The sequence below is a fragment of the Streptomyces sp. NPDC055189 genome (genome assembly GCF_053606765.1).
On the sequence record NZ_JBSGSG010000012.1, the window covers coordinates 1 to 55,094 of the forward strand.

Annotated in this window: 57 protein-coding genes (1 of these 57 running past the window's edge); 25 read left to right on the forward strand and 32 right to left on the reverse strand. The window is 69.8% G+C overall.

Annotated features, from left to right (window positions below; genetic code table 11):
* Positions 1–44 precede the first annotated feature (44 nt).
* The 3 genes from ACWFR3_RS11500 to ACWFR3_RS11510 are packed head-to-tail and all read right to left on the reverse strand — an operon-like array spanning position 45 to position 1,749.
* A complete protein-coding gene (locus ACWFR3_RS11500; RefSeq protein WP_453734361.1) occupies positions 45–773 on the reverse strand; it encodes an isocitrate lyase/PEP mutase family protein in 729 nt (242 codons plus the stop codon).
* Positions 770–1,246, reverse strand: coding sequence for a carboxymuconolactone decarboxylase family protein (locus ACWFR3_RS11505; protein ID WP_453734362.1), 477 nt, complete (start codon positions 1,244–1,246; stop codon positions 770–772). Before ACWFR3_RS11505 ends, ACWFR3_RS11500 begins: the two co-directional genes overlap by 4 nt.
* Positions 1,243–1,749, reverse strand: coding sequence for a carboxymuconolactone decarboxylase family protein (locus tag ACWFR3_RS11510; protein WP_453734363.1), 507 nt, complete (start codon positions 1,747–1,749; stop codon positions 1,243–1,245). The genes ACWFR3_RS11505 and ACWFR3_RS11510 overlap by 4 nt, the downstream gene beginning before the upstream one ends.
* A 47-nt stretch (positions 1,750–1,796) precedes the next feature.
* Between ACWFR3_RS11510 and pdxR the strand changes: the two genes are divergently transcribed.
* The gene (gene pdxR, locus ACWFR3_RS11515; RefSeq protein ID WP_453734364.1) at positions 1,797–3,236 is read left to right on the forward strand and encodes a MocR-like pyridoxine biosynthesis transcription factor PdxR; all 1,440 of its coding nucleotides are present in this window, start codon (positions 1,797–1,799) and stop codon (positions 3,234–3,236) included.
* 111 nt (positions 3,237–3,347) lie between these two features.
* On the opposite strand, the gene ACWFR3_RS11520 is transcribed toward pdxR, so the two are convergent.
* Positions 3,348–4,199: a hypothetical protein gene (locus tag ACWFR3_RS11520; protein WP_453734504.1), complete on the reverse strand. Its 852-nt coding sequence runs from the start codon at positions 4,197–4,199 to the stop codon at positions 3,348–3,350.
* A gap of 129 nt (positions 4,200–4,328) precedes the next feature.
* On the opposite strand from ACWFR3_RS11520, the gene ACWFR3_RS11525 reads away from it, so the two are divergent.
* From ACWFR3_RS11525 to ACWFR3_RS11535, 3 genes are all read left to right on the forward strand, one after another.
* Complete coding sequence (locus tag ACWFR3_RS11525) at positions 4,329–4,751, forward strand: hypothetical protein (RefSeq protein WP_453734365.1); 423 nt, start codon at positions 4,329–4,331, stop codon at positions 4,749–4,751.
* A gap of 32 nt (positions 4,752–4,783) precedes the next feature.
* A complete protein-coding gene (locus ACWFR3_RS11530; RefSeq protein WP_453734366.1) occupies positions 4,784–5,974 on the forward strand; it encodes a glutathionylspermidine synthase family protein in 1,191 nt (396 codons plus the stop codon).
* Between the two features lie 80 nt (positions 5,975–6,054).
* A complete protein-coding gene (locus ACWFR3_RS11535) occupies positions 6,055–6,840 on the forward strand; it encodes an SAM-dependent methyltransferase (RefSeq protein ID WP_453734367.1) in 786 nt (261 codons plus the stop codon).
* A gap of 40 nt (positions 6,841–6,880) precedes the next feature.
* On the opposite strand, the gene ACWFR3_RS11540 is transcribed toward ACWFR3_RS11535, so the two are convergent.
* Positions 6,881–7,945 (reverse strand): NADP-dependent oxidoreductase, encoded by a 1,065-nt coding sequence (locus ACWFR3_RS11540; RefSeq protein WP_453734368.1) that lies wholly within the window; start codon positions 7,943–7,945, stop codon positions 6,881–6,883.
* A 212-nt stretch (positions 7,946–8,157) separates the two neighbouring features.
* On the opposite strand from ACWFR3_RS11540, the gene ACWFR3_RS11545 reads away from it, so the two are divergent.
* On the forward strand, positions 8,158–11,592 hold the full coding sequence (locus tag ACWFR3_RS11545) for an AfsR/SARP family transcriptional regulator (protein ID WP_453734369.1): 3,435 nt from the start codon (positions 8,158–8,160) through the stop codon (positions 11,590–11,592).
* A 50-nt stretch (positions 11,593–11,642) separates the two neighbouring features.
* Here ACWFR3_RS11545 and rocD read toward each other — a convergent pair whose 3' ends face one another.
* Positions 11,643–12,845, reverse strand: coding sequence for an ornithine--oxo-acid transaminase (rocD, locus tag ACWFR3_RS11550; RefSeq protein ID WP_453734370.1), 1,203 nt, complete (start codon positions 12,843–12,845; stop codon positions 11,643–11,645).
* A 277-nt stretch (positions 12,846–13,122) separates the two neighbouring features.
* Here rocD and ACWFR3_RS11555 point away from each other — a divergent pair, with 277 nt between their 5' ends.
* Entirely contained in the window at positions 13,123–14,469 is a 1,347-nt protein-coding gene (locus ACWFR3_RS11555; RefSeq protein ID WP_453734371.1) for a serine hydroxymethyltransferase, read from the forward strand.
* Between the two features lie 111 nt (positions 14,470–14,580).
* Here ACWFR3_RS11555 and ACWFR3_RS11560 read toward each other — a convergent pair whose 3' ends face one another.
* The 3 genes from ACWFR3_RS11560 to ACWFR3_RS11570 form a co-directional block, all read right to left on the reverse strand.
* A complete protein-coding gene (locus ACWFR3_RS11560) occupies positions 14,581–15,309 on the reverse strand; it encodes a hypothetical protein (RefSeq protein ID WP_453734372.1) in 729 nt (242 codons plus the stop codon).
* 108 nt (positions 15,310–15,417) lie between these two features.
* Positions 15,418–16,287 carry a hypothetical protein gene (locus tag ACWFR3_RS11565; protein ID WP_453734373.1) on the reverse strand — a complete coding sequence of 290 codons (870 nt, stop codon included), beginning with the start codon at positions 16,285–16,287 and terminating at the stop codon, positions 15,418–15,420.
* Positions 16,280–16,888 (reverse strand): RNA polymerase sigma factor, encoded by a 609-nt coding sequence (locus ACWFR3_RS11570; RefSeq protein ID WP_453734374.1) that lies wholly within the window; start codon positions 16,886–16,888, stop codon positions 16,280–16,282. Before ACWFR3_RS11570 ends, ACWFR3_RS11565 begins: the two co-directional genes overlap by 8 nt.
* A 175-nt stretch (positions 16,889–17,063) precedes the next feature.
* Here ACWFR3_RS11570 and trpS point away from each other — a divergent pair, with 175 nt between their 5' ends.
* Together trpS and ACWFR3_RS11580 are read left to right on the forward strand one after the other, a co-directional pair.
* Positions 17,064–18,077: a tryptophan--tRNA ligase gene (gene trpS, locus ACWFR3_RS11575; protein WP_453734375.1), complete on the forward strand. Its 1,014-nt coding sequence runs from the start codon at positions 17,064–17,066 to the stop codon at positions 18,075–18,077.
* Between the two features lie 73 nt (positions 18,078–18,150).
* Positions 18,151–18,738: a 2'-5' RNA ligase family protein gene (locus tag ACWFR3_RS11580; protein WP_453734376.1), complete on the forward strand. Its 588-nt coding sequence runs from the start codon at positions 18,151–18,153 to the stop codon at positions 18,736–18,738.
* A gap of 29 nt (positions 18,739–18,767) precedes the next feature.
* Here ACWFR3_RS11580 and ACWFR3_RS11585 read toward each other — a convergent pair whose 3' ends face one another.
* Complete coding sequence (locus ACWFR3_RS11585; RefSeq protein WP_361182160.1) at positions 18,768–19,523, reverse strand: decaprenylphospho-beta-D-erythro-pentofuranosid-2-ulose 2-reductase; 756 nt, start codon at positions 19,521–19,523, stop codon at positions 18,768–18,770.
* Positions 19,524–19,543: 20 nt separating this feature from the next.
* The gene (locus ACWFR3_RS11590) at positions 19,544–20,896 is read right to left on the reverse strand and encodes an FAD-binding protein (protein ID WP_453734505.1); all 1,353 of its coding nucleotides are present in this window, start codon (positions 20,894–20,896) and stop codon (positions 19,544–19,546) included.
* Between the two features lie 253 nt (positions 20,897–21,149).
* On the opposite strand from ACWFR3_RS11590, the gene ACWFR3_RS11595 reads away from it, so the two are divergent.
* Genes ACWFR3_RS11595 through ACWFR3_RS11610 form a run of 4 tightly spaced genes read left to right on the forward strand, consistent with a single transcriptional unit; the run spans position 21,150 to position 24,034 of the window.
* Complete coding sequence (locus tag ACWFR3_RS11595; protein ID WP_453734377.1) at positions 21,150–21,671, forward strand: phosphatase PAP2 family protein; 522 nt, start codon at positions 21,150–21,152, stop codon at positions 21,669–21,671.
* A 4-nt stretch (positions 21,672–21,675) separates the two neighbouring features.
* A complete protein-coding gene (locus tag ACWFR3_RS11600; protein ID WP_453734378.1) occupies positions 21,676–22,629 on the forward strand; it encodes a decaprenyl-phosphate phosphoribosyltransferase in 954 nt (317 codons plus the stop codon).
* Between the two features lie 26 nt (positions 22,630–22,655).
* Positions 22,656–23,081, forward strand: a complete 426-nt coding sequence (locus tag ACWFR3_RS11605) for a GtrA family protein (protein WP_453734506.1) — start codon at positions 22,656–22,658, stop codon at positions 23,079–23,081.
* Positions 23,069–24,034, forward strand: coding sequence for a YihY/virulence factor BrkB family protein (locus ACWFR3_RS11610; protein WP_453734379.1), 966 nt, complete (start codon positions 23,069–23,071; stop codon positions 24,032–24,034). The genes ACWFR3_RS11605 and ACWFR3_RS11610 overlap by 13 nt, the downstream gene beginning before the upstream one ends.
* On the opposite strand, the gene ACWFR3_RS11615 is transcribed toward ACWFR3_RS11610, so the two are convergent.
* Positions 23,982–25,244: a D-alanyl-D-alanine carboxypeptidase family protein gene (locus ACWFR3_RS11615; RefSeq protein WP_453734380.1), complete on the reverse strand. Its 1,263-nt coding sequence runs from the start codon at positions 25,242–25,244 to the stop codon at positions 23,982–23,984. The two genes, ACWFR3_RS11610 and ACWFR3_RS11615, sit on opposite strands and share 53 nt — an antisense overlap.
* A 121-nt stretch (positions 25,245–25,365) precedes the next feature.
* Between ACWFR3_RS11615 and ACWFR3_RS11620 the strand changes: the two genes are divergently transcribed.
* The 3 genes from ACWFR3_RS11620 to ACWFR3_RS11630 all read left to right on the forward strand — a co-directional run bounded on the left by ACWFR3_RS11620 (position 25,366) and on the right by ACWFR3_RS11630 (position 27,494).
* Positions 25,366–25,608 carry an SCO4848 family membrane protein gene (locus ACWFR3_RS11620; RefSeq protein ID WP_160506782.1) on the forward strand — a complete coding sequence of 81 codons (243 nt, stop codon included), beginning with the start codon at positions 25,366–25,368 and terminating at the stop codon, positions 25,606–25,608.
* Positions 25,609–25,637: 29 nt separating this feature from the next.
* Entirely contained in the window at positions 25,638–26,951 is a 1,314-nt protein-coding gene (locus tag ACWFR3_RS11625; RefSeq protein WP_453734381.1) for a metallophosphoesterase, read from the forward strand.
* Positions 26,952–27,098: 147 nt separating this feature from the next.
* Complete coding sequence (locus ACWFR3_RS11630; RefSeq protein WP_453734382.1) at positions 27,099–27,494, forward strand: ATP-binding protein; 396 nt, start codon at positions 27,099–27,101, stop codon at positions 27,492–27,494.
* A 37-nt stretch (positions 27,495–27,531) separates the two neighbouring features.
* On the opposite strand, the gene ACWFR3_RS11635 is transcribed toward ACWFR3_RS11630, so the two are convergent.
* Positions 27,532–28,947 (reverse strand): ATP-binding protein, encoded by a 1,416-nt coding sequence (locus ACWFR3_RS11635; RefSeq protein ID WP_453734383.1) that lies wholly within the window; start codon positions 28,945–28,947, stop codon positions 27,532–27,534.
* Positions 28,948–28,964: 17 nt separating this feature from the next.
* On the reverse strand, positions 28,965–29,741 hold the full coding sequence (locus ACWFR3_RS11640) for a response regulator transcription factor (protein ID WP_453734384.1): 777 nt from the start codon (positions 29,739–29,741) through the stop codon (positions 28,965–28,967).
* Positions 29,742–29,921: 180 nt separating this feature from the next.
* Here ACWFR3_RS11640 and ACWFR3_RS11645 point away from each other — a divergent pair, with 180 nt between their 5' ends.
* Positions 29,922–32,393, forward strand: coding sequence for an MMPL family transporter (locus tag ACWFR3_RS11645; RefSeq protein WP_453734507.1), 2,472 nt, complete (start codon positions 29,922–29,924; stop codon positions 32,391–32,393).
* A 28-nt stretch (positions 32,394–32,421) separates the two neighbouring features.
* Here ACWFR3_RS11645 and ACWFR3_RS11650 read toward each other — a convergent pair whose 3' ends face one another.
* On the reverse strand, positions 32,422–33,345 hold the full coding sequence (locus ACWFR3_RS11650) for an SMP-30/gluconolactonase/LRE family protein (RefSeq protein WP_453734385.1): 924 nt from the start codon (positions 33,343–33,345) through the stop codon (positions 32,422–32,424).
* Between the two features lie 168 nt (positions 33,346–33,513).
* Between ACWFR3_RS11650 and ACWFR3_RS11655 the strand changes: the two genes are divergently transcribed.
* On the forward strand, positions 33,514–33,957 hold the full coding sequence (locus tag ACWFR3_RS11655) for an Lrp/AsnC family transcriptional regulator (RefSeq protein ID WP_453734386.1): 444 nt from the start codon (positions 33,514–33,516) through the stop codon (positions 33,955–33,957).
* Here the strand turns inward: ACWFR3_RS11655 and ACWFR3_RS11660 are convergent.
* Positions 33,897–35,171 (reverse strand): MFS transporter, encoded by a 1,275-nt coding sequence (locus ACWFR3_RS11660; RefSeq protein WP_453734387.1) that lies wholly within the window; start codon positions 35,169–35,171, stop codon positions 33,897–33,899. The two genes, ACWFR3_RS11655 and ACWFR3_RS11660, sit on opposite strands and share 61 nt — an antisense overlap.
* A gap of 78 nt (positions 35,172–35,249) precedes the next feature.
* Here ACWFR3_RS11660 and ACWFR3_RS11665 point away from each other — a divergent pair, with 78 nt between their 5' ends.
* Positions 35,250–35,810 (forward strand): MarR family winged helix-turn-helix transcriptional regulator, encoded by a 561-nt coding sequence (locus ACWFR3_RS11665; RefSeq protein WP_453734388.1) that lies wholly within the window; start codon positions 35,250–35,252, stop codon positions 35,808–35,810.
* Positions 35,811–35,838: 28 nt separating this feature from the next.
* Here ACWFR3_RS11665 and ACWFR3_RS11670 read toward each other — a convergent pair whose 3' ends face one another.
* From ACWFR3_RS11670 to ACWFR3_RS11715, 10 genes are all read right to left on the reverse strand, one after another.
* A complete protein-coding gene (locus ACWFR3_RS11670) occupies positions 35,839–36,324 on the reverse strand; it encodes a VOC family protein (protein WP_453734389.1) in 486 nt (161 codons plus the stop codon).
* Between the two features lie 100 nt (positions 36,325–36,424).
* On the reverse strand, positions 36,425–36,697 hold the full coding sequence (locus ACWFR3_RS11675; RefSeq protein WP_453734390.1) for a CPCC family cysteine-rich protein: 273 nt from the start codon (positions 36,695–36,697) through the stop codon (positions 36,425–36,427).
* Positions 36,698–36,769: 72 nt separating this feature from the next.
* The gene (locus ACWFR3_RS11680; protein WP_453734391.1) at positions 36,770–37,177 is read right to left on the reverse strand and encodes an Imm50 family immunity protein; all 408 of its coding nucleotides are present in this window, start codon (positions 37,175–37,177) and stop codon (positions 36,770–36,772) included.
* Entirely contained in the window at positions 37,164–37,661 is a 498-nt protein-coding gene (locus ACWFR3_RS11685; protein WP_453734392.1) for an Imm50 family immunity protein, read from the reverse strand. Before ACWFR3_RS11685 ends, ACWFR3_RS11680 begins: the two co-directional genes overlap by 14 nt.
* A gap of 132 nt (positions 37,662–37,793) precedes the next feature.
* Positions 37,794–38,807 carry a hypothetical protein gene (locus tag ACWFR3_RS11690; protein ID WP_453734508.1) on the reverse strand — a complete coding sequence of 338 codons (1,014 nt, stop codon included), beginning with the start codon at positions 38,805–38,807 and terminating at the stop codon, positions 37,794–37,796.
* 38 nt (positions 38,808–38,845) lie between these two features.
* The gene (locus ACWFR3_RS11695; RefSeq protein ID WP_453734393.1) at positions 38,846–39,496 is read right to left on the reverse strand and encodes a hypothetical protein; all 651 of its coding nucleotides are present in this window, start codon (positions 39,494–39,496) and stop codon (positions 38,846–38,848) included.
* A gap of 252 nt (positions 39,497–39,748) precedes the next feature.
* Positions 39,749–40,399 carry a hypothetical protein gene (locus ACWFR3_RS11700; RefSeq protein ID WP_453734394.1) on the reverse strand — a complete coding sequence of 217 codons (651 nt, stop codon included), beginning with the start codon at positions 40,397–40,399 and terminating at the stop codon, positions 39,749–39,751.
* Positions 40,400–40,456: 57 nt separating this feature from the next.
* On the reverse strand, positions 40,457–40,654 hold the full coding sequence (locus ACWFR3_RS11705; RefSeq protein WP_453734395.1) for a DUF397 domain-containing protein: 198 nt from the start codon (positions 40,652–40,654) through the stop codon (positions 40,457–40,459).
* A gap of 19 nt (positions 40,655–40,673) precedes the next feature.
* The gene (locus tag ACWFR3_RS11710; RefSeq protein ID WP_453734396.1) at positions 40,674–40,871 is read right to left on the reverse strand and encodes a DUF397 domain-containing protein; all 198 of its coding nucleotides are present in this window, start codon (positions 40,869–40,871) and stop codon (positions 40,674–40,676) included.
* An 11-nt stretch (positions 40,872–40,882) separates the two neighbouring features.
* Positions 40,883–41,734, reverse strand: a complete 852-nt coding sequence (locus ACWFR3_RS11715; RefSeq protein ID WP_453734397.1) for a helix-turn-helix domain-containing protein — start codon at positions 41,732–41,734, stop codon at positions 40,883–40,885.
* Positions 41,735–41,959: 225 nt separating this feature from the next.
* On the opposite strand from ACWFR3_RS11715, the gene ACWFR3_RS11720 reads away from it, so the two are divergent.
* Both ACWFR3_RS11720 and ACWFR3_RS11725 read left to right on the forward strand, forming a co-directional pair.
* Positions 41,960–42,448, forward strand: coding sequence for an ATP-binding protein (locus ACWFR3_RS11720; RefSeq protein ID WP_453734398.1), 489 nt, complete (start codon positions 41,960–41,962; stop codon positions 42,446–42,448).
* A gap of 64 nt (positions 42,449–42,512) precedes the next feature.
* Positions 42,513–43,139, forward strand: a complete 627-nt coding sequence (locus tag ACWFR3_RS11725; RefSeq protein ID WP_453734399.1) for a Uma2 family endonuclease — start codon at positions 42,513–42,515, stop codon at positions 43,137–43,139.
* Between the two features lie 87 nt (positions 43,140–43,226).
* Here ACWFR3_RS11725 and ACWFR3_RS11730 read toward each other — a convergent pair whose 3' ends face one another.
* The 5 genes from ACWFR3_RS11730 to ACWFR3_RS11750 form a co-directional block, all read right to left on the reverse strand.
* Positions 43,227–43,997, reverse strand: coding sequence for a succinate dehydrogenase iron-sulfur subunit (locus ACWFR3_RS11730; RefSeq protein ID WP_453734400.1), 771 nt, complete (start codon positions 43,995–43,997; stop codon positions 43,227–43,229).
* On the reverse strand, positions 43,997–45,751 hold the full coding sequence (sdhA, locus tag ACWFR3_RS11735; RefSeq protein ID WP_453734401.1) for a succinate dehydrogenase flavoprotein subunit: 1,755 nt from the start codon (positions 45,749–45,751) through the stop codon (positions 43,997–43,999). Before sdhA ends, ACWFR3_RS11730 begins: the two co-directional genes overlap by 1 nt.
* A 16-nt stretch (positions 45,752–45,767) precedes the next feature.
* Positions 45,768–46,250, reverse strand: coding sequence for a succinate dehydrogenase hydrophobic membrane anchor subunit (locus ACWFR3_RS11740; protein WP_453734402.1), 483 nt, complete (start codon positions 46,248–46,250; stop codon positions 45,768–45,770).
* 8 nt (positions 46,251–46,258) lie between these two features.
* Positions 46,259–46,639: a succinate dehydrogenase, cytochrome b556 subunit gene (sdhC, locus tag ACWFR3_RS11745; protein WP_283779093.1), complete on the reverse strand. Its 381-nt coding sequence runs from the start codon at positions 46,637–46,639 to the stop codon at positions 46,259–46,261.
* Between the two features lie 149 nt (positions 46,640–46,788).
* Positions 46,789–47,319, reverse strand: coding sequence for a 2-oxo-4-hydroxy-4-carboxy-5-ureidoimidazoline decarboxylase (locus tag ACWFR3_RS11750; protein WP_453734403.1), 531 nt, complete (start codon positions 47,317–47,319; stop codon positions 46,789–46,791).
* A 322-nt stretch (positions 47,320–47,641) separates the two neighbouring features.
* Here ACWFR3_RS11750 and ACWFR3_RS11755 point away from each other — a divergent pair, with 322 nt between their 5' ends.
* The 4 genes from ACWFR3_RS11755 (at position 47,642) to ACWFR3_RS11770 (ending at position 51,610) form a co-directional block, all read left to right on the forward strand.
* Entirely contained in the window at positions 47,642–49,249 is a 1,608-nt protein-coding gene (locus tag ACWFR3_RS11755) for a beta-N-acetylhexosaminidase (protein WP_453734509.1), read from the forward strand.
* A gap of 99 nt (positions 49,250–49,348) precedes the next feature.
* Entirely contained in the window at positions 49,349–50,191 is an 843-nt protein-coding gene (locus ACWFR3_RS11760; RefSeq protein WP_453734404.1) for a DUF4328 domain-containing protein, read from the forward strand.
* A 179-nt stretch (positions 50,192–50,370) separates the two neighbouring features.
* Positions 50,371–50,877 carry a hypothetical protein gene (locus ACWFR3_RS11765; protein ID WP_453734405.1) on the forward strand — a complete coding sequence of 169 codons (507 nt, stop codon included), beginning with the start codon at positions 50,371–50,373 and terminating at the stop codon, positions 50,875–50,877.
* Positions 50,878–50,995: 118 nt separating this feature from the next.
* A complete protein-coding gene (locus ACWFR3_RS11770) occupies positions 50,996–51,610 on the forward strand; it encodes a hypothetical protein (protein WP_453734406.1) in 615 nt (204 codons plus the stop codon).
* A gap of 69 nt (positions 51,611–51,679) precedes the next feature.
* On the opposite strand, the gene ACWFR3_RS11775 is transcribed toward ACWFR3_RS11770, so the two are convergent.
* A complete protein-coding gene (locus ACWFR3_RS11775) occupies positions 51,680–52,105 on the reverse strand; it encodes a hypothetical protein (RefSeq protein ID WP_453734407.1) in 426 nt (141 codons plus the stop codon).
* 333 nt (positions 52,106–52,438) lie between these two features.
* Between ACWFR3_RS11775 and ACWFR3_RS11780 the strand changes: the two genes are divergently transcribed.
* Positions 52,439–55,094, forward strand: partial view of a DNRLRE domain-containing protein gene (locus ACWFR3_RS11780; RefSeq protein ID WP_453734408.1) — the 5' end (the start) only. Its footprint extends 4,178 nt past the window's final position; only the first 2,656 of its 6,834 coding nucleotides appear in the window; the start codon lies at positions 52,439–52,441; its stop codon lies beyond the right edge, outside the window.

Sequence of the window (55,094 nt, forward strand, 5' to 3'; positions counted from 1 at the left end):
GTCCCGCGCGAATCGCGCGGGACACCCGGCACCGTCATGTCTGCTTACGTCTGCTTCAGGCTCCCGGCGATCTCCCGCAGCGCTTCCGTCGCACGGATCAGCAGGCCGGGCCCGAAGGTGATCCGGGTGGCGCCCCGTTCGCCGAGGTCCCGCAGGGCGGCCGGTCCTTCCGGCTTCGCGGCGATGTTGAGCGGACCTTCGATGCCCGCCCGCAGCCGTGGAAGGACCTCCGGCGGCGCGAGGATCGGATAGACGCAGTCCGCGCCCGCCTCGACGTACAGGCGGGCCCGCTCGATCGCCCGCGCCGGATCTCCGTCGCCCCGGACGAACGTGTCCACGCGGGCGTTGACGAACAGCCGGTCGCCCGCCACGGCACGTACCTCCGCGAGCCGGTTCGCCTGCTCGCGTGGATCCGTCAGGGCCCCGCCCGACGAGTCCTCCAGGTTGCAGCCGACCGCGCCCGTCTCCAGGAGCCGCTCCACCAGCTCCTTGGGCGGCAGGCCGTAGCCGTCCTCGATGTCCGCGGACACCGGAACGGCCCCGCCGACCGACCGTACGATCCGGGCCACCGCCGCGAACATCTCGTCCGGCGGCACCTCACCGTCCGCGTACCCGAGCGACGCAGCGACCCCCGCGCTCGGCGTCGCGAGGGCCGGGAACCCGGCGTCCACGAAGACCCGCGCACTGGCCGCGTCCCACGGCCCCGGAAGGACCAGCGGGTCACCGGGCGCGCGCCCGTGGTGCAGGGAGCGGAAGCCGTCGACGAGGCTCACGGCGCGTACCCTCCCGGCTCGGTGCGGCGGCTGACCATCACCCGGTTCCAGCTGTTGATGACGGTGATCACCCCGATGAGATGGGCGAGTTCGGCCTCGCCGAAGTGCTTGGCCGCGCTCTCGTACACCTCGTCGGGCACGAACCCTCCCCCAGAGCCGAAAGCCTGGGAGGTGCCCCCAGTCAGGACGGTGACCGCCTCGGTCAGCGCGAGAGCGGCCCGCTCGCGCTCGCTGAAGACCGGGCCCGCCTCCGCCCAGGCGTTGAGCAGCGCGATCCGCTTGGCCGTCTCGCCGTTCTTCAAGGCGATGTCCACATGCATGTCGAGACAGAACGCGCACGCGTTGATCTGCGAGGCCCGGATCATCACGAGCTCGGCGAGCACGGGGTCGCCGAGCCCTCTTTTCGCCGTCGCGCCCAGCGCGGCGAGCGCGGTCCCGAAACCCTTGTCGAGGTGGGAGGTGCGGGCGCTCACTTGTGGTCTCCGGCCTTGTAGTGGCCGGGCACCTGGCGGGTGGAGACGCCGAAGCGGTTCCAGGCGTTGATCACCGTGATCGCGGCGATCAGCTGCGTCAGTTCCTGCTCCTCGAAGAGGGCCGCGGCCTTCTCGTACACGGCGTCCGGCACGAAGCCGTCCGTCAGGACGGTGATCGCCTCGGTCAGCTCGATCGCGGCGACTTCCCTGGCCGTGTAGAAGTGCTGCGACTCCTCCCACGCGCTGAGCTGGATGATCCGCTCCACGCTCTCGCCCGCCGCGAGGGCGTCCTTGCTGTGCATGTCGACGCAGAGCGCGCAGTGGTTGATCTGCGAGGCCCGGATCTTGACGAGTTCGAGGATCACCGGGTCGACGCCCTTACGGGCGGCCGCGTCGAGCCGGACCATCGCCTTGAAGACGTCGGGCGCGAGCTGGTGCCAGTCGAGGCGGGGGGTGTGCTCGTGGAGGTATTCGGGTGCGGGGGTGTTCTCGTTCGTCGTCATGCCATCGACCGTACGACTGGAGTAGCCCACAGGTATGGTCCATTCCCATGGAAGAATCGTGGGCCACTTTGGGCGTCGACCTCCACCTGGACACGGCCGGTGAGGCGACGCACTCAGGCGTACGCAAGGGCCTGACGGACGCCCTGCGCGAGGCGGTGCGCGGCGGCAGACTGCCCCCCGGCACCCGCCTCCCCTCGTCCCGCACCCTCGCCGTCGACCTGGGCATAGCCCGCAACACCGTCGCCGACGCGTACGGGGACCTCGTCGCCGAGGGCTGGCTCACCGCGCGCCAGGGCTCGGGCACCCGCGTAGCCGAACGCGCTGTGTCGCGCCCCGCCGGACCCGCACCGCGCCGCAGGGCCGCGGGCGGTCCCACGTACGACCTGAAGCCGGGCACCCCCGACCTGGCCTCCTTCCCGCGCGCCGCCTGGCTCAAGGCCGCCCGCCGGGCCATGACCGCCGCCCCGAACGACGCGTTCGGCTACGGCGACCCGCGAGGCCGCATCGAGCTGCGTACCGCCCTCGCCGACTACCTCGCCCGCGCGCGGGGCGTGCACACGGACCCGGACCGGATCGTCGTCTGCGCCGGGTTCGCGCAGGGCCTGATGCTGCTTGCCGGTGTGCTGCGGGCGCGGGGCCTGCGCGAGATGGCGGTCGAGTCGTACGGCCTGGACGTGCACTGGAATCTGCTGAAGCGGGCGGGGCTGCGGACGAGGCCGCTTCCGTTCGACGAACTCGGCACGTCGACGGTGGAGCTGGGTGGGGGTTCCGGTGCGGGCTCCAGCGCGGGCTCCGGTGCGCCGAAGGTGGCGCTGCTGACGCCCGCGCATCAGTTCCCGATGGGGGTTCCGCTGCACCCCGACCGGCGTGCGGCCGCGGTCGACTGGGCGCGGCGCGCGGACGGGCTGATCCTGGAGGACGACTACGACGGGGAGTTCCGCTACGACAGGCAGCCGGTGGGCGCGCTCCAGGGCCTGGACCCCGACCGCGTGGTCTACCTCGGCACGGCGAGCAAGTCCCTGGCCCCGGGGCTTCGGCTCGGCTGGATGGTCCTGCCCGCGCCGATCGCCGCAGAGGTCGTCGAGGCGAAGGGGGGCGCGGAATGGGCCTGCGGGGCGCTGGACCAGCTGACGCTGGCGGAGTTCATGACGTCGGGCGCGTACGACCGGCATGTGCGGGGCGCGCGTCTGCGTTACCGCCGCCGGCGGGACCAACTGGTCGCGGCGCTGGCGGCACGGGCGCCGGAGGTGCGGGCTTCCGGTATCGCGGCGGGTCTGCACGCGGTGCTGGAACTGCCGCCGGGCACGGAGCGCTCGGTGGTCCAGGCAGCCAGCTGGCAACGCCTCGGGGTCCAGGGCCTCGCGAGCTTCCGCCACCCCGCGGCAGCGGGCCTCCCCGATAGGGACGCCCTGGTGGTGGGGTACGGGACGCCGCCGGATCATGCGTGGGCGGGGGCGTTGGAGGCGCTTTGCAGGGTGTTGCCCTGAGGCTTGGTTATCTCAGCCCGGCCGGCGTTTGAGGCCATCTTGTACGGGGTCTGGGGCGGAGCCCCGGTTTCGGGAAGGGGCGGGCTTGGGGAATGCCCCGCAGGGACAGCCCTACCGAGCCCCTCCCACCGCCCCGCCCTCCGCAGGAGCCGGCGCTTCACCGAACCGCGCCAACGCCAACGCCCCCACCACAGCAACCACGAACCCCAGAACCGCGAGCCACTCCAACCCCTCCCGAGTCCGATCTCCCAGCCAGACGACCCCCACCACCGCAGGCCCAAGCGTCTCCCCGACCACCATCCCCGCGGTAGCGGTGGTGACGGACCCCCGCTGCAAGGCGGACGTAAGCAACAGAAACGCCGCACCCCCGCCCACCACCAAGGCATAAGAAGCCGGGTTACGAACCAACGCCCCCGGCGAGACCTCGTCGATGAGCCGCACCGCCACCTCCACCACCCCGAACCCGAACCCCGCCCCGAGCCCCAGAGCCAGCGCCCGCCCCCGCCCGGACAACCGCCCCGCCACAGCCCCGAGGGCCAGCACCCCCACCGCCACGCCCAACATCACCCACCGCAGAGTCGTCGACCCGACACCTTCCCCCTCGTCCCCCGAAGCGAGCCCCAGCATCGCGAGCCCCGCGCACACCACCCCCACGGCTCCCCACTCCACCCCGCTCAACCGCACCCGCAGCAGCCGCGAGGCCACCACCGCCGTAACGGCGAGGCTCGCGGCGAGCGCCGCCCCGACCGCGTAGATCGGGATGGAGCGCAACGCCACGATCTGCAGCAGGAATCCGAGCCCGTCGAGCCCGAGCCCGACGACGTACCGCCACTGCCGCACCGCGCGCAGCAGCAGCGCGGGGTCGACGCCGGAGCCCGTGCCCGGCGCGGTGGCGCGCGCGGCGATCGCCTGGAAGACGGAGGCCGTACCGAAGCAGACCGCTGAACCGAGTGCGCAAATCATCCCAAGAGACACGAAGTGACTGTAGAGGAGAGGGTTTCCGCGGAGCCGGTTGGCGCGGCGCGCGAACACTTACCTACGCTGATAACTGATCGATGATCACGTACACGACAACGGGGGAGCGCCAGAACAATGGCAGTGGAGCAAGAACAGCAGCCAGAGACCGACCAGAAGCCGCCGCGCCGAAGGCTGCGGTCCAGCACGGTCGTTCTCGGCGGAATGGGCGTCCTCGCGGCGGCCCTGACCTCGTGCGGCTCGGAACCGGACAAGCGATGCGTGGACCGCGACAGCTACGACTCCCTCACCGGCTACAAGATCGTCGCCGACAAGAACTGCAACAGCGGCTCGTCCTCCTCGTCCGGCAAGGGACGTAAGACGAGCGGCAGTTCCTACGGGACCGGCACGGGAACCGGTACCGGCAAGTCCGGCCGCGTGGACGCCGACTGGTACTACGACGCCGACATCGACGGCCGTCGCGCCGACTACGGCACCTTCAGTCGCAGCGAGGCAGTCGACCGCGACGGCTTCGGCTGCTCGGGCAGCGGCGGCGGCTGAGCCGGAAGCGAGAGGACCCGAGGCCCGAGACCATGGAACGCCGCACCCTCACCCCCCGCCCCGGCTGGCAGCAGACCGTCGAGGACCAGGGGCTCATCTACCCCCTCACCCGCTACCCCGACGACTCCCTGCGCCCCTACTGGGACGAGTCCGCCTGCTACGTCTTCTCGCTGCCCGAGGTGGAAGCCCTCGAAGAGGTCGTCGAGGAACTCCACGCGATGTGCCTCGCGGCAGCCGAGCACATCGTCGAGCACGACCGCCTCGCCGACCTCGGCATCACGGACCCCCGAGTGGCCGAAGCGGTCACCGAGGCCTGGCGCCGCCGCGCCGAACTGCCCTCCCTCTACGGGCGGTTCGACCTCCACTATGACGGCAGGAGCGGCGGCCCGGCCAAGATGCTGGAGTACAACGCCGACACCCCCACGTCCCTGGTCGAGGCCGCGAGCCCGCAGTGGTTCTGGATGGAGGAGTGCTTCCCCGGCGCCGACCAGTGGAACTCCCTCCACGAACGTCTCGTCGACGCCTGGAAGAAGCAGGCACCGCTGCTTCCGCCCGGCGGTCCGCTGTACTTCGCGCACTCGGCGGGCGACGAACTCGGCGAGGATCTGATGACGGTCGCCTACCTGCGCGAGACCGCGCAGCAGGCCGGGCTCGCCACCGAGGCGATCTCCATGGAGGACATCGGCTGGGACCGGCTCTCGCGGCGCTTCGTCGACAAGAAGCTGGGCTTCATCCGCGGCTGCTTCAAGCTCTACCCGTGGGAGTGGCTGACCACCGACCGATTCGCCCCGCACGTCCTGGAGACCCTCGACAACGGCGGCGGCACCGGTTCCACTCTCTGGATCGAGCCCGCCTGGAAGATGCTCCTCTCCAACAAGGCGCTACTCGCCGTCCTTTGGGAGCTCTACCCCGGCCACCCGAACCTCCTCCCCGCCTACCTGGACGGCCCGCGGGAGCTCGCCACCGGGCGTGGCTACGTCGCCAAGCCGCTCCTCGGCCGCGAGGGCGCCGGAGTCACGATCCATCCGCCGGGCACCGAGACGCTCGTACGCGAGGAGCCCTGCTGCTACCAGGAGTTGGCGCCGCTGCCCGATTTCGACGGCAACCGCGTGGTGCTCGGAGCGTGGGTCGTCGAGAACGAGGCGGCGGGGCTCGGCATCCGGGAGTCGTCGGGCCTGATCACGGACGAGTACGCGAGGTTCCTGCCGCACGTGATCCTCTGATGCTCGGCTGGGGGCATGGCCCAAATGCCCCTAGTACGCTGCCGTTTGATCGAGACGACGCACTCGGAGGCGGAGCGAAGATGTCCGACAGCAGGATCAACACCACGCAGCCTCACACGGCCCGGATCTGGAACTACTGGCTCGGCGGCAAGGACAACTACGCCGTCGACCAGGCCGCCGGGGACCAGATCCGCGCGCTGCACCCCGGTATCGGCGATTACGCGCTCGCCGACCGGCAGTTCCTCGGGCGCGCGGTGAGCCACCTCGTGACCGAGTGCGGCATCCGGCAGTTCCTCGACATCGGCACCGGACTTCCGACCGCCGACAACACCCACGAGGTCGCCCAGCGGCTCGCGCCCGAGACCCGCGTCGTCTACGTGGACAACGATCCGCTGGTCCTCACCCACGCGCGCGCCCTGCTCACCAGCACCCCCGAGGGCAGGACCGACTACCTCGACGAGGATCTGCGCAATGTCGAGACGATCATCGAACACGCTTCCAAGACGCTGGACTTCGACCAGCCGGTGGCGCTGATGCTGCTCGGAGTCGTCATCTTCATCGACGACGACTCCGAGGCGTACGGCATCGTGCGCCGCCTGCTGGACGCGCTGCCCGCCGGCAGCCACCTCGTCCTCTCGCACACGATCACCAGCCCGGCGATGCCCGACGTGGACGAGGCGGTGGCGTTCTGGAACGAGAACGGCACGCCCAAGCTCACGCAGCGCACGCCCGAGCAGGTCACCGGCTTCTTCGAGGGCCTGGAGCTCCTGGAGCCCGGGGTGGTCTCGTGCAACCGCTGGCGTGCGGAGGACGCGGCGGACGTCGAGGACGTGGCCATGTTCGGCGGAGTCGGCGTCAAGCACTGAGGGCTCACAGCCGGTTGTGGGCTCACGGTCGGCCGAGGGCTCAGAGCCGTACGAGCATCTTGCCGGTGTTGGCGCCGCGCAGCACGCCGAGGAAGGCGCCGGGTGCCTGCTCGATTCCTTCGACGACGGTCTGCTCATTGGGCAGGGTGCCGTCGGCGAGCAGGCCCGCGGCCCTGCCGATCCACTCGGGGAACAGGTCGAAGTGGCTGCTGACGAGCATGCCGCGCAGGGTCGCCTCGTGGGTGGCGGCACGGAAGAGGTTGTTCGGTCCGGGGGCGGGCGCGGTGGCGTTGTAGCCGCTGATGGCGCCCACGAGGGCGATACGGCCGCCGGTGCGGATGGCGCCGATGGCGGCCTCCAGGTGGTCGCCGCCGACCGAGTCCAGGTAGACGTCGATGCCGTCGGGGGCCGCCTGGGCGAGCTGTTCGGGGATGCCGCCCCGGCGGTAGTCGATGGCGGCGTCGTAGCCGAACGTGTCGAGCAGCTTCTTCGTCTTCGCGGGGCCGCCCGCCGAGCCGATCACGCGGGACGCGCCGAGCTCGCGGGCCAGCTGCCCCGCGACACTGCCGACCGCGCCCGCGGCCGCCGAGATGAAGACGGTGTCGCCTTCACGGACCGGCGCGGTGCGGGTGAGGGCGGCGTACGCGGTCAGGCCGGTGGTGCCCAGAGGGCCGAGGTAGGCGGAGGCCGGGGCGAGCGTGGTGTCGATGACGGTTGCCGTGGCGGCGTCCAGTACGGCGTACTCGCGCCACCCGAGGAAGTGCGTGACGGTCGCGCCCACCGGCACGCTCTCGGCGCGGGACGCCACGACCTCGCCGACCGCGCTGCCTTCGAGGGCGGCGCCGAGCGCGAAGGGCGGGATGTAGGAGGGGACGTCGTTCATGCGGCCGCGCATGTACGGGTCCACGGACATCCAGGTGTTGCGGACCAGGATCTGCCCTTCGGCGGGCTCCGGCACGGGGGTGGTGGCCAACTCGAAGTCGACGGAGGTGGGTTCACCGGAGGGGCGGGCGGCGAGGCGGATCTCGCGGGAGGTGGTGGGGGTGGTGAGGGCGGCGGGGGTGGTGGGGGTGGTGGGGCTGGTGGGGCTGGTGGGGCTGGACATGGTGGGTTGTCCTTTCGGGGGGTGGGGCTGGTTCCGTATGACCCGGTGACCGAGTGATCGGGTGACCGAGTGACCGAGCTGTCCTGGTCACGGGAGCCACAGTGCCGGGGGGCGCGCACGAACCACTGACGGCTGACGCACGGCAGCGGCCAGCGGCCCTCCCACGCACAGCTGCTGGGGGAGGACACCGCCGTCCGCATTAACGTGGCGGCATGCGATTCGAGGTGCTGGGCCCGTTGACGGTGCGTACGGCGGACGGTGCGGTCGTCCCGGTTCCCGAGCCGAAGGTCCGTGCCCTGCTCGCGAATCTGCTGATCCACCAGGGGCGTCCGGTCCCCGCGGATGTCCTGGTCGACGGCCTGTGGGGCGAACGGCTTCCGGGCAACCCAGCCAACTCCCTGCAGACCAAGGTCTCCCAACTGCGCAGGGCCCTGGAGAAGGCTGAACCGGGCGCGCGTGAACTCGTTGCGTACGGCCCTGCCGGGTATCTGCTGCGGGCGCCCGCGGGGGTGGCGCCGGAGGAGCTGTCGGACGCGGCCCGGTTCGTGGCGCTGTCTTCACGCGCGTACGACGCGGACGAAGCCCCTGACCCGCGTACGAGGATCTCGCTCCTCTCGGAGGCGCTGACGCTTTGGCGCGGACCGGCGTACGCGGATTTCCGCGACGCGGAGTTCGCGCGGGCGGCGGTGGCCCGCCTGGAAGAACAGCGGCTCACGGCTCAGGAGGTACGGGCGGAACTGCGCCTGGACATTCCCGGACCGGAGGAACACGGCTCGTTGGCAGACGAGTTGGCGAACCTGGTGGCCGAGCAGCCGTTGCGGGAGAGGCTGCGGGGCGCGTACATGAGGGCGCTGTATCTGGCGGGGCGCCCGACGGAGGCGCTGGACGCCTACCGTGACCTGCGCGAGGGCCTGGCCGAAGACCTGGGCATCGACCCCGGCCCGGAACTCACGGCACTCCACGAGGCGATACTCCGCCAGTCCCCGAAGCTGGCCTCGCCGGGGGCGGTCCCGCGTGGGGCGGCCTCACCCGGGCCGGCCTCGCCGGAGACGGCGATATCGGGGGCGTCGCCCCGCCCCGACCCTGGCCCACGCTCCCGTACGAACCTGCCCGCCCCTGTCACCGCTCTCGTGGGCCGCGATGACGCGGTGGGCCGGGTCCGGGAGCTGGTCGGAGCGTCGCGCCTGGTCACCCTGACGGGCCCGGGCGGCGTCGGCAAGACCCGCCTCGCGCTGGAGGCGGCGGCCGGCCTCGCGGACGACTTCGAGGAGGGCATCTGGCTGGTGGAACTGGCCGGCACGAAATCCAACGTCGCCGAAACAGTGGCCGCGGCCCTGAGCATCCGCGACAACCCTTCCCTCCTCCACGACGAGTCTCCGGGGACGGGCCCCGCTTCCGACCCCGGCACGGGTCCCTCCCCTGCCCCCACCCTGGTGCGACTCCTCGCCCGCGCTCTCGCGCCCCGCCGCACCCTCCTCGTGCTCGACAACTGTGAGCACGTCCTGGAGCCCGTGGCCGCCCTGCTCTCGGAACTTCTGCGGCACGCGCCCGAGTTGCACGTGCTCGCCACCAGCCAGGAGCCCCTCGCCCTCTCCGGCGAGACGCTGGAAGCCGTCGCGCCGCTCGCGGAAGAGGAAGCCCTGAAGCTGTTCGCCGAGCGGGCCGCCGCCGCTGCCCCGGGCTTCGTACTGGATGCGGACAGCACCCCGGACGCGGCCCTCATATGCCGCCGCCTCGACGGCATCCCGCTCGCGATCGAACTGGCCGCCACCCGCGTACGCGCCCTCGGCGTGCACGCACTCGCCGAGCGGCTGCACGACCGGTTCCGGCTGCTCAACCAGGTGCGCAGGGACGCCCCCGCCCGGCAGCGCACCCTCCGCGCGATGATCGACTGGAGCTGGGAGCTGATGACCCCGGAGGAGCAGGGTGCGTTGAGCCAACTCGCCGTATTCAGTGGGGGCTTCAACCTGGATTCAGCCGAAGCCGTGTACGGAGACCCCCGGTCGCCGGGCAGCGCATCGCCGCACCCCGCCCAGGGCGAGGCGGACGCGGACGTAATCGACCTCGTCACCCGCCTCGTCGACCGCTCCCTCCTCGCCACCGCACCCGGATCCGATCGCACCGATGGCGTCCGTTACCGCCTGCTCGAATCCGTCGCCGCCTACAGCCTCGAACGGCTCGAAGCGGCGGGGGAGACGCGGGCCGTGCGCCGCCGTCACGCCCACCACTACGCCGGTCTCGCCGAACACGCCGCCCCGCACCTCCTCGGCCCCCACGGGCAGCAGTGGCTGCACCGCCTGGACACCGAGGCCCCCAACCTCCGCGCCGCCCTCGACTGGGCCGCGGCCGACGGCGACTCCGCCCTCACGCTGCTCCTGGCCAACCACTGCACCTGGTACTGGTTCCTGCGAGGCCGCCTCGGCGAAGCAAAACGCTCCCTCACCCTGGCCCTGAGCCTGCCACCGGCGACGGCGACGGCGACGGGAACGGAGAGGGCGACGGGAACGGAGACGGACAAGGCACGAGCCTCCGCCCGCACGGCCCACGCCGCCCTCGCGCTACTCACCGGCGACGACACTCCCTACGACACCCCGTACGACACTCCCTACGACGCCGATGGTGCCGACACCGCCGATGGTGCCGACACCGCCGATGGTGCCGACACCGCCGCCGACCCCCGGTCCCGCTGGCTCCTCGCCCACGCCCGCAGCGGATTCGACCGCACGGAGAACGAGGACCTCCGGGTCGACGCGCTCCTGGAGGAGTTCCGCGAGGCGGACGACCGCTGGGGCGTGGCCGCAACCCTCAGCACCCGTGCCACGCGCGCCCTCTACCGCGGCGACCTCGTGGCCCTGCGCCGCGACGCCGAGGCCAGCGCCGCGCTCTTCGACGCACTCGGCGACCGCTGGGGCCAGCTGCAGGCCTCCGAACAGCTGGGCGTGCTCGCCGAGATCGCCGCGGACTACGAAACCGCCGCCAGGCTCCACCGCGACGGCATGCGCGGCGCGGAGGAGCTCCAGCTGTGGACCGAGGTGTCCTTCCGCCTCGCACGCCTCGGCCGCATCGCCCTGCTCACCGGTGACGACGCCGCTGCCACCGACTTCCACGAGCGCGCCGCACGCCTAGCCGCACAGCACTCGCACGGGCCCGCCCAACAGTTCGCCGAGACGGGACTCGCCATCGGCGCCCGCCGCCTCGGCGACCTCGACACCGCCGAGAAGTACCTCCTGCCCTGGCTCGCCTGGAACCGCCGCCTCGGCGTCCGGTCCGGCACCGCCCTGATCCTGGCCCAGCTCGGCTACATCGCCGAACAGCGCGGTGACGCGGCACGCGCCGAGGAACTCCACCGGGAGGGCCTCGCCGTGGCCCGCGGCACCGGCGACGAGCGCGCGGTCGCCCTGGCCCTCGAAGGCCTGGCCGGCGCCCGCTCCCTCGCGCACGACCACACCCGCGCCGCCGAACTGCTCGGCACCGCCGCAGCCCTCCGCGAGGCCACCGGCAGCCCGCTGCCGCCCGCCGAACGCCACGACGTCGACCGAGCCGAGCAACGCTCCCGCACGGCCCTCGGCGAGGACGGCTACGGCGCCGCGTACACCCGCGGCCACGACACCCCCGCCCCGAACCCGGCGGAATTCGCCGCGAACTAAGCGAACTAAGCGAACCAAGCGAACCAAGCGAACCAAGCGAACCAAGCGAACTAAGCCAGCACAGACCGCAGTTGATCAAGCCCCCAGTCCAGGTCCTCCTTACTGATCACCAGCGGCGGAGCGATCCGGATCGTCGAGCCGTGGGTGTCCTTGACCAGCACACCGCGTGCCATCAGCTTCTCGGAGATCTCCCGGCCCGTGCCGTACGACGGCTCGATGTCGACGCCCGCCCACAGCCCGCGGCCCCGCACCTGCGTGACCGCGCCCGTGCCGGTGAGCAGCCCCAGCTCGGCGTGCAGATGCTCGCCGAGCTCGGTGGCCCGCTGCTGGAACTCGCCCGTGCTCAGCATGGCGACGACCTCGAGGGCCACCGCGCACGCCAGCGGATTGCCGCCGAACGTCGATCCGTGCTCACCCGGCTTGAAGACCCCGAGGACATCCGCGTCCGCCACCACCGCGGACACCGGCACGACGCCTCCGCCGAGCGCCTTGCCCAGGACGTACACGTCCGGCACCACGTCCTCGTGCTCGCACGCGAACGTCTTCCCCGTCCTGCCGAACCCGGACTGGATCTCGTCCGCCATGAAGAGGACGTTCCGCTCGCGGGTCAACTCCCTTACGCCCGCCAGATATCCGGCCGGCGGCACCAGAACCCCGGCCTCACCCTGGATCGGTTCCAGGAGCACGGCCACGGTGTTCTCCGTGACCGCGGCGCGCATCGCCGTCAGATCGCCGTACGGAACGATCTCGAAGCCCGGTGTGTACGGGCCGAAGTCCGCCCGCGCCTCGGCGTCCGTCGAGAAGCTGACGATGGTCGTGGTCCGCCCGTGGAAGTTGTCGCGCGCGACCACGATCTTCGCCCGCCCGTCGGGCACGCCCTTGACCTGGTACCCCCACTTCCTGGCGGTTTTGACGGCCGTCTCCACGGCCTCCGCCCCGGTGTTCATCGGCAGCACCATCTCCTTGCCGCACAGCTCCGCGAGCCGCGTACAGAACTCGGCGAAGCGGTCGTGGTGGAAGGCCCGCGAGGTGAGGGTCACCCGCTCCAACTGCGCCTTGGCCGCGTCGATCAGGCGGCGGTTGCCGTGCCCGAAATTCAGCGCGGAGTATCCGGCGAGCATGTCGAGGTAGCGGCGTCCCTCGACGTCCGTCATCCAGGCACCCTCCGCCGACGCGACCACGATGGGCAGGGGGTGGTAGTTGTGCGCGCTGTGCGCTTCGGCCGAGGTGATGAACTCTTCGGTAGTCGACACGGGGTCTCCGTTCGTCCTGCGGCGGGGGGCGGGTGTGGCGCCCATTTCTATCGTCGCTCGGATCGTGGACGAGGAAACCCGCCGACCCGGCGTGCCCGCTAGGCTCGTCTCGACAGCACGGCGACTGGTGTACGGGGAACGAACCCCGAGGAAGCCGTGCGAGGCAAAACCTTCGAGGTGCCGACCTTCCCCAAGGTCTCGACTCCGCTCGACCAGGGGAGACCCCATCGGCACCCCGGGCCCACGACCGGACACACCGCTCGCCCCGGAGGACGCCATGACCCACCCCTCTTCTCCCGCTTCCCCGAACCCCTCGGGCCTCTCTTCTCCCGCATCCCCGAATCCTTCGGACGCGCCAGACACCCTCAGCCACCCCGCGCTCACCGCCGAGGACCCCGAGCTGGCAGCGCTCGTCGCCGCCGAGGAGCAGCTCCAGGCCGACACCCTGCGCCTGATCCCCAGCGAGAACTACGTCTCCACCGCCGTCCTCGAAGCCTCCGGCACGGTCCTGCAGAACAAGTACAGCGAGGGCTACCCGGGCCGCCGCTACTACGAGGGCCAGCAGAACATCGACCCCGTCGAACGCCTCGCCGTAGCCCGGGCCAAGTCCGTCTTCGGCGTCGAGCACGCCAACGTGCAGCCTTACTCCGGCTCCCCGGCCAACCTCGCCGTCTACCTCGCTTTCGCCGAACCCGGTGACACCGTGATGGGCATGGCCCTCCCCATGGGCGGTCACCTCACCCACGGCTGGGGCGTCTCCGCCACGGGCAAGTGGTTCCGCGGCGTCCAGTACGGCGTCCGTCACGACACGGGCCGCATCGACTTCGACGAGGTGCGCGACCTCGCGCTCAAGGAACGCCCGAAGCTGATCTTCTGCGGTGGCACCGCCCTCCCTCGCACCATCGACTTCGCCGCCTTCGCCGAGATCGCCCACGAGGCAGGGGCCGTCCTGGTCGCCGACATCGCGCACATCGCAGGACTGATCGCGGGCGGCGCCCATCCCTCGCCGGTACCGCACGCCGACGTGATCTCCACGACCACCCACAAGACCCTGCGCGGCCCGCGCGGCGCGATGCTGATGTCCCGCGAGGAGCACGCCAAGGCCATCGACAAGGCGGTCTTCCCGGGCCTGCAGGGCGGCCCGCACAACCAGACCACCGCGGCCATTGCCGTCGCCCTGCACGAGGCCTCGCAGCCCTCCTTCCGTGACTACGCCCACGCGGTCGTCGCCAACTCCCGCGCCCTCGCCGAAGCCCTGCTCGCCCGCGGTTTCGACCTGGTCTCCGGCGGCACCGACAACCACCTGATCCTGATGGACCTCACCCCCAAGGACGTCCCCGGCAAGGTCGCCGCCAAGGCCCTCGACCGGGCCGGCATCGTCGTCAACTACAACACCGTGCCGTACGACCCGAGGAAGCCGTTCGACCCTTCCGGCGTCCGCATCGGCACCCCCTCGCTCACCTCCCGCGGCCTGGGAACGCAGCACATGCCGACCGTCGCCGAGTGGATCGACCGAGGCGTCGCCGCGGCCCGTGCCGGTGACGAGGACGCCCTGACGAAGATCCGCTCCGAGGTCGCCGACCTGATGACCGCCCACCCCGCTCCGGGCCTGCCGGGCCACTGACCCGCCGGTCCGGGCGACCGCCCCCGGCCGCCGCACCCCGGCCGCCGCGCCCGGACAGCCGTACCCCGGCCGGTCAGCTCGACGGCCGGGGGCGGCCAGGGCCCGCACAGGTCACAGGTCCCTCAACTCCTGCCGCGGCCCGTCCTCATGAGGCCGCCGCCCGCGCAGCGAGGCAAGGAACGGACGGCGCTCGGCGAGCGGCCCCCGCAGCAGCAGCACTCCCGCAGCCCCTGCCGCGGCGCCCGGTATCGCCCACCACCAGTCCGTGCCGCCGTCGCCCGGCGTGCCGTCGGTCCGACCGGAGGCCGCCTGCTCCGACCCGGCCGTCGGAGTGGACGCCGACGGCGGGGTCGAGCCCGCCCCGTCCGAGTCGGGAGCTATCGCCTGATTGCCGTCGTCCGAGGGGGCGCCCATGACTCCGAGCTTCTTGAACAGTGCCGTCAGACGAGCCGGATCCTTCGCCTTGTGCCAGGCGCCGGTCATCGACTCGACGTCCGTCGTCGTGTGGATCCACACGGTCTTGGCCTTCTCGCCGTCCTTGGAGCCGGAGACCACCGGATAGGCCCGGTCCACCCGCCACGGCATCACGTCGTGGACCATCCACGTCACGTTGATCTGACGGCTGTCGCCACTCATGGACAGGCCCGGTGGCTGCTCGCGCCGCCCCTCGCCCACCTCACCGAGACAGCGCTCCAGCTCGCCGTACTCCTTGTCGCTCACATAGAGCGCCGTGCTCTGCCCGCTCTCCGGCGAGACCACGAGGACGCTCGTCGGTCCGCCCGCCACCGCCCGCGGCGCTCCCATCACCACCAGCGCAAGCGCGGCCGCGAGCCCCGCCACCGACCCGCACATTCCCCTTGCCGTCCGCATCCGCATGTCCGAGCCCCCAGTCACTCTCCGGCGCGAGTCGTCCGCACCGCGTCACTTCTGGTACACCGCCCGGGCCGCTCAGGTTCCCGATCCGTCCGACCGAACCGCGATCGACTTCCCGATCTCCAGCGCCCGCTCCTTCGACGCGACGCCTTCGAGGCGCAGCGTGAGCTCCGGGCCGTGCGTCCACAGCAGCGTGGGCCCGGCCGTCCGCTCCGAGCGCGTCCACCGGTCGCCGTCGCTCTCCGCCATCCAGAACGTGAGCCTGTGCGACCGCGCGAACCACAGCCCCGTCTCCGGGCCGACCTGGACCCAGTCGGGCTGCTCAGGCACCGTCTTGCTGAATCCGAGGTCGAGGCTCGCCGCGAACTCGTCGAGCCGCACCGTCCGGCCCTCCTCGCGCCAGCACAGGGTGACCAGGACGCGTGCACCCGGCTCCCACGTCACCGCCACCGCGTCCGGCGTGCCGAGAACGTCCGGCACCGTCGGCACGAACCCCGCCCGGCGCCCGGCCTCGGACAGGCTGACCGTGCTGCCGCCGCACTCCGGCACACCGGCCTTGTCCGGCGGGGACGCCGAAGGGTCGTACCGCACCTCGACCCCGCCGAAGTCGAACCACTCGAAGACCGCGGCCCGCACCGGCGGGGTGAGCACCGCCGCCGTCAGGAGCCCGCACAGCGCCGCCACCAGGACCCGCCACCGGCCCCGCAGCCAGGACCGCAGACGGGAGAGCCGGCCCGGCGGCTCGGCCACCGGGACCGGCACCGACTCGGCGATGATCTGCGCGATGACCCGCTCGGCCATCGTGGCGCCGTCGGCCCCCGGTGGTTCGAGGGACCGGCCGAGCGCCCGCAGTTCGACGGGAAGCCGACGGGCGCTGTCGCGTCCGGCCTGCCCGGCACCGCTCTCGCCCCGTCCGTCGCCCAATCCGTCGCCACGCTCACTCATGCCCGTCACCTCCTCCCGGCCCCTGCGGCAGCAGCCGCTCCAGTTTCCGCAGGGCGCGGTTCAGCCGGGACTTGACCGTGCCCCGCGGCCAGCCCAGCGCCTCGGCGGTCTCCGCCTCGTCCATCTCCAGGAGATAGCGGCAGGTGACGACCATGCGGTGGTCCTCGCTCAGCCGGTCGAGGGCGGCAAGGAGAGCCGTCCTGCGCTCGTCCTCCAGTGCCGCCACCGCCGGGTCCGCCGATTCCGGTATCAGCGGGTCGGCCTCGGCGAGTGCGGCCTCGCGTCCGACCAGCGACCGCTGGCGGACCGCCGAACGCACTGTGTTCCTCGTCTCATTGGCGACGATCGACAACAGCCACGGCTTGAACGCCGAGCCGTCCTTGAACCGCCCCAAGGAGCAGTAAGCCTTGAAGAAGGCCTGCTGCACCACGTCTTCCGCGTCCGCTCCCGCCCCGAGTGCCACGGCCGCCCTGAGCGCGAGCCCGGTGAAAGCGCGCACCAACTCCGCGTACGCCTCCGCCTCCCCGGCGCGCACACGCGCGATCACCGCACCCTCGTCGACGACGCGGCCCCCCTCCAGGACCTCCCCCTGTGCCCTCACACTCTTGATACACCGGCCGGCCGGGATCGGTTCCGCATTCGCGACGACCGGATCGCCTGACCGGATCTAAGTGCCGGATCGAAGTGCCGGATCGAAGTGCCGGATCACAAGATCGCGGCACACCCGTCACACGACTGTTTCCGAGCAATGAGAGACACCTGAGAGAATGAGCCCTATGGCCATTGATCGTCCTCGCGTGCTCTCCGGAATCCAGCCCACCGCAGGCTCGTTCCACCTCGGCAACTACCTCGGCGCGGTCCGCCAGTGGGTGGCGCTGCAGGAGTCCCACGACGCGTTCTACATGGTGGTGGATCTCCACGCGATCACGATGCCGCAGGACCCGGCCGACCTGCGTGCCAACACCCGGCTCGCCGCCGCACAGCTCCTCGCCGCGGGCCTCGACCCCGAGCGCTGCACGCTCTTCGTCCAGAGCCACGTCCCCGAGCACGCCCAGCTCGCCTGGATCATGAACTGCTTCACGGGCTTCGGCGAGGCGTCGCGCATGACGCAGTTCAAGGACAAGGCGGCCAAGCAGGGTGCGGACCGCGCCTCCGTGGGCCTCTTCACGTACCCCATCCTCCAGGTCGCGGACATCCTGCTCTACCAGGCCAATCAGGTCCCGGTCGGCGAGGACCAGCGCCAGCACATCGAGCTGACCCGCGACCTCGCGGAGCGCTTCAACGGCCGCCTCGGCGAGACGTTCACCGTCCCGTCGGCGTACATCCTGAAGGAGACGGCGAAGATCTTCGATCTTCAGGACCCGTCGATCAAGATGAGCAAGTCGGCCTCCACCCCCAAGGGCCTGATCAACCTCCTCGACGACCCCAAGGCCACCGCCAAGAAGGTCAAGAGCGCGGTGACCGACACCGACACCGTCGTGCGCTACGACACGGCGGAGAAGCCGGGTGTCAGCAACCTCCTCTCGATCTACTCCACGCTCACCGGCACCGGTATCCCGGAACTGGAGCAGAAGTACGCCGGCAAGGGCTACGGTGCGCTGAAGACGGACCTCGCCGAGGTCATGGTCGACTTCGTGACTCCCTTCCGGGACCGCACCCAGGCCTACCTGGACGACCCGGAGACGCTCGACTCGATCCTGGCCAAGGGCGCCGAGAAGGCGCGCGCCGTCGCCGCGGAGACCCTCGCCCGGGCGTACGACAAGGTGGGCCTCCTGCCCGCCAAGCACTGAGCCACGCAGCCACCTGCGACAAGCCGAATACAGCAGCGCCCTCTGCCCGCCATCCGACCGACAGGAGTACGACGTGGGGACCGTAACGATCGGTGTGTCGATCGCGGTTCCGGAGCCTCACGGCAGCCTGCTCCAGGAGCGGCGCGCGGGCTTCGGGGATCCCGCGGCGCACGGCATCCCCACCCACGTCACGCTGCTGCCGCCGACCGAGGTGGACGCCACGGCGCTGCCCGCGGTCGAGGCGCACCTGGGGGCCGTCGCTGCCTCCGGGCGCCCCTTCCCGATGCGGCTCTCCGGAACGGGCACGTTCCGTCCGCTGTCGCCCGTCGTCTTCGTCCAGGTGATGGCGGGCGGCTCGGCCTGCAGCTGGCTGCAGGAGCGGGTGCGGGACGCCTCCGGGCCCATGGCGCGCGAGCTGCAGTTCCCGTACCACCCGCACGTCACGGTGGCGCACGGCATCTCCGAAGAAGCCATGGACCGGGCATACGCGGAGCTTTCGGACTACACGGCCGAGTGGCCGTGCACCGGCTTCGCGCTGTACGAGCAGGGCGCCGACGGAGTGTGGCGCAAGCTGCGCGAGTTCGCCTTCGGTGGCGGCGGCCCGGTGGTCCCGCCCCAGGCCACGGCCCCGGCCGCGCACAGCACGCTGCCCGCCCGCTGATCCGGGCCGGGGGCTTCACCGCGGCAAGGTCACACCGGAAGCCGCCGGAACACCGCCCGCGGCGCGTGCCGCAGCGCCGACATGACCACCCGTAGCGCGCCGGGCACCCACACCGTCTCCGAGCGCCGCCGCAGGCCCGTCTCGATGGCCTCGGCGACCGCCTCCGGAGTGGTCGCCATCGGGGCCTCCTCCAGGCCCGCGGTCATCTTGGAGCGTACGAAGCCGGGGCGGACCACCATCACGTGCACCCCGGTGCCGTGCAGCGCGTCGCCCAGGCCCTGGGCGAAGGCGTCGAGGCCCGCCTTGCTGGACCCGTAGATGAAGTTCGTGCGCCGTGCGCGCTCGCCCGCGACCGACGAGAGCACCACCAGGGCGCCGTGCCCTTGGGCCTGGAGCGACCGCGCGCACACCAGGCCCGCCGATACCGCGCCGGTGTAGTTCGTCTGCGCGACCCGCACCGCCGACAGCGGCTCGTCCTCGTCGCGTGCCTGGTCACCGAGGATGCCGAAGGCCAGCAGCACCATGTCGATGTCGCCCTCGGCGAAGATCTTGCCGAGCGTGGCCTCGTGGGACTCGGAGTCGAGCGCGTCGAAGGCGACGGTGCGGACGTCCGCACCCAGCTCGCGCAGGCCCGCGGCGGCCTTCTCCAGGCCCGGCGAAGGGCGCCCTGCCAGCCACACCGTGCGGGTGCGCCGCGCGACCAGACGGCGGGCGGTGGCGAGGCCGATCTCGGAGGTGCCGCCGAGTACGAGCAGGGACTGGGGGGTGCCGAAGGCGTCCTTCATGGGACCAACTCCTGGAGGTGCTAGAGGGCGAGGCGGCGCGAGAGGTCCGAGCGGAAAAGGCCGTGCGGGTCGAGGTCCGCCCGCAGTGCGCGGAAATCGTCGAGCCGCGGATACATCGCGGCGAGCATCTCGGGCCGCAGGCGGGAGTCCTTGGCCAGGTAGACGCGGCCGTCGGACGCGGCGACCTCCTCGTCGAGTTCGTCGAGGAAGGCGCCAAGGCCCGGCAGGTTCGCCGGGATGTCCAGGGCGAGGGTCCAGCCGGGCATCGGGAAGGAGAGCCAGCCCGGATCGCCCTCTCCGAAGCGCTTCAGTACGGCGAGGAAGGAAGGGCAGCCGCGGTCCGAGATGCGCCGCACGATGCGCCGCAGGGACTCCTCCTTGCCGTACCCGACGACGAATTGGTACTGCACGAAGCCGCCCCGGCCGTACACGCGGTTCCAGTGCGGGACGCCGTCGAGGGGGTGGAAGAACGTCGACATCTTCTGGAGTTCGCCCACCCTCAGGCGGGGTGCCTTGCGGTACCAGAGCTCATTGAAGAGGCCCACCGACTTCCGGCCGAGCAGCCCTTCGGGCAGGAAGCGCGGGGCGGACGGCAGCCGGCCGGGGCGGAACGTAAGCGGGGCTCTACGCGCGCGTGGCGGAAGGGCGTCCAGGGGAGCGTGGTCGCCGCGCGTGAGCACCGCGCGGCCCATCGACGCACCGCGCGCGAGGAGGTCGATCCAGGCGACCGAGTAGCGGTAGCGGTGATCGGTGGCGGTGAGGCGGGCCATCAGGTCGTCCAGGTCGGTGGCGCGCTCCGTGTCGACCGTCATCAACGAGGTCTCGACCGGCTGCAGTTGCAGCGTCGCCGCCAGGATCACGCCGGTCAGGCCCATGCCGCCCGCCGTCGCGTCGAACAGGGCGCTGCCGCGCTCGACCGCCTGCACCGCGCCGTCGGCGGTGAGCAGTTCCACGGCCATGACGTGGCGCGAGAACGACCCGGAGCCGTGGTGGTTCTTGCCGTGGATGTCCGTGCCGATCGCGCCGCCGACGGTCACATAGCGGGTCCCCGGCGTGACGGGCACGAACCAGCCGAGCGGGAGCAGGACTTCCATCAGGTGGTGCAGGGAGACCCCGGCGTCGCACAGGACGGTGCCCGCGTCCGCGTCGATGGCGTGGATGCGGTCCATGCCGGTCATGTCGAGGACCGCGCCGCCCGCGTTCTGTGCGGCGTCCCCGTAGGCCCGTCCCAGGCCCCTGGCGATGCCGCCACGCTCCCCGCAGGCCTGGAGGGCGGCCACGGCCTCCTCGGGCGAACGGGGGCGGATCAGACGGGCGGTGGAGGGCGCGGTGCGACCCCACCCCGACACGGACACGGTCTCGGGTGTCGCCATGGACGCGGCCTCGGGCGTCGCCGCGATCACGGCCTCGGGCGTCGTCGCGGTCGCGGAGTCGGCGGGCGGAGCGGAGTCGGCAGGCATAGGCGTGACCGTATCGCCCCGGCAAGGGCAGTTTGCCCATATACATCCAGGTCCTCACCGAAATGGGTGATTGATGGAGTGTCGTCCTATATTGACGTAAATATTGAGAGGTTACCTAGAAGAGTCGGGAGGTCAGCTTTTCGAAGTCCCCGGAGAGGGAGGCCACATGCACGACATGGACCACCGGCTGCTGTCGGCCCTGCGTGACTGCGGGTCCGACGCGCGCGTGGCCGCCGCCGCACGGGCCCTGTCGCAGGCCGGCGAGCACGCCGCCCTCTGGCTCTTCGCGGGGCTCGCGGGCGCCGCTGTCGACCGCGAGCGGCGCGGCACGTGGCTGCGCGCCACGGCGCTGACCGCCGCCGCACACCTGGCGAGCATGGGCGTCAAGCGCGTCGTGCGGCGCCCGCGCCCCGGCGGCGACACGGGCGTGGAGCCCCTCGTCAGGACCGCGGGACGGCACTCCTTCCCCAGTTCGCATGCCACTTCGGCCGCCGCGGCCACCGTCGCGTACGGCGCGCTGAGCCCCGCCGGAGCCCGTATCGTCCCGCCGCTCGCCGCCGCCATGTGCGTCTCGCGGATGGTCGTCGGCGTGCACTACCCGAGTGACGTGGCGGCGGGCGCGGCCCTCGGCGCCGTCACCGCGCGCGTGGGCTCTTCCTGGATGAACGGGGGTCGCAGGAATGGCTGACCGAATGGCTGACCGCACCGCCCTGCTCGAACGCCCCCAGCCGCCCCAGCCGTCAGGGCCGAGCTCGCTGGCCCTGCCGCTGGGCCTCCTGAAGACCGCGCGCCCCCGCCAGTGGGTGAAGAACGTTCTGGTCGTCGCGGCCCCCGCCGCCGCGGGCGAGCTCTTCTCGCGCCAGTCGCTGATCCAACTCCTCCTTGTGTTCGCGCTGTTCACGGCCGCCGCGTCCGCCGTCTACCTGATCAACGACGCGCGCGACGCCGACGCCGACCGCGCCCACCCCACAAAGTGCCGCAGACCGGTCGCCGCCGGACAGGTGCCGGTGACGGTCGCGTACGCGGTCGGCGGGCTGCTCGCCGTGCTCGCGCCGCTGGCCGCCGCGGCGTTCTGCACGCCCCTGACGGCCGGCCTTCTCGCCGCCTACGTAGTGATGCAACTGGCCTACTGCGTCAGCCTCAAGCACGTCCTGGTCGTCGATCTCGCCGTCGTCACCACCGGCTTCCTGATGCGGGCGATGATCGGGGGAGTGGCCCTCGGCATTCCGCTCTCGCGCTGGTTCTTGATCACCACGGGCTTCGGCGCGCTCTTCATGGTCTCCGCCAAGCGCTACTCCGAAGCCGTCCAGATGTCCGGGAGCTCCGAGAAACCGGGCGCCACGCGCGCGTTGCTCACCGAATACACCACCGGCTACCTCCGCTTCGTCTGGCAGCTGGCCGCCGGAGTCGCCGTCCTCGCGTACTGCCTGTGGGCCATGGAGAGCGGCGGCACCTCCAACGGCAGCTCGCTGCCCTGGCGGCAGCTGTCGATGGCCGCCTTCGTGCTCGCGGTCCTGCGGTACGCCGTATTCGCCGACCGGGGCACGGCCGGCGAGCCCGAGGACGTCGTCCTGCGCGACCGGGCGCTCGCCGTCATCGGCCTCGTGTGGATCGCGATGTACGGCCTCGCGGTCGCCGACTGGTGAGCGCGCTCAGCGAGCGGCTGCGGGCCATGGGCCCCGAACTGCTCGGCTTCGCGGCCGCCGGGATCTGCGCGTACGCAGTCGACCTCGGCCTCTTCATCTGGCTGCGCGGCCCCGCCGGTCTCGACCCGCTGACCGCGAAGGCTCTCTCCTTCGTCGCCGGCTGCACGGTCGCCTACGCGGGCAACGCGCTCGGAACCTACCGGCGACGCGAGAGCGACGCGGTCTCGCGCCTTCGTCAGTACGGGATCTTCTTCGCCGTCAACATCGCCGGCGCCGTGGTGCAGCTGCTCTGCATCGCGGTGTCTCACTATGGCCTTGGCCTCACCTCACAGCGCGCCGACACTGTCTCCGGTGCGGGAGTCGGCATGGCACTCGCCACAGTTCTGCGTTTCTGGGGTACCCGGACCTTGGTCTTCCGTACAGCGGGCAGGGAGGCATCATGGACTGGCTGAAAAAGCTCCCCGGCATCGGACCTCAGGTGGAGCGTCTGATGCGCACGCACGCGTGGAGCGCGTACGAGCGACTCGACACCGTGCACTGGACCCGCCTCGCGGCCGCGATGACCTTCATCAGCTTCCTCGCGCTGTTCCCGCTGATCACCGTCGCCGCGGCGGTCGCCGCCGCGACGCTCTCCAAGAGCCAGCAGAACAAGCTCGAGGACACCATCTCCAAGCAGGTCCCCGGCATCTCCGACCAGCTGAACCTGGACGCCCTGGTCGCCAACGCCGGCACCATCGGCCTCGTCGCGGGCGCCCTGCTGCTCTTCACCGGCATCGGCTGGGTCGGCTCCATGCGGGAGTGCCTGCGGGCCGTCTGGGAGCTGGAGGACATCGAAGAGAACCCCGTCATGCGCAAGATCAAGGACGCCGGGGTGCTCTTCGGGCTCGGTGGCGCGGGCCTCGCGTCCGTCGCCGCGTCCACCCTCGCCTCGACCGCGGTGGGCTGGAGCGCCGATCTCCTCGGGGTCTCCGAAAACGGCTGGGGCGGAGTGCTCCTTCAGGCGGTGGCGTTCGCCATCGCCGTCTTCGCGGACTTCCTGCTGCTGCTCTACGTCCTGACGCTGCTGCCGGACGTCCAGCCGCCCCGCCGCCACCTGATCACCGCGGGGCTGATTGGCGCGGCCGGGTTCGAGCTGCTCAAGCTGTTGCTCGGCGGCTACATGAAGGGCGTCGCGGCGAAGAGCATGTACGGCGCCTTCGGAGTGCCCGTCGCGCTGCTCCTGTGGATCAACTTCACGGCAAAGCTTCTGCTGTTCTGCGCCGCCTGGACGGCGACGCGGAAGCAGGGACGTACAGAAGAAGAGCAGCAGGAGCAGCAGCAGGAGGAGGGACAGCGGGAAGCGGGCGACGCCGTCAGCGGCGGCTCTTCCGCCGCACCAGGTCCGGCAGCGGCATCCGACGGCTGATCACGAACCACCCGGCGGCGATGAGCGCGAGGACGCCGCCCACGACGCCGAGCGCGATGCCGACGCCACTGCCCGACGCCGTGTCGGAGGCGTGCGCCACCTTCTTCGCCGAGTCCGCCTGGCTCTTGCCCGCTCCGGGAGCGCCCTTGCCGCTGCCCGTGGCGGCACTCTTCGGAGCGACCAGTTCGCCCACCGGATCGACCTTGCCCGAGGCCGCGAAGCCCCAGTCCAGGAGGCGCTCGGTCTCCTTGTAGACCGCGTGCTGCTCCCCGGAGTCGGGGTTCATGACGGTCACGAGGAGCACCTTGCCGTTGCGCTCGGCGACACCGGTGAAGGTGTTGCCCGCGTTCGTGGTGCTGCCGTTCTTGACGCCCGCGATGCCCTTGTAGGCGTCGAGGCCGATGTCACCCGTAAGGAGTCGGTTGGTGTTCTTGATCGCGAAGGTTCCGCGCTTCTTCTTGCCCTTGTCCTTGCCCTTCGTGACCTTCTTGGTCTCGCCGGGGAACTGGGCGGTGGCCGTCGAGCAGTACTCGCGGAAGTCCTTCTTCTGCAGCCCGGAGCGGGCGAAAAGCGTCAGGTCGTACGCGGAGGAGACCTGCCCCTTCTCGTCGTAGCCGTCCGGGCTGACCACGTGCGTGTCCAGGGCCTGCAGCTCCTCGGCGTGCGACTGCATGTCCTTGACGGTCTGCGGGACACCGCCGTTCATCGCCGACAGGACGTGCACGGCGTCATTGCCCGACTGCAGGAAGACACCGAGCCACAGGTCGTGGACCGTGTACGTCTCGTTCTCCTTGACGCCGACCATGCTGCTGCCCGCGCCGATGCCCGCCAGGTCGGAGAGCTCGACGTTGTGCTCCTGCGACTTGGGGAACTTCGGCAGGACCGTGTCCGCGAAGAGCATTTTCAGGGTGCTCGCCGGGGCCAGCCGCCAGTGCGAGTTGTGCGAGGCGAGCACCTCGCCCGTCTCGGCGTCGGAGACCATCCAGGAGCGCGCGGACAGCTTCTTGGGGAGCACGGGCGCATCCGCCTTGAGACTCACCTGGGTGCCGGGCTTCCCGAGCTTGGCGCCGCCCACGGTCGACATCGACGCGGGCGGCTTGGGCTTGTCCTCACCCCCCGGCTTGTCGTCCGCCCATGCGGGAGCTGTGGTCGACATGGTGAGCAATGCGGCGGAAGTGACCAACAAGGCGGTCTTTTTTACGGCAGGCACGGACGAGAACGTACAGGGCGCCGCTGTGGAAGTCGCCGCCGAGGTGGGCTGCGCCACAGCCTCGCCGCCCTGCTCCGCACCCCGGCGGCGCCGCGGAACGGAGGCTCGCGATACTGAACGCATGAAGCTCAGCCGCCCGGTCTCCTGGTTCCTGCTCGCCTTCGGTGTGTGGAGCTGGTTCATCTGGATCACTTTCGTCAAGAACCTGTGGAAGGACGGCAGTGGGCTCGCCTTCGATGACGCAGGCGACCCGACCGCGTACTTCTGGGTGCACCTGACGCTCGCCGTCGCCTCCTTTGTCTTGGGGACGGTGGTAGGGGCCATCGGGTTGCGCGGAGTTCGTGCTCTGCGCCGTACGTCATAACTGATCGGTCACTTCGAGGGGCGCGCTCCGTGGTCATCCTGTTCGTGTTGGCCGGTATCGCCGCGCTCGCGGCCCTTGCCGGAATGCAGTGGTACGCGTGGCGCCGCCTGGTGCGGGACACCACGGCCCGGTCCGGGTTCGCCCGGCGCGCGGGGGCGGTGGTCTTCGTCGCGGGGCCGCTGCTGATGTTCGCGGCGGTCGCCAGTGAGCGGGCCGGGGCGCCGTTCTGGTTGCAGAAGGTCCTCGCCTGGCCGGGCTTCATGTGGATGGCCCTGTCGATCTACCTCGTGCTCGCGCTGCTTGTCGGGGAGCTCGTACGGCCCTTCTTCTTGCGGCGCCGCTCGGAAGCGGGCTCTACGGAGAAGGCGGCCTCTACGGAGAAGGCGGCCTCTACGGAGGGCGCCGGTTCCGCGGATGCCCTCTCCGTAGAGGCCGGCGCCCCTTCAGCAGAGACCGAAAAGGCCCCCGCTGCTGCCCCTGCCCCCGCCCCCGCAGCACCGCGGCCGGAGCGGGCCACCCCCTCGCGCCGCCTCTTCGTCTCCCGGATCATCGGCGGGAGTGCCGCGGCCGTCGCCGTCGGAACGGTCGGCTACGGAACGTACGGAGTCCTGCGCGGCCCGCGGGTCAAGCGCGTCACCGTGCCGCTGGCCAAGCTGCCGCGCGGGGCGCACGGGTTCCGGATCGCCGTGGTCAGCGACATCCACCTGGGGCCGGTTCTCGGACGCGGCTTCACCCAGCGCGTGGTCGACACGATCAACGGCACCCAGCCCGACCTCATCGCGGTCGTCGGCGACCTGGTGGACGGCAGCGTCGAGGACCTCGGTCCCGCCGCCGCGCCGCTCGCACAGCTGCGCGCGCGGCACGGAACGTACTTCGTGACCGGCAACCACGAGTACTTCTCGGGAGCCGCGCAGTGGGTCGAGCACGTACGCGATCTCGGCCTGCGCCCCCTGGAGAACGCCCGCACCGAACTGCCCGGCTTCGACCTCGCCGGTGTGGACGACGTGGCGGGCGAGAGCGAGGGGCACGGGCCCGACTTCGGGAAGGCGCTCGGCGACCGGGACCGCTCGCGGGCCTCCGTCCTCCTTGCCCATCAGCCGGTCGTCATCCATGACGCCGTCAAGCACGGCGTCGACCTCCAGCTCTCCGGGCACACCCACGGCGGGCAGCTGTGGCCAGGCAATTTCATCGCCGATCTGGCCAACCCGACGCTCGCCGGACTCGAGCGGTACGGCGACACGCAGCTGTATGTCACGCGGGGCGCCGGTGCGTGGGGGCCGCCTGTGAGAGTTGGGGCGCCGTCCGACGTCACGGTCGTCGAACTGGCCTCGCGGCAGGCATGATCGCGCATTATTTCGATGTAATACGAAACTGGCTGGATACGGTCGGGCCACAGGGTGACGGTGTGACACCGAGCGCTTCCTCTGCGCAGCATTAAGTGTCGGAGATGTGAGCAGTTCTTGGCGCTTTGGTGTGCCCGAGGGGGAACGTTGTTGCGACGTCAGGCTTTCCGGCTGCCACCGCATCCGGCATCCGTCTCGCTCGCCCGGCTCCGTGTGCACGACCACCTGGCCGCCTGGGGACACAAGGAGGAGAGCGCGACCCTCGACGACGCGGTACTCCTGGTGTCGGAGCTGGTGACGAACGCCGTCTGCCACGGGCGCGTCCAGGAAAGGGAGTTCGAGGTGGCGATCACGGTGCTGTCCGACGGCGACTGCTTCATAGAGGTCTCCGACGAGAGCCCGGCCACCCCTCAACTGCGCGAAGTGGGCCCCCTTGAGGAGAGCGGCCGCGGCCTGCGCCTGCTCGACAACATCGCCGAGGCGTGGGGGGTCTGGCAGCGGGGGCGGCACGGGAAGACGGTGTGGGCGCTGGTTCGGTCCTAGGACCGGGGTCTTCGCCCTTTCCCGCCGGCCCGCCGGACTACCCCGCAGGCAAGGTAACCGTCACCGTCAGCCCCGCCCCCGGCGCCGTCTCCACCCCCACCTCGCCGCCGTGCGCCGCCACCACCCCCTGCACGATCGCCATCCCGAGACCGCTGCCCGCACTCCCGCCCGCGCGGAAGAACCGGTCGAACACACGCGCCGCATCGTCTTCCGCGAGGCCGGGGCCCCGGTCGGCGACCCGCAGCCGCACCACCCCGTCCTGCCGCTCCACGTCCAGGGTGACCTGCGCGTCGGCGGGGGTGTGGACGCGTACGTTCCCCAGGAGATTGCCGAGTACCTGACGCAGCCCGGACTCGTCGGCGCGGACCAGCACCGCACCTTCCGCGCAGACCGTGAGCGGACGCTCCGGCTCCTGCGCCCGCAGATCGTCGGCGGCATCCCGTACGAGGCGGCTCAAGTCGACGTTCTTGAGGCGCAGCTCCGGCTGCTGGTCCAGGCGGGCCAGGGTGAGCAGTTCGTCGACGAGGCGGCCCATCCGGTCGGTCTCGGCGATGACGCGGCTCCACGCGCGCGTGCGTTCCGCCGGATCGCGCAGCATCCCCTTGTCGTACAGCTGGAGGTAGCCGCGGATCGCCGACAAGGGCGTACGCAGTTCGTGCGAGGCATCGGCGACGAAGCGGCGCAGCTGCGCCGAGCTGCGCTCGCGGGTCTCGAAGGCGGACTCGACTTGATGGAGCATGGAGTTGAGGGCGACGCGCAACTGCTCGGTCTCCATGGCCGGGGCGCGGCTCGACGGAACGCGCCTGGTCAGGTCCCCGTCGGCGATGGCCGACGCGGTCTCGACCATGTCCTCGAGGGGACGCAGGCGGTGGTGCGCGGAGATCATCGTCAGGACGGCGAGCAGCGCCAACAGGACCACTCCGAAGGCGGCGTCCAGCTTGAGCGCCTTGTTGATGCCCGACTCCACGTCCTCCGTGTCCGCGGCCATCAGGACCGTCGTACCGTCGGCGAGCTTCGCTCCCACCATGCGGTGGGCGTCGCCGTCCAGCGTGACGTCCTGCGGCTCGGACTCTCCGGAGACCGCGCGGGGGTCGTCCACGGCGGCGGCCAGGGCGCGCTGGCGCGGGGTCGGGGTGAGCGTGCCGATGGAGACGGGCTCGCCCTTCCCGTCGACCGCCACGAACAGCGTGTCCCCGCGCGGGAGCACGCTCGCCCGCTCCTTGCCGCCCGGCGAGAGCTTGTCGAGCGCGATGCCCAGCTCGCTGAGCCGCTCGACGTCCTTCATGGTGAGCCCGGTGCTCAGCAGCGAACTGCGGGACTGCATCAGCTCGGCGTCCACGTTGTCGAGCAGATAGTGGCGCATGCCCATGACACTGACGCCCGTCGCCACGATCACACCGAGGGCGAGCAGCGCCACGTTCACCCAGGTCAGCTTGGCCCGCAGCGAGCTCATGCCGCGACGCGCACGCCTCACGCGAGGCCGTATCCGACACCCCGCCGGGTCGTGATCACCGGAGGGCCAAGGGCGTTCAGCTTGCGCCGCAGATAGCTGATGTAGGTCTCCACGACGGTCGACTCGGCCGGGTGTTCGTACTGCCACACATGGCGCAGGAGCTGCTCCTTGGGCACTACACGTCCGCCGTTGCGGACCAGGAAGCGCAGCAGGGCGTACTCGGTGGGCGTGAGCTGCGCCGAGCGCCCCGCCCGGCGCACCACGTAGGTCGTCTCGTCGAGCTCCAGGTCGCCGTGGCGCAGCGGCGGGCGCTGGGGGAGTACGTCGACGGCCCTGGTACGGCGCAGGACCGCGCCGATGCGGGCGATGACCTCGTCGATGTTGAACGGCTTGGTGATGTAGTCGTCGCCGAAGCCGAGCGCGCCCACGACCTCCGCGGGCGCGTCCCTGGCGGTCAGGAAGAGCAGGGCCGTCTCGGGATGCCGGGCACGCAGCTCCCTGGCCAGGGCGCGGCCGTCGCCGTCCGGCAGCATCACGTCGAGGAGCGCCACATCGGGCCGGGTGCGCCCGGCGAGCGCGAGGGCGTCGCGCACGGTGCCCGCCACCATGACGTCGAAGCGGTGGTAGCGCAGGGCGATGGCGAGCACGTCGGCGATGCTCGGCTCGTCCTCGACGACCAGGACGGTGGCCGCGGCGCCCGGAGCGGTGGCCGCCGAGCCCGGGACGGTGGCCGCCGCGCCCGGTCCCCGCGGTACTCCGACATCTGTTCCCTGCTGGCCTTCGGCGTGGCTCATACCCCCAGTATCGGCGCGCTCGTTGTACGAAGTCTCGGTCCGTGCCTTGGAGTTACTTGAGAATCATGGGCGTGTCGCGCCGCCGGAGCGCGGCGTTGCCGATGCTGAGGCTCCTGAACGCATGGACCCGGGGGACCTGACGACCCTGACGACTCGGAGGAGGAGTGGATCGTGGCGGCATTGGCGCGGTGGTGCTTTAGGCACCGTCTGGTGGTCCTTGTGCTGTGGCTGGGAGCCCTGTTCGGTCTGGGGGCCGCCGGGACCTCGGCGGGTACCGACTACTCGAATGTGTTCTCCCTGCCGGACACGGATTCCAAGCGCGCGTACGACCTGATGACGAAGGCCTTCCCGGAGAGCTCCGGAGACACCGACACGGTCGTATGGCGCGTCGACGAGGGCGCTTCGGCCCGTGACGAGGACGTACGTTCGCGTATCGGCCCCGCGCTCGACGAGATCGCCGGCATGAGGGGCGTCGGCGAGGTCGTGAGCCCGTACGCGTCCAAGGAGGCGGGCGCGGCGCAGATCAGCGAGAACGGGCGTATCGCCTACGCCAGGGTGACCTTCGCCGAGGAGGCGAACTCGGTCCCCAAGGACCTCGTCCAGGACGTCGTGGACACGGCCCAGCGCGCCGAACGCTCGGGCCTCCAGGTCGAACTGGGCGGCCAGGCGATCACCCGCATCCAGGAGCCGCCCACCGGCATCGCCGAGATGGTCGGCATCGCCGCCGCTGCCGTCGTCCTCTTCCTGGCCTTCGGCTCGCTCTTCGCGATGCTCCTGCCGATCGTCATCGCCGTCTTCGGAGTGGGCCTCGGCATGCTGTCCACGATGCTGCTCAGCCACGTCACGGACATCCCCGAAGTGGCCCCGCTGCTCGGCTCGCTCATCGGTCTGGGCGTCGGCATCGACTACGCGCTCTTCATCGTCACCCGGCACCGGCGCGGCATCCTGCGCGGCATGGAGCCCGAGGCCTCCGCGGTGCAGGCTCTGAACACCTCGGGCCGCGCGGTGCTCTTCGCGGGCGGCACGGTGTGCATCGCGCTCGCCGGGATGCTGGTGATGAACATGCGCTTCCTGGACGGTGTGGTCATCGCGGCCTCCCTGACGGTGGTCCTGAGCGTCCTGGCGGCCGTCACCCTGCTGCCCTCGCTCCTCGGTCTCCTGGGCCCCAGGGTGCTCAGCCGCAGGCAGCGGCGCCGCCTCGCCGTGACGGGGCCGGAGCCCGCCGAGGCGAGCGGCCTCGCGGCGCGCTGGTCCTCGTACGTCCAGAAGCGACCGCGTTCGATAGCGGCACTCGCCCTCGTCGTGATGGCCTTCCTGGCCCTGCCGCTGCTCTCCCTGCGGCTCGGCGCGACCGATCAGGGCAACCACCAGGAGTCGACGACGACCCGGCAGGCGTACGACATGCTGGCCGACGGATTCGGTCCGGGATTCAACGGCCCGCTCCAAGTAGTGGCCGAAGAAGCCGACACCGGGGGCCTGGTGGCGACCATCCGCGAGACGGAGGGCGTCGCCACGGTGGCGGCGGCGCCGCCCGCGGACGGCATCTCGGTCATCAACGTCGTCCCGACCACGTCCCCGCAGTCGGAGGAGACGGACCAGCTCATCGACCGTCTACGGGGAGAGGTGATTCCGGAAGCGGGTGTCGAGGCCCACGTAGGCGGCGTCACCGCCGTCTTCAAGGACTTCGCCGCGGTGACGGGCGACCGACTGCCCTACTTCGTAGGCGCGATCATCGCGCTGGGATTCCTCCTGCTCCTGATCGCGTTCCGCTCCCTCGTGGTGCCGCTGACGGCGGCCCTGATGAACCTCATCGCGGCGGCGGCGTCCTTCGGCGTCCTGGTGGCGGTCTTCCAGTGGGGCTGGGGCACAGAGCTCCTGGGCGTCGGCAAGGAGGGCCCCATCACCGCCTTCCTGCCCGTCATCATGCTGTCGCTGCTCTTCGGGCTCTCGATGGACTACCAGGTGTTCCTGGTGAGCCGCATGCACGAGGAATGGGTGCACACCAAGGACAACGCCCGCGCGGTGAGGGTGGGCCTCGCCGAAACAAGCAGGGTCATCAACTGCGCGGCCCTCATCATGATCTGCGTCTTCTCCGCGTTCGTCCTGAGCGGCGACATGGAGGGCGCGATGGCGGGCATCGGCCTCGCGGCGGCGGTCGCCCTGGACGCGTTCATCCTGCGCACGGCCCTTGTCCCGGCCGCCATGCATCTGCTCGGCCGCTCCAACTGGTGGCTGCCGGCGGGCCTGGAGAAGCGCCTGCCGCACTTGGCGGTGGAGCCGAGGGAGGAGCTGGTGGAGGCTCGGGAGGAGCCGGTTCGGCCGGTTGAGGTGACTCCCGTGCCCCACGCGCGCGTGGAGGAGCTCCAGGGCGAAAGCGGCGCCTCCGTAGTGCACGGTTTCATCCGCACGGCGGAGGGCGAACCGGTGGAGGGCGCGGTCCTGACCCTCCTCTCCAAGGGAGGCAGCCGACTGGACCGCGTCACTTCCCTCGCGGACGGTTCGTACATCGTCGCGGCCCCGTCGGCGGGCGCGTACCTCCTTGCCGCGACGGCTCCCGGTTACGCGTCCCGCGCGCGGCACGTCATGGTCGCGGACGAACCGCTGGTGTACGACGTGGAGCTGGCGCAGGGCGAGATGGACGCGGTGAACTAACCGGCGGGTCCGAGTCAGACGGCCCGGATCAGACGGCTCGGACCCTCGGCAGCCCCGTAACGGACATCACCAGGGAGTAGAGCGAGGTCGTCGCCGCGATGAAGAGCCGGTTGTTCTTCGGCCCGCCGAAGGCGATGTTGGCGACGGCCTCGGGGACGGTGATGCGCCCGATGAGGGTGCCGTCGGGGTGATAGCAGTGCACCCCGTCTCCGAAGGCGGCCGCCCACAGCCGGCCGCCGTCATCGAAGCGGATGTTGTCGAAGCCGTCCTTCGACTCGGCGAAGACGGTTCCGTCCGACAGGGTCGTCCCGTCATCGCTCACGTCAAAGGCGCGGATCCGGGCGGCACGTGAGTCGGACACGTACAACTGCCGCTCGTCGGGCGAGAAGACGAGCCCGTTCGGCCCTTCGAAGCCGTCGGCGACGATCCGCACGTCACCGGTGACGGGATCGATGCGATAGACGTGGCAGCCACCGATCTCGGCGGGCGCCCGGAACCCTTCGTAGTCGCTGGTAATGCCGAAGTCAGGGTCGGAGAACCACACCGACCCGTCCGAACGGACCACGGCGTCGTTAGGGCTGTTGAACCGCTTGCCCTCGAAGCGGTCGGCGATGACGGTGACGCTGCCGTCGTGCTCGGTGCGGGTGACGCGCCGGTTGCCCTGCTCGCAGCAGATCAGACGGCCCTCGCGGTCGAGGGTGTTGCCGTTGACGTACCCGGCGTTCGAACGGAAGACGCCCACGCCGCCGGTCGCCTCGTCCCAGCGAAGCAGCCGGTCGTTGGGGATGTCGCTCCAGATGAGCTGGCGCCAGGCGGGAACGTAGAGCGGCCCTTCGGCCCACCGGCAGTCGTCGTAGAGGACCTCAAGTTTGGCGTCGCCGCTCGCGCACCGGTCCGTGCGGAAGCGGTCGTCCAGGATCTCGTACGACGTCGGGACTTTCTGGGAAGGCATGACGACCCCTGTCTGACGGAATGAGCAAACGAGTAACTGACTGAATCACATTCGACAGTACGAGGATATTGCAGTACGAGATATGGTTAACGTCAAGAGTGACCGGATGGCCGGATGGCCGGACGGCCCGGTGACCGGACGGCCGGGTGGAGGACGGGAGCACAACCGATGGACGACACGGACCGAGAGCTGCTTGCGCTGCTGCAACAGGACGCCACCCAGTCGTACGCGACCCTGGGCAAGGCGGTGGGCCTGTCGGCGGGCGCGACTCACGAGCGGGTACGCAAACTGCGCGAGCGCGGAGTGATCCGCCGCACGACGATCGACGTGGACCCGGCGACCGTGGGCCAAGGCGTGCTGGCCTTCGTCATGGTCGACTCGACGGCGTGGATGGGGGACCGATCAGCGGACTTCGCGGCGATCCCCGAGATCCAGGAGGCGCACGTCATCGCGGGCGCGGCAAGCGTCCTGGTGAAGGTCCGCACGGGGACGACGGAGCAACTCCAGGACGTGCTGCGGCGGCTGTACGAGATCGGCGGGGTGAGCGGGACTCAGGCGACGGTCTCGCTGGAGACGTTCTTCGAGAGGCCGGTGTCACCGGGGGTGGGCTGAGGGCCGCCGGGGCTCGCTCCGAAGCGGCGCACTCCCGGGACCGCCGCCGTCCCCGCACACGCGACACCGACCACGACCGCCGCGATCCACAGCGGGACCGCCGTGCCCCACGTGCCCGCCGCCAGCGGCGCGAGAACGTACGCCAGGGGCATCGCGGCCAGTGAGAGCAGCCAGTCGTACGAGGTGGCACGGGCCAGTACGCCGGACGGTATCGCCGACTGCACCGAGGTCTCCCAGACGGGGCTGAGGAAGCCGAGGCCCGCCTGCGCGAGTCCGTACGCGGCGATCACGGCCGGTGCGGGCGCCTCGGCCGCGAGCAGGGCGAGGGGCAGGGCGTACGTAGCGAGCCCGAGGTTGGCTACGAGGATCGGACGCTTCGGTCTCGCGCGCCCCGCGAGCAGCGATCCGGCAAGCAGCCCGACGGCGCCTGCTTGGAGGATGGCAATCCAGGTGCCTTCGCCGCCCAGTTCCTCGACGGCGAGGAGGGGCCCGAGCGTCATGAGGACGGCGGCGGCGCCGTTCCAGGCGGAGTGCGCGACCAGGCTGGTCCAGTACCAGTCGCGACTGCGCACCTCGTGCCACCCCTCGACGAGGTCTTTGCGCAGGGAGCGGCGTGCGGCGGATTCCGCGGGGACGTGCCCCGTGCGGACCGCCGCGAGAAGACACGCGCTGACGGCGAAGGAAGCGGCGTCGAGGACGAAGGCCCAGCCGGGCCCCGCGACCCAGATCAGCAGCCCGGCGAGGGCGGGGCCGCCGACGCGGGCACCGCTGTTGACCACACCGAGGGCGGCGTTGGCCGCGTGCCGGTCCTTCGTGGCGACCGTGCCCGCGACGAGCGGCGACAGGGTGGGCATGGCGAATGCGGACGCGGCCCCGCCGACCGCTTCGGCGAGGGCGATGTGCCACAGATGGGGATCACCGCCGAGCAGCTGTACGCCCACGAACAGCTGGGTCACGCACCGCACCAGATCGGCGGAGAGGGCCACGGTACGGGCATTGAACCGATCGCCCACGACCCCGCCCAGTGGCAGCAACAACAGCTTCGTACCTATCGCGCAGCCGAGTACGAGCGCGAGCGCGGAGGTGGAGCCGGTGGCGCGGAGCACGGCGAGGGCGAGGGCCGCGGGGATGACGGCGTCACCGATGACGGACAGGGAGCGGCCGAGAAAGAAGAGCCGGAAGGAGCGGTTGCGCAGCAAGGGGTGCGTCAGCATGGGGTGATGGTATTTCGGCACCGAACTATTCGGCAACGAAATATCAGGTACCGAAGCGTTCCGAAGTAGGCTGCGTGCATGGCGAAGAGGCGCGAGACCGAGGGTGAGAAGGCGAACGAGAGCGAGACTGAGCCGCCCCGCGACTGGACGGACGGTCACGTGGAGCGCTGGCTCCCGGTGCTCCCCGCTCTGGACCCGGACGTCGAGGGCGCGGTCACCCGCATGAAGAAGCTCACCGTGCACCTGCGCCGGGTCCGCGAACAGTCCCTGGTCGACTTCGACCTGGAACGCCACGAGTTCGACACCCTGCACAAACTGGCGGGCCGAGGCGGTCGCGCGACGCCCTCCGAACTGGCCGCCGACCTGGACCTGGCCCCCGCATCAGTAACCGGCCGCCTGGAAGGCCTGGAGCGCCGCGGCCTGCTCCTGCGCACGCCGTCAAAGGCGGACCGCCGCCGGGTGGACGTGGAGCTTACGGAGTCCGGCCGGTCGATCTGGCTGGGCGCGATGGACGTCCTGGGCCACGAGGAGTACCGCCTCCTCGGAGTGCTTCCCAAGGAGGAGCGCGCCCAGTTCTCGGACATGTTGCGTCGCATCATGGTGGTGGCGGAGGAGGGCGGTGGGGCGCAGTGGCGCTGAAGCGCGCCCCGATCAAGCCCCCCCCCGGCTAACTCCGAGCCAGCTCGGGCCGCTTGCGATAGTCGGTGAACCCCACGACGTTGCCCCACGGGTCGGCGACCTCGACGGTCCACCCGGTGGCCACGGAGGAGGCGGGGGCGAGCGGCTCGATCCCGGCGGCCTCAAGGGCCCGCCCGGCAGCCCGCGCGTCCCCGACCTCAAGCCACACCCGCGGCGCGGACCAGGCCACCGGCCGGTGCTCGACCCCGTCCTCCACCCGCAACAGAATCCCGGGCGTCTCCTTGCCCACCTTCAGGATCGCGAGCCCGATCTCGTCGATCCGATACGTCACGGGAAACCCGGCGCGCTCGTAGAAACTGACGGCTTCTTCGAGGTCCCCGACGGGGAAGAGGACGTTGTCGAACCCGAGCAGCTCGGTGGACTGCGCCTCGGCCGACGGCTCTCCGGCCGACTGGTCAACGGATTGACGAACGGGCTGCTCAACGGACAGGCCGACCGACTGGTTGTCTGACATTCCGTCAGAGTAAGTCGGTCGGCCCGAATCCAACCGTGCCGTCGCTGTTTGGCCGCCACATGGACGCCGGTGTCACCCGCTGGGGTGCGCCCGGGCCGTGTCAGGGGTTCGGGACTTCGCCGGGGAGGGGTTCCCGCACGCGTTGCCTGCGGCGCTCTTCCGACGCACCGAAAGCAGCGTAGTTCTCGCGGGCTTCGCGCAGGGTCACGTGATTTGGCCCCCCGACGTATGCGTCGGCGTTGTGATCGTCCTGCCCGGCATCCTCCCACCCGCACACCGTGCAGATTTCGAACCATCCTCGGGATTCGAGGGTGCGGAACCCGCAGCAAGGGCACGGGATTCTTGCTGTTGAACCAGAGGATTGTCCCTCCATGCCACTCCCCTTGCCCTTGCTGTGATGTCGTCGGCGCACTAAGGCGGGTGGCCGTCGCCTACCAAATCGTGTCTACTCGTCGGGCGCTGCCGCGTAACCGCGTGATGAAGCCAGAGAAACTGATGACGCGCTGAATTCAAGGCTGCTTCCGGTATGACCAGCAGATACAGAGACCCTCTCGTCGCTCAGCAGGGTCATCCTGATGGTCTTGCAGGATGGATGACGCCAACCGTTTACCTGCAGATTTTCTACGTCTAGAAAAAGCAGATAGAACTCGAACGTGTTGCACCCCTTCTCCTGCCAGTCGGCGGGAGGCTGCGACGGCGGCTGTCGGGTGTCGAACCCCAGTGTTACTGAACTGCCTCGCTCGTCGATGTGCAGGTAATGCAGGTCGCATGAACTCAAGCCTGGTGGAGACTCGTACATTTCGTACAGCGCATGAGGTGAGGTGAGGAGGGTCGGCCAGTCAGGGATTGGCATAGAAATTCCTCACGTGCGTCGGGGGGACACTGGAGTGCAGTCGAGCGTCAATCTTGCGCACGAAGAGGTGGCGGCCGCTATCCGTGCCGTCGGGTGCGATTCTGAACGCGCTTACGTGATCCACCCGGAGAGAGTCACTGCTGCTGAACTCTAGATGAGCGCATGCTCCGGACACCTCAACCAGTACCCGCCTCTCTGCCTGCGGTGTGATCGAAATGGAGACGGTCGCTGGGGGATTCCAGTTACTGAGGGACAGACCGTCCACCGCCAGGAACTTCAGGTGGCATTGGAGGGCGTCAAGGTCTTCCCCGATCCATTCTTGGGGCGGTGAGTCGGGAAAGCGTGGGAGGTCGATCCGCAGAGTTGCACCGGGCCCGCGCCAGTCCAAGTCGACGGACCTCAGTCTGACTTCTTGCAGTGGCGGAATATCGCAGTAAAGACGCGTCAGCATTTCCTGATCCGCGAGAAAGCTATTCCAGGTCATTGCAGTAGCGTTCCTCGCGGCCAGGGATGTACGCGGACAGGGCGTCGCCCGCCATTCCCTTGAGTCACGACATGAAAATCCGCCGGACGATTCCCCGCCATGCCGCAACCCCCGTCTGTGTTGTGTTGTCGTCTATCGGTTGATGGACTGGACTTCCTCGACCTCGACGGCCTGTGTCCCGTCGAAGGTCCCGTTCGGGAGGTCGCCGCCGGTTCCGCCTGAGCCCTGCCAGGTGATTTCCCAGGTCAGGGAGGCCTTCATCTGGAACGGGGTGCCGTTGGTGGAGCGCAGGTAGGCGATGCCGCACGGCGGGTCCTGCTTCGAGGAGCCCCTCGTGTACGGAGTGCCGATGCTGCCGTCGTCGTTGATCTTGCAGTCGCCCGAGGCCGGGAAGGTCGTCGCGTCGCCCGTGCCGGGTTCCAGGTGGAGGGCGACGGGCTTGGCGGTGGTCTCTGCCCACAGCCCCGTACCGGGCAACTCCGCACGAACCTTGACGTCCTCGAACTTGCCCTTGTCCAGCCAGACCCAGGTCGTGGCTTCCGGCTTCAGCTCGACCTTGGTGTCGGGGACCTTGACCTTGTCGTACGCGTAAGAGGCGAGGACCTTGGGCGTGGGCGCATTGGCGATCTTCGGGAGGGCACCGGCGTCCTGCCAGAAGAGGATCTCCTGGCAGTTGTACGCCTCCGGATCGTCCTCCATGTCCGGGTTGACGACGCCGCGCCAGAACTTGCCGTCCTTGCCGAGGTTGAAGTTCTTGTAGCTCTTGATGCCGTCGCTGGGCGACTTGTCCTTCTCGAAGGTGTCCACCATCAGCTGCTGGCCCCAACTCAGCGAGGGCGTGACCGGGACCAGGTTCTCGTTCGGGGTCTTCTTGAGCTGGTCCGTCGCGGCCTTCACCTGCTTGGACGTCGCCACCGGCTCGTACCAGCAGGCCGGGGGCTTCCAGTTCGGGTCCACCGGAGCGAGACCCTTGCCGGCTGTGCCCGACTTTCCGCCGGCGACCTGCTCGACCGTCACGCTCGTGGCCGTGGCCCCGGCATTGAGCGAGTTGCCGGAGGCGCCGCCGGACGGGCCGGGCGGCGTGTGGTCGTTGTCCTCGCCGAACGCGTGCGCTGCCGTAGGGCAGGCACCGAGAGTGAACACCAATGTGGTGAGTACGGGAAGAGACCTCTTCAGCGGCAAGATCACTTGTCGCAACCCCCGCGCACCGTCTGGAGCGACACGGTGCTCCAGACGCCGTCGGTCGTCTTCTCCAAGGTGGTGCGGTACTGGAGGACCGGGTTCACGTCGTCGGGGGTGCCCGTCTTTTCCTTGGTCTTGCGGTCGAGGGTGTAACCCTTGCTCTCGTCCACGCAGTAGAAGAGCACCCCGCCGCCGGTGTCCGAGATGCTCACCTGCGGGTTGAAGACCCTGGCCTTGCCGATCAGGTCGTGATTGTTGTCCACGTACCCCTTGATGTACGCCCTGGACGAAGTCAACGCCTGCTGCGAGTTGTAGAAACTCACTGCCTTGGACTGCGGGTCCGAGTCGATGATGGCCAGGTACTCCGCCTTCAGGCGCTCCCTGCCGTCATCCATGATCGCCTGCTTCTTCGGGTCACTGTTCTTCCACCCGGCGAAGTCGGCCCTGAACGAGCCCGGCAGCTCCACCTCCGGCCGCTTCGCCCCGCCCGGCTTCGCCGAAGGGCTCGCGGAAGCCTTGGAGCCCCCGTCACCCGCCCCCTCGATCTTGTCCGAGGAGTCCTTGTCGCCGCCCCCCGATCCACACGCGGTCAACAGCAGGGCCGCGGACGCGGTGATCGCGGCCGTCAGGAGCCGGATGGGGCGGCGGTTCACTCTGGACTCTCCCGTGGGGTGGTGGTGCGTGCGTGTACTCGTGTGCATACGTGGGGGAAGTTGCAATTGAACACACGTTATCCGCGCGGTCCTTGCGGGCACCAACCGGATACCGAGGCGCTTTGAAGCAGGCAGCGCGAAAAGCGGCGGGCCCCGCTCCCAAAAGGGAACGGGGCCCGGTCGATTGCCGGCCTGTCGTGGCTCTACGCCAGCCCACCAGGAAAACCCATCACTGCGGCACGAGCGGCCGCCTCACTTGCAGGCTCCCGGCTCCGTCTGGACCGTCGTGGTCTTCCAGACACCCTCGTCGGCCTTGCTCAGCTTGGTCCGGTACAGCACCAAGGCCGTCTTGGCCGGGGTTGTAGTTATTTCTCCGGTCTTGCGGTGCTTGGTGGAAGCCTTGCTCTCGTCGACGCAGTAAAAGAGCGTTCCGGAGCCGTCGGGGCTGATGCGCGGCTGCGGGTGGTAGACGCGCCCCTTGCCGATCAGGGTCTCATTGTCGTCCGTGAACTGCTTGATCCATGTAGTTCCGGTACGCAGCGCGTCACTGGTGTTGTAGAAGGTGAAGCCGTCGTACTGCGGGTCCCGCTTGATGATCGCGGAGTACGAGGCGAGGAGTTGCTCCTTGCCGTCGTCCAGGATGGCCTGCAGCTCCGGGTCGCTGTTCTTCCAGCCCGCGAAGTCGACCTGGAAGGACTTGGGCAGCTTGATCTCCGGCCGCCGCTTGGACTCGTCCGGCTGCGACGTTACGTCGGAGGGTGCCGCCGCCTCCTTGGCCCCGTCGCCCGCCCCCTTGGGGTTCGGGGTGGCATCGTCGTCGCTGCCGCCCGAACCGCACGCGGTCAGTAGCAGCGCAGCGGACGCGACAATCGCGGACGCCATGAGACGGGCGGGGCGGTTCACTCTGGGCTCCCGTTTGGGGTGGGGGGTAATGCGAGTGAACCCACGCTATCCCTGCGGCTATGCGTGGCCGCTTTCGAAGGCTCCTTGGCGTATCGCCCTCAAGAGGGACGTGAGGGAAGCGGTGTGCAGGGTCAGGGTGATGGCCGGCTCGTCGGATTCGCGTAGCCGCGTCGTCTTCTCCGGGGTGACGGCGAGTTCGACGCAGTTGCTGGCCTCGCTGCTGTAGGAGGACTTCTGCCAGTTGAGGGAGGTCATGTGGGCTCCTCGTCGGCTCCTATGCCTTGTGGTCTTCCAGGGTCCCTCGGCGTATCGCTCCCAAGAGAGAGCTGAGTGCGGCGGCCCGCAGTTTGACGATGACAGCTGGGTCGTCGGACTCCCGGAGGTGCAGGGTGCTGTCCGGGGTGGCGGCGAGTTCGACGCAGTTGCTTCCCTCGCTGCTGTAAGACGACTTCTGCCAGTTGAGGGCGCTCACTTCGGAACCTTTCAGAGGCTTGCGATGATCGCGCCGATGAAGTCGTGGGACTCCATGGGCGCGAGGGACATGGCTTCCATCCGGTCCAGGACCGTGCGGTACTTCAGCAGTGCCGCGTCCGTATGTACGAGCACGAACCCATGCTCGGTGTCGAGTTGAACCGTGTCCAGTCGAGGCACTGGGCCCTCGGCGAACACAATCGTCTGCCCCGCTCCAGGAAAGATGCCGGCTTCGAAAGGGATCACTCGGATGGTGATGTTGCCCCTCTCGCCTGAGTCGACGATGTGCTTGAGCTGTTCGCGGGTTACTTCGGGTCCGCCGAATCGCATGCGCAGGGCAGCTTCATGGATGATCGCCGTGTACGGGAGTGGGGTGCCGTCATAGAGAACGCCCTGCCGCTTGATGCGATGAGAGACCCGGTACTCGACCTCGTGCGGAGGGAGTTCGGGGATGCTCTGGCGGAAGATGAGCCGCGCGTAGTCCACGGTCTGGAGCAGGCCTGGGAGGTGCGTGGTCTGCGCGGTACGCAGGGCGGATGCGTGATGCTCCAACTCGGCAAGATCCTGGAGTCCGGCCGGGAGCCTGTCGCGGTACTCGTCCCACCAGTTCCGGACGCGGCCCTCTGCCATCGCTGCGAGCGAGTCAATGAGCGTCGTGTCCGAGCAGTCGTAGTTATGGGCGAAGGTACGCACTCGCTCGGAGCTGACACCGATGCGGCCGAGTTCGATGTTGCTGACGCGGGACTGGCCCACGCCGAAGAGTGAACCGGCTTCGGTTGCCGAGAGGCCCGCCTGTTCGCGGAGTCTGCGCAGTTCGTGACCCAGCCGCCGCTGGCGTGCCGTGGGGGCAGCTCGCATCGCCATGTCTCCCGCCTTTCCTTGGTCGCAACCTATCGCGGGGCATGTAGTTACCTGAAATGGTGGACTACAGGTACCGCACTGCTCTACGGTGAGTGCTAAGTCAACTACCCACCGTGTCGCTGGGTTTCTGGAAGTGCACCGCTGCGCCTGCAAGGGGGCGGCGGCAGAGCCACCCCCGGCGCTGTTCAATTCCACCCAACCCCCGTACCTCAAAGAGGAGTTACGGCCATGCCCAAAATCGCCCTGCTGAAGCAAGCCACCACCCCGCCCGCCGACGAAGGCGACGGCGACCACGGAGACGGAGACTGGGAGTACGCCCTCCGCATCCCCCACACCCCCCTCGGCCCCGGCATCGTCCGGGCCCACGTGCGCGCCGTTCTCAGCCGCTACCGCGTACACCCCGCCGTCCTCGACAACGTCCAGCTCGTCGTCTCGGAGCTGGTGACCAACTCCCTCGCCTGTACGAGGGATTCCGTCGCCGTACGTCTCGCCCGCACCCGGAGCAGACTCCGCCTCAGCGTCTGGGACAGCAGCCCGCAGCTGCCGCCGTCGCAGCCCCCGGGCATCAGTGACGTCGATGCCGAACGCGGGCGCGGCCTCTGGCTTCTTCGCAGCTGCGCCGACGACTGGGGGCATTACCTACTGGTCAACGGGCTCCGCGCCACCGGCGGCAAGGAGGTCTGGGCGGAGTGGCGCGCCCCGTACTCGAATGAGTGAGGCCCCGGGATTCCCGCTCGGTACGCTGAGGCGCAACGCGAGACTCCGTCGCATGGGAGCAATCATGAGCGCCGCATCCGGGAACGGGCTCGAGGACGAGTCGGCGTACCGCTGGCCGATCCCGCCCGCCGAGGGCTGGACCGCTGACGACCTCGACCGGATTCCGGGCCTCCCGCCGCACACGGAGTTGATCGACGGGAGTCTCGTCTTCATGAGTCCGCAGACCGCCTTCCACGGACGCTGTATGCGTCTTCTGGAGAACAGCCTGTTGGAGCAAGCACCGCCGCACCTCGATGTGATGCGCGAGATGGCCGTCAGATTGGATGCGAAGAACCGGCCGGAGCCGGACGTCCTCGTTTTCGCGGTCGAGGCGAACACCGGACCCCAGCAGACTTGGTACGAGCCTGAGGACATCCTCCTCGCCATCGAAGTCGTCTCCCCCGACTCCCGCGAGCGCGACCGTGAGGTCAAGCCCCGCAAGTACGCGGAGGCAGGCGTCCCGCACTTCTGGCGTGTCGAGCAGGACGAGGAAAAAGGGCTCCCGGTCGTCTACGTCTTCGAACTCGACCCGGCCACGAAGGCCTACGGACTGATCGGCATCTTCCACGACCGGCTCAAGGTCTCCTCGCCCTTCGACGTCGAGATCGACCTCACCGCCGTCGACCGCCGCCCCGGGCGGCCGAGGCCCTGACGGCGAAAGCCCTGACGGCGAAGGCCCCGCCCCCGGTGCGAAACCAGGAGCGGGGCCCACGTCAACGTACAGACGAATGCGAGAAAATCAGAAGCGGCGCGTGATCAGCGCCCGCTTCACTTCCTGGATCGCCTTCGTGACCTCAATGCCACGCGGGCACGCGTCCGTGCAGTTGAACGTCGTGCGGCAGCGCCACACGCCGTCCTTGTCGTTCAGGATCTCCAGGCGCTGCTCGCCCGCCTCGTCACGCGAGTCGAAGATGAAGCGGTGCGCGTTGACGATCGCGGCCGGGCCGAAGTACTGGCCGTCGTTCCAGAAGACCGGGCACGAGGACGTGCACGCCGCGCACAGGATGCACTTCGTGGTGTCGTCGAAGCGCTCGCGGTCCTCCGGGGACTGGAGGCGTTCGCGCGTCGGCTCGTTGCCCGACGTGACCAGGAACGGCATCACGTCGCGGTACGCCTGGAAGAACGGGTCCATGTCGACGACCAGGTCCTTCAGGACCGTCAGACCCTTGATCGGCTCGACCGAGATCGGCTTGGAGGGGTTCAAGTCCTTGATCAGGGTCTTGCAGGCCAGGCGGTTGCGGCCGTTGATGCGCATGGCATCCGAGCCGCAGATGCCGTGGGCGCAGGAGCGACGGAAGGTCAGCGTCCCGTCCATGTCCCACTTGATCTTGTGGAGGGCGTCGAGGACACGCTCCTTGGGGTCGATCTCGATCTCGAAGTCTTCCCACGTCGCGTCCGCCGAGACCTCGGGGTTGAAGCGGCGGATGCGGAAGGTGACCGTGATGTACGGGGAGTCGGCGAAGCCGGCCTCGGGCTTGGCGTCTTCCTTGTCGAGGGTCGGGGTTGCCATCAGTACTTACGCTCCATCGGCTGGTAGCGGGTCTGCACGACCGGCTTGTAGTCGAGCCGGATCGACTCGGCGCCGTCGTCGCCTACCTCGCGGTACGCCATGGTGTGGCGCATGAAGTTGACGTCGTCGCGGTTCGGGAAGTCCTCGCGGTAGTGACCGCCGCGCGACTCCTTGCGGGCCAGGGCCGACTGCGCCATGACCTCGGCCAGGTCGAGCAGGTTGCCCAGCTCGATGGCCTCCAGGAGGTCGGTGTTGAAGCGCCGGCCCTTGTCCTGGATCGAGACGTTGAGGTAGCGCTCGCGGAGCTCCGCGATCTTCTCCACCGCCGTCTTGATCGTCTGCTCCGTACGGAACACCATGACGTTGGCGTCCATGGTCTCCTGCAGCTCCTTGCGGAGCTCGGCGACCCGCTCGTTGCCCGAGGCACCGCGCAGGCGCTCGACCTGGGCCACGACGAGCTCCTCGGCGTTCTCCGGGAGCTCGACGAAGTCGTTCTTCGCCGAGTACTCCGCCGCGGCGATACCCGCGCGACGGCCGAAGACGTTGATGTCCAGGAGCGAGTTGGTGCCCAGGCGGTTGGCGCCGTGCACCGAGACGCAGGCCACCTCGCCCGCCGCGTACAGGCCCGGAACGACCGTGGTGTTGTCCGAGAGGACCTCACCCTCGACGTTCGTCGGGATGCCGCCCATGGCGTAGTGCGCGGTCGGCTGGATCGGGATCGGGTCCGTGTAGGGCTCGATGCCGAGGTACGTGCGCGCGAACTCCGTGATGTCCGGGAGCTTGGCGTCCAGCTGCTCCGGCGGGAGGTGCGTCAGGTCCAGGTACACGTGGTCGCCCTCGGGACCGCAGCCGCGGCCCTCCCGGATCTCCGTGTAGATGGAGCGGGACACGACGTCACGGGACGCGAGGTCCTTCATGACCGGCGCGTACTTCTCCATGAAGCGCTCGCCGTCCTTGTTACGGAGGATGCCGCCCTCACCACGGGCGCCTTCCGTAAGAAGGATGCCCATGCGCCAGATGCCGGTCGGGTGGAACTGGAAGAACTCCATGTCCTCCAGCGGCAGACCGCGTCGGTAGCAGGCCGCCTGGCCGTCACCGGTGAGCGTGTGCGCGTTCGACGTCACCTTGAAGAACTTGCCGGTGCCGCCCGACGCGTAGACCACGGCCTTCGCCTGGAAGATGTGGATCTCGCCGGTCGCCAGTTCGTAGGCGACGACGCCCGCGCTCTTCTTGACGCCGTCGACCTCCACCAGGAGCTGGTCCAGGACGTAGAACTCGTTGAAGAACTCCACGCCCTCCTTGATGCAGTTCTGGTAGAGCGTCTGGAGGATCATGTGGCCGGTGCGGTCGCCCGAGTAGCAGGCACGGCGGACAGGAGCCTCGCCGTGGTTGCGGGAGTGACCGCCGAAACGGCGCTGGTCGATCTCACCCTTGGGCGTACGGCCGAACGGCAGGCCCATCTTCTCGAGGTCGAGGACCGCGTCGATGGCCTCCTTCGCCAGGATCTCGGCGGCGTCCTGGTCGACCAGGTAGTCGCCGCCCTTGATCGTGTCGAAGGTGTGCCACTCCCAGTTGTCCTCCTCCACGTTGGCGAGCGCGGCGGCCATGCCGCCCTGCGCCGCGCCCGTGTGGGAGCGGGTCGGGTAGAGCTTCGTCAGGACCGCGGTGCGGCTGCGCTTCGTCGACTCGATGGCCGCGCGCATGCCCGCGCCGCCGGCGCCGACGATGACAGTGTCGTACTTGTGAATCTTCACTGGGTTCGCCTCGGCTTTAGCGGATGTTCGGGTCGAAGGTGAAGATCACCAGCGTGCCCAGAAGGATGGTGAACACCGTGGCGGTGTACAGCAGGCCCTTGAGCCACAGGCGCGTGTTGGCGCGCTCCGCGTAGTCGTTGATGACCGTGCGCAGGCCGTTGGCCCCGTGCAGCATCGCGAGCCACAGCATCAGCAGATCCCAGACCTGCCAGAACGGCGAGGCCCAGCGACCCGCGACGAACGCGAAGCCGATCTTGCTCACGCCGCCGTCGAGCACCAGCTGGATCAGCAGGTGGCCGATGACCAGGACGACGAGGACGACGCCGGACAGGCGCATGAAGAGCCATGCGGCCATCTCGAAGTTGCCGCGGGTCGAGCGCGGGGTCTTGGAGGTGCGCTTGCGCGGGGCCTCGATGAGGGGGGCCGGGTTGTCGGCGTCGTAGAGCGAGGCGCCTTCGACGGGACCCACTCCGGACTTCTCGAGCGTGGTGTCGGACATGTCTGGCGTCAGCTCCCGAAGACTTCGCGGACGGCGTGGCCGAGGACCGGGTAGAGCGCCCCCACCATCAGGACGACCCAGATGCCCACGACGGTCCAGAGCATCTGCTTCTGGAAGCGCGGGCCCTTCGACCAGAAGTCGACGGCGATGACACGCAGGCCGTTCAGGGCGTGGAAGAGGATGGCGGCGACCAGGCCGTACTCGAGGAGTGCGACGAGGGGCGTCTTGTAGGTGCTGACGACATCGTCGTACGCCTCCGGGGAGACGCGGACGAGAGCGGTGTCCAGCACATGCACGAACAGGAAGAAGAAGATGAGGACGCCGGTGACTCGGTGAGCCACCCAGGACCACATTCCTTCCCGGCCGCGGTACAGCGTTCCAGCCGGCACGGCAGAACCCTCCGGGAGCGGGGATTGGGGCCAGCCGGCTTGGGTGGTCGGACGGGCCCGGCCGGGTACGGTCCACCGGCCGCTCGTCATCGTATCGACGAGTTGTCGGTTCGCTCGCGCGGGGTAGCCAGGTGTGATCAAACAGGCAATCAAACAGGCACGTACGGGCTATTCAGGTCGTGCACCAGTCGGGTGAGTCGTCCGCGCGCCAGCTTCCGCAGTTCCTCGGTCGCCAGGACCCGCTCTTCCTCCGGGTCATTGGCGAGCCGGGCCCGGATTCCGGCGAGCAGATGGTCCAGGGCCTGGCTCGGCGGGACGTCGTCCAGACAGATCACGAAGACGTGGCCGAACCGGCTCTCGTACGCGGCGTGGGCGGCCCGCAGGGCGGTATGGGCCGCGCTGTAGGTGCCCTGCCGGGGGAGCACCGGACGCAGAGGTTCGCAGGCCAGGGCCTCGGCGAGGTCCGCGAGGGGGAGGTCGTACGCCGCTTCGTCGGACGCGGCGAGCAGGGCGTCCAGATCGGGGTACGGCCGGTGGGCGACGAGGCGGCGGGCCCAGAGGTGACTGCCGCAGCAGGTGAGCAGCGCGGCTTCGGCGGCGCCGGGCTCTGCGGCGTTCAGTTGCTCCGGGACGGGCGGCGAACTGTGCGTGGGCAGCGGGGGCTCCTGGGCAGGGGGCATCGACTGGGGGCTGTGGGGGTTTTGTCGTAACGCTAGCGAGGTGAGGTGACGCGTGTCGGACGGATGCGTTAAATATCACCCGGATGGGAGAGTTTCGCTTCGCGTGGTGGACGGGACGGTCGTGGGCTCCGCTTTACCGTGGGCGGATGCCGGCTCTGACTGCTGATGTCCGTAGCGCCCACCTGCTTGATGTCCGTAGCGCCCATCCGCTTGATGCCCGTAGGTCCCACTGGCCCGTTCACGGTGCCCGCTCCTCCGTTCGCAGCGCCCACCCGCCCCTTCGCCCGGCTGCGTTCGACCGGCCCCGGGGCGGCAACCGGTGATCCCCCGCCGTATCGCCCTCGGGGCCGCCGCAGCCGTCGCCGCCGGGGCAGTCGCCCTGACCGTGGCCGTCTGGCCGGACGGCGGGGACGGCGGTGACGGGGCGCCATCCGCCGGTACGGCGGCGCCCTCCGAGAGCAAGTCCGCCGCCTCGCCGAGCCCCTCGAAGTCGTACGCCCTCTCCAAGCCCCCCTCCACCATCCCCGCCGTACGCGAGCACAAGGCGGCACGCGGGCCGGGGTGGAAGCCGAAGGACGGCGGGCGTGTGGTCGTCGGTGACGACGATCTCGCGGACGAGGGCAAGCTGCTCGCCGGTGAGCTGAAGCTCAAGTACGCCGGTGACGCCGACCCCCGCAAGGGCGACGTCGAACTCGCACTCACCCCGGAGAAGGCCGACGCCTCCGGGGGCAGGGACGAGTCGTACACCCTCTCCGTGAAGGGGCAGCGAGTGAAGATCAGCGCCCCCGAGGAGGCGGGCGTCTTCTACGGGACCCGCACCCTGAAGCAGGAGGTGCACGGCGACCGGACCGCGCCCGAAGGCGTCGTACGCGACCGTCCCGCCAAGCCGCAGCGCGGTTTCATGATGGACATCGCGCGCAAGCACTTCGACGCGAAGTGGATCGAGGACCGCATCCGGGAGATCGGCGACCTCAAGTACAACCAGCTCGGCCTGCACTTCTCCGACGACCAGTCCTTCCGCATCGAGTCGGACTCGCACCCCGAGATCGTCTCGCGCGACCACCTCAGCAAGGCGCAGGTCCGCGGCATCCTCAAGCTCGCGGCCAGCCGCCACATCACCGTCGTGCCCGAGATCGACTCGCCGGGCCACCTCGGAGCGGTCATCGCCGCGCACCCCTCGCTCCAGCTCCGCGACACCCGTGGCGTCGCCTCGCGCGGCGCGGTCGACATCTCGAAGCCGCAGGCGGCGGAGATCATCGACGACCTCCTGGAGGAGTACGCGGACCTCTTCCCCGGCCGCTACTGGCATCTCGGCGCCGACGAGTACCAGGCCCTCACGGTCAGCAACCCCGAGGCCAGCTATCCGCAGCTGGCATCCGCGGCCCGCGAGAAATACGGGTCCGGCGCCCGTATCCAGGACCTCGCGACCGGCTGGCTCAACGACAGGGCCGAGACCATGCGCCCCTACGAGCGCGGGCTCAAGGCGTGGAACGACGGGTTCTTCCGCGGCGGCGTCGAGAAGGCCGACGACGATCTCGAAGTCGCGTACTGGACGGGCAAGGAGATCGGGGCGAGGGAGCCGGTCGAGTACCTGAAGGAGGGCCGCAATGTCGTCAATTACAACGACGAGTACCTCTACTACGTCCTCGGCCAGCCCAACACCTTCCGCTATCCCACCGGGCAGCGGATCTACGAGCAGTGGACCCCGCGCGTGATCCGCGGGACGAAGCCGGTGAGCGCGGAGTACGACGACCAGATCCTCGGCGGCTCCTTCGCGGTCTGGTGCGACCTGGCCAATTCGCAGACGCAGGAGCAGGTGGCGCAGGGGGTCCGGATGCCGCTGCGGGCGACGGTCCAGAAGCTGTGGGACTCACGTACGCCGGGCCCCTCCTGGGGAGAATTCGTGAAGCTTGCCGATCAGGTGGGATAGGTTCCGGAGGCCGCCGGCGCCCTGGGGAGGGACGCGGGCGGCCTCTGCATTTGCCTCAATCTGCCTTTTTCCGATGAACCCGTGGGGGGTTGCTCAGCCATGCTGTGCACGGAATGTCAGTTCAATACGGCGACGACGTCGGACGGTCTCTGCGGCATCTGCGTCGTGGCGGCCGCGCACTCGCAGCCGCCGCCCCGCCCCGGATATATGTCCGACGGGCACCCCGCCTGGCTCCGCTCGCCGGTCGCACTCGGCCGGGCGACCGTCGCGCTGCTCGGCGTCGTCATAGCCGCCGACCTGTACTCGTTGTGGGCGGGCTCGGTCGTCCAGGGCGTGATGAAGGATCTCCTCGGCGCGGACTACGGGGCGGGGTACGGGTCGGCGGACCTGGTCCGGGAGGCCGAGCGGGCCGACACGCTGTACGCCGTCTCCAGCTGGCTGCAGACCGCCGCGCTCGTGGCCACCTGCGTGGTCTTCCTCTGCTGGTTCTACCGCGTCCGCGTGAACGCCGAGGTGTTCGAGCCGCACATCCACAGCAAGACGCGCGGCTGGACGGTGGGCAGCTGGTTCGTGCCGATCGTGAACCTGTGGTTCCCGCGGCGGATCGCCTTGGACATCTGGGACGCGAGCGGCGATCGCCAGGTGGCCCTCGACCGGACGCTGACCCTCGGCGATGCCTCGGGGCGCGCCAGGCATCCGCTGGTCAACGGCTGGTGGACGCTGTGGGTGGCGGGCATCCTCGTGGGCCGGTGGGCGTCGATGCAGTACTGGGAAGCGGAGGAGGCCGAGGAGATCGACGGGGCGATCTCCGCGCTGATGCTCGCGGACGTCATCGACATCGCGGCCGCGGTGCTTGCGATCCTCGTCGTACTGCGTCTGACGCGGATGCAGGACGCTAAGGCGAGGTCGGGTCCGCTGACGGGCGGGCACGTTTCGGCCTAAGCGGCTTGAGAGGGCCACGAGTTCCGTTTTCGGCTTTTTGGCCGTGAACTGGTGGCGAACTTGCTTACATCTGTGGTGTATTCGGCCAAAGCCGACCGCGGTTGTCTTGCACGGCCGTCGAGCGCAGTGCGGCCGTCTGGCGCGGTTGAGCAGAGTCGAGTACACGGGGAGACGCGAGCATGGGGTACTGGGGCTATTACGTCGTGGGCAGGAGCGAGCGGCCGCTCGTGGAGCTCGCGGCAGTTGCGGGAGTGCGGGAAGAGCTCAGTCTCCTCGTGCAGCGCGACGACGGCTGGCAGGTGTGGGAGGTGCCGGGCGGCGACGGCACGCGCGACGTCGGCAGCATGAACACCCTTGCTCTGGAGACAGGTTCGCCCGCTCTCTTCGGATATGTCATGAACAGCGACTGCGTGGTCGTCGAGGCGGCGGCCCCGGAGAGCGGCGTGTGGACGACGTGTCTGGCCCGTGAGGCGATGAACGGATACCTCGGCGACGACGGCCTGAGCCTGGACGACTACTTCCTGGAGCCCCGCGACGCGGCGGACCGGGCGGTGACGTGGGCGGCGGAGGCGGGCAGCACGGTGACGGCGGGGCCGCTCCTCGACGTACTTAACGCCGCGGCCGAGCCGTCGGCGGAGGAGCTCTTCTTCCGCTTCCTGGGCCGGCTCGGCGTGGTGCCGCAGTGACGTTCCGGGCGGCCCGGGCGCAGTAGGGGACGTGCGATGTCACCTGCACCACTCGCACCACCTGCACCACCTGCAATACCTGCACCACCTGCACTGTCCGCAACGGAAGGTGTACACCATGGGCGGCCCGAGTCCGAGTCTGGTCGAGCTGATAGCCGACGCCGACGAGAGGGGTCTGGCGGCGAGCGGGCTCGCCTGTCTCGACCGGTGCGTTCCGCTGCTCGGCGGCGGTGACGATGTACTGCGCCCGCTGTGGGGGAGCCTCGCGGAGGACAGGGCCTGGGACGTGGCGCTCGCGGAGGCGCGGGTGACGCTGGGCGGCGCGGACATCCTGGAGGACTCCTCCGCGGACGAGGCGATGACCCTCGCCTACCGCATGCTCGGCGCCGCACCCTCCCGGCGTACGGCCGCCGAACTCCGGGAATGGGCCGACGCCTGCTCGGTCGCGGCGCTGCAGATCCACCGTCTGCTTGACCCCGTGCCGGACATCGGCACCCGGCTGCCGTCGTCGGTGAACGCGAGGCGTGAGGGGCGCACGGCGGGAATGTCGCCGCTGGTGGCCGCGGAGTTGAGGCGCCAGACGCGCATCCTGGAACTCCTCGCCGATTCGGGCACGGGCACGGGTATGGGTACGGGTGCCGGGGGTTTGCGCCAGGTGCTTGACGTTTCCACCGAGGGGCGGCGGGTGCTGCGGGCCGTTGTTTCGCGGCGGGTTCGGGGGAGTCGGGTTTAGCGGAGGCTCAGCCGCAGGACCCCGGGATTCATCCCGCCCCTCCCGCATTGCGCGTGCTTTGCGCGGGCATTACCCGGGGGAATCGGCAGTGCAGGTGGCCCGCCCGTACGAGCCGAACGCGGTGGCCCGCTGCTTGTGTTCGCCCCGGATCGCCAGAGCGCAGCTCGCCTCGCCGCCCTTCTTTCCGAGCTGGATGCTGACGGCCGGGTCCTTGCCGAGCGGCACGCGCACCGTCTTCCGCCACGGGAGTTCGACCCCCTTCTCGACGGTGGCGCTGCCCTCCGTGCTCCGCGCCAGATACGAGACGCTGGCGATGCCCGTGCCGGTGATGTCGTAGGTCACCGAGGCGGTCGGCACCGGACGCTGCTCCGGCTCGTCATCGCCGAGCAGGCCCCATGCGGCGAACGCCGTGCAGAAGACACCGAGCAGCGCCGCGCCCACGGCGACAACGCGGCGGTTCGAAATCTCACCGACAGTCTTGTATTCAGTGTTCATTTCCCCACCCCATAGGTGATTCCGGCCAGTGCTGGCCGTGCAAATCCGGTCGGTTATACAACACCTTCGCGGGCTTTCACCAGGGCGGGAAGATACCGGACTTATCGCCTGTCGAATTGCTCGACTGCTGGCGATGGATCACCGATTGTCCGTAATGCCAATGCAGTTGACGCGACGTCGAACAGCTGCGTAGAACTCTCGCCTGTTACTTGATCCATGCTTCTGCGCCGCTCCCGGAATTCCTCGAGCGGTACTCGATCCTGCCCTCTTTCTGTTCGCGTGGGCGAGCTGCGCGAATTTACGAAAGAAGGCTCCGGAAGGGTAGTCGACACGGTGAGAAACAGTTATCGAAGGCTGCTGGTCGGCCTCGTGGCATCGGCGGTGGTGGGCGCTGTACTGCCTCAGTCCGCCCACGCGGAGGCCGAGGAGAGAACGGCGCCCGTGCGGGCGCCGGCGGCGGACGAGGGGCCTGCGAAGGGGCCCAAGATCCCGAGGACTCCGCCCCGGAAGTACCCCGCCAACTCCCGTGACCCCAAGGTCACATACGGCGCGGGCGGAACCACCCTCAACGCCCCCACCGTGGTGCACGGCACCGGTCCCGAACTGTCCTGGCCGAAGTACGTCTCCAAGACGGGCAAGGGCGGCGACGCCCTGGTCGGCTACCAGCTGCACCGCTCCACCCGAGCCGACTTCAAGGCGACCGGCGCCACCCTCGTGGCCCCGCTCGGCAAGGGCGCGACCTCCTACAGGGACACGACCACCGAGCCGACCCGCGCGAACAGCGCGACGGAGACCGCGCGCCGGTACTCGTACCGCCTCCTGGCGGAGACCAGGGACGGACGCTTACTCGCCTCGCCCGTGCGCCGAGTGGGTGTGCCCAAGGCCGGGCACACGCTGCGGACCGTGCGATCAGGGCAGTCCGACGCCACGCTCTCCTCCGCCAAGCCGGGCGTGAACCTCGACGGGAAATGGCTGAGCGTCGGAGCGGGCGACGCCGCCTACGGCACGACACGCGCGGCCCTGAGATTCCCGACCTCCGGCATTCCCAAGAAGGCGACCGTCCTCCAGGCCGAGCTGCGCCTGCGGGAGACCGGTCAGGGGAAGGCCAAGGGCCGGCTCGTCGAACTCAGCCCGCTGAAGCGTGAGTTCACGGAGAAGTCCACCACCTGGAAGAAGTCGGGCACCAAGACCCCGTGGACCGTGAGCGGAGGCGATGCCTCGGCGGCCGTCTCCGATGCCACGGGGCAGGGCGGGGCGTACGCCTGGGACGTCACCTCGCTCGCCCGCCAGTGGGTCAAGAGCCCGCGCACCAAAAAGGGCATCCTCCTGAACGCCGCCGACGAGCCGTCTCCGTCGTCGGAGTCGGAGTCGGAGGCAAAGTCGAAGTCGAAGTCGAAGTCGGATTCGACGTCAGCACCCCGGCCGCCCAAGCCCACGCGCTTCCTGTCGAGCGAGGCGGCCGACGCGGCACAGCGGCCCCAACTCCGCGTGATCACCGCCGAACCCACCCCCTGGGACACGTACTACGCGCCGGACACGCCCACCCGCATGTCCGAGAACAACACCTACCCGGTGGACGTCACGGTCGCCAACACCACCACCACGGCCTGGCCCGCGGGCGAGCGCGCGCTGTCGTACAAGTGGTCCCTGCCGGACGGCACGGACGCCACCACCGCCGACAACCAGCTGAAGGCGGACATCCCGGCCCTCGCCCCCGGCGCCTCCGCCACCGTCGAGGCGACGGTCAAGTCGCCGTACACCGCCGACGGCAACCGGCGCTCCGGCTACACGCTCACCTGGGACATCCTCAACAAGGCCGACAACAGCTGGCTCTCCCAGAAGCCGGGCATCGGCGGTCTGGAGCAGGCCACCGCCGTCGAGGACCCGACCGCGGACCGCGTCGGCATGGAGAAGCAGCACGCGTTCACGGGCAAGAACACCGGCGCGGGCTCGACCCTGATGAGCAACCTCGGCTCGGGCAACGCGGTCTGGTCGTACAACGCGTTCACCAACCCCGGCCGCGGGATCAACACCTTCGCGCGCTTCACGTACAACGCCCAGGACACCTCCGACAGCCAGCTCGGCTACGGCTGGTCCGCGCAGGCGGCGGGCCCGCTGCGGCTCGGCGCGATGCTCGACTTCCACCCGGACGCCGACCCCGGCGAGGCGTATGTCATCGACGGTGACGGCACGCAGCACCTGTTCCGGAAGAAGGGGGACGGCAGCTGGAAGCCGTCGGCGGGCTACCACTACCGGCTCACCGCCAAGCCGGACGTCGTAAAGGTGTGCCAGACCGGCAGCAGCCCCGAGGTCCCGGACGCCTGGACCCTCACCCGCCCCGACGGCACGCGCTTCGTGATCGGCTGCGACGGCTACCTCACCTCCGTCGTCGACAAGAACGGCAACACCCAGACCTACGTCTACGAGGTGCGCGACTCCGGCAACCGCTGGGTGAAGTTCCTCAAGGAGATCAAGGACCCGGCCGGTCGCAGCTCCCTGAAGCTCGACTATTACGGGGCCGGCGACGCGACGTACGACTACCTCGACGACAAGGGCGAGAAGGCCACGGGCACGGACCTGTGGAACCCGAAGATCTACGACCACGTGAAGTCCATGACGGACATCTCGGGCCGAAAGCTGTCCTTCCTCTACACGGAGAAGGGCCACCTCGGCCGCCTCACGGACGGCGAAGGCGCGGCGCAGCCGAAGGTCTTCTCCTTCGGCTACGAAGCGGCGCAGGGCAACAAGAACACCAAGCTGACCAAGGTCACCGACCCGCGCGGCCACGCCACGGACGTGGAGTACGGCGACGGCCCCGAGTCCAGCTGGTCGGTCAAGACGATCACGGACCGGCAGCGCGCCGCCACGCGCTTCACCTACACGTCCGGGACGGACGGCGGCACCGAGGCCAAGGTCACCGACGCCGAGAAGCACGCGACGACGTACGCGACGGACGCACAGGACCGTCCGGTGCAGGTCACCAACGCGA

Bases quoted from the DNA above. Each gene is read 5' to 3' on its own strand.
- ACWFR3_RS11510 (WP_453734363.1), bottom strand. From the start codon at position 1,749: ATGACGACGAACGAGAACACCCCCGCACCCGAATACCTCCACGAGCAC.
- pdxR (WP_453734364.1), top strand. From the start codon at position 1,797: ATGGAAGAATCGTGGGCCACTTTGGGCGTCGACCTCCACCTGGACACG.
- ACWFR3_RS11520 (WP_453734504.1), bottom strand. From the start codon at position 4,199: ATGATTTGCGCACTCGGTTCAGCGGTCTGCTTCGGTACGGCCTCCGTC.
- ACWFR3_RS11525 (WP_453734365.1), top strand. From the start codon at position 4,329: ATGGCAGTGGAGCAAGAACAGCAGCCAGAGACCGACCAGAAGCCGCCG.
- ACWFR3_RS11530 (WP_453734366.1), top strand. From the start codon at position 4,784: ATGGAACGCCGCACCCTCACCCCCCGCCCCGGCTGGCAGCAGACCGTC.
- ACWFR3_RS11535 (WP_453734367.1), top strand. From the start codon at position 6,055: ATGTCCGACAGCAGGATCAACACCACGCAGCCTCACACGGCCCGGATC.
- ACWFR3_RS11540 (WP_453734368.1), bottom strand. From the start codon at position 7,945: ATGTCCAGCCCCACCAGCCCCACCAGCCCCACCACCCCCACCACCCCC.
- ACWFR3_RS11545 (WP_453734369.1), top strand. From the start codon at position 8,158: ATGCGATTCGAGGTGCTGGGCCCGTTGACGGTGCGTACGGCGGACGGT.
- ACWFR3_RS11555 (WP_453734371.1), top strand. From the start codon at position 13,123: ATGACCCACCCCTCTTCTCCCGCTTCCCCGAACCCCTCGGGCCTCTCT.
- ACWFR3_RS11565 (WP_453734373.1), bottom strand. From the start codon at position 16,287: ATGAGTGAGCGTGGCGACGGATTGGGCGACGGACGGGGCGAGAGCGGT.
- trpS (WP_453734375.1), top strand. From the start codon at position 17,064: ATGGCCATTGATCGTCCTCGCGTGCTCTCCGGAATCCAGCCCACCGCA.
- ACWFR3_RS11585 (WP_361182160.1), bottom strand. From the start codon at position 19,523: ATGAAGGACGCCTTCGGCACCCCCCAGTCCCTGCTCGTACTCGGCGGC.
- ACWFR3_RS11590 (WP_453734505.1), bottom strand. From the start codon at position 20,896: ATGGCGACACCCGAGACCGTGTCCGTGTCGGGGTGGGGTCGCACCGCG.
- ACWFR3_RS11595 (WP_453734377.1), top strand. From the start codon at position 21,150: ATGCACGACATGGACCACCGGCTGCTGTCGGCCCTGCGTGACTGCGGG.
- ACWFR3_RS11600 (WP_453734378.1), top strand. From the start codon at position 21,676: ATGGCTGACCGCACCGCCCTGCTCGAACGCCCCCAGCCGCCCCAGCCG.
- ACWFR3_RS11605 (WP_453734506.1), top strand. From the start codon at position 22,656: ATGGGCCCCGAACTGCTCGGCTTCGCGGCCGCCGGGATCTGCGCGTAC.
- ACWFR3_RS11610 (WP_453734379.1), top strand. From the start codon at position 23,069: ATGGACTGGCTGAAAAAGCTCCCCGGCATCGGACCTCAGGTGGAGCGT.
- ACWFR3_RS11620 (WP_160506782.1), top strand. From the start codon at position 25,366: ATGAAGCTCAGCCGCCCGGTCTCCTGGTTCCTGCTCGCCTTCGGTGTG.
- ACWFR3_RS11635 (WP_453734383.1), bottom strand. From the start codon at position 28,947: ATGAGCTCGCTGCGGGCCAAGCTGACCTGGGTGAACGTGGCGCTGCTC.
- ACWFR3_RS11640 (WP_453734384.1), bottom strand. From the start codon at position 29,741: ATGAGCCACGCCGAAGGCCAGCAGGGAACAGATGTCGGAGTACCGCGG.
- ACWFR3_RS11650 (WP_453734385.1), bottom strand. From the start codon at position 33,345: ATGCCTTCCCAGAAAGTCCCGACGTCGTACGAGATCCTGGACGACCGC.
- ACWFR3_RS11655 (WP_453734386.1), top strand. From the start codon at position 33,514: ATGGACGACACGGACCGAGAGCTGCTTGCGCTGCTGCAACAGGACGCC.
- ACWFR3_RS11660 (WP_453734387.1), bottom strand. From the start codon at position 35,171: ATGCTGACGCACCCCTTGCTGCGCAACCGCTCCTTCCGGCTCTTCTTT.
- ACWFR3_RS11665 (WP_453734388.1), top strand. From the start codon at position 35,250: ATGGCGAAGAGGCGCGAGACCGAGGGTGAGAAGGCGAACGAGAGCGAG.
- ACWFR3_RS11670 (WP_453734389.1), bottom strand. From the start codon at position 36,324: ATGTCAGACAACCAGTCGGTCGGCCTGTCCGTTGAGCAGCCCGTTCGT.
- ACWFR3_RS11675 (WP_453734390.1), bottom strand. From the start codon at position 36,697: ATGGAGGGACAATCCTCTGGTTCAACAGCAAGAATCCCGTGCCCTTGC.
- ACWFR3_RS11680 (WP_453734391.1), bottom strand. From the start codon at position 37,177: ATGCCAATCCCTGACTGGCCGACCCTCCTCACCTCACCTCATGCGCTG.
- ACWFR3_RS11685 (WP_453734392.1), bottom strand. From the start codon at position 37,661: ATGACCTGGAATAGCTTTCTCGCGGATCAGGAAATGCTGACGCGTCTT.
- ACWFR3_RS11705 (WP_453734395.1), bottom strand. From the start codon at position 40,654: ATGACCTCCCTCAACTGGCAGAAGTCCTCCTACAGCAGCGAGGCCAGC.
- ACWFR3_RS11715 (WP_453734397.1), bottom strand. From the start codon at position 41,734: ATGGCGATGCGAGCTGCCCCCACGGCACGCCAGCGGCGGCTGGGTCAC.
- ACWFR3_RS11720 (WP_453734398.1), top strand. From the start codon at position 41,960: ATGCCCAAAATCGCCCTGCTGAAGCAAGCCACCACCCCGCCCGCCGAC.
- ACWFR3_RS11725 (WP_453734399.1), top strand. From the start codon at position 42,513: ATGAGCGCCGCATCCGGGAACGGGCTCGAGGACGAGTCGGCGTACCGC.
- ACWFR3_RS11730 (WP_453734400.1), bottom strand. From the start codon at position 43,997: ATGGCAACCCCGACCCTCGACAAGGAAGACGCCAAGCCCGAGGCCGGC.
- ACWFR3_RS11740 (WP_453734402.1), bottom strand. From the start codon at position 46,250: ATGTCCGACACCACGCTCGAGAAGTCCGGAGTGGGTCCCGTCGAAGGC.
- ACWFR3_RS11750 (WP_453734403.1), bottom strand. From the start codon at position 47,319: ATGCCCCCTGCCCAGGAGCCCCCGCTGCCCACGCACAGTTCGCCGCCC.
- ACWFR3_RS11760 (WP_453734404.1), top strand. From the start codon at position 49,349: ATGCTGTGCACGGAATGTCAGTTCAATACGGCGACGACGTCGGACGGT.
- ACWFR3_RS11765 (WP_453734405.1), top strand. From the start codon at position 50,371: ATGGGGTACTGGGGCTATTACGTCGTGGGCAGGAGCGAGCGGCCGCTC.
- ACWFR3_RS11770 (WP_453734406.1), top strand. From the start codon at position 50,996: ATGGGCGGCCCGAGTCCGAGTCTGGTCGAGCTGATAGCCGACGCCGAC.
- ACWFR3_RS11775 (WP_453734407.1), bottom strand. From the start codon at position 52,105: ATGAACACTGAATACAAGACTGTCGGTGAGATTTCGAACCGCCGCGTT.